This is a genomic window from Sphingobium sp. HDIP04 (genome assembly GCF_000445085.1).
GTDB classification, from domain to species: Bacteria; Pseudomonadota; Alphaproteobacteria; order Sphingomonadales; family Sphingomonadaceae; genus Sphingobium; species Sphingobium indicum.
Genome location: NZ_ATDO01000098.1, coordinates 1 through 47,615 on the forward strand (window position 1 = coordinate 1; position 47,615 = coordinate 47,615).

The 47,615-nt window shown below is 64.8% G+C and carries 36 protein-coding genes and 2 rRNA genes; 14 read left to right on the forward strand and 24 right to left on the reverse strand.

The genetic code is table 11. The annotated features are described in order from the left end of the window. Positions 1-47: 47 nt before the first annotated feature. The 5 genes from L286_RS37935 (at position 48) to L286_RS37955 (ending at position 8,004) form a co-directional block, all read left to right on the forward strand. A 23S ribosomal RNA gene (locus L286_RS37935) occupies positions 48-2,843 on the forward strand. Between the two features lie 143 nt (positions 2,844-2,986). After that, positions 2,987-3,101: ribosomal RNA gene (rrf, locus tag L286_RS37940) — 5S ribosomal RNA — on the forward strand. A gap of 515 nt (positions 3,102-3,616) precedes the next feature. After that, positions 3,617-5,512: a potassium transporter Kup gene (locus tag L286_RS37945; RefSeq protein WP_025160872.1), complete on the forward strand. Its 1,896-nt coding sequence runs from the start codon at positions 3,617-3,619 to the stop codon at positions 5,510-5,512. 297 nt (positions 5,513-5,809) lie between these two features. Beyond that, a complete protein-coding gene (locus L286_RS37950; protein WP_020817734.1) occupies positions 5,810-6,874 on the forward strand; it encodes a type III polyketide synthase in 1,065 nt (354 codons plus the stop codon). Next, complete coding sequence (locus L286_RS37955; protein WP_020817733.1) at positions 6,871-8,004, forward strand: NAD(P)/FAD-dependent oxidoreductase; 1,134 nt, start codon at positions 6,871-6,873, stop codon at positions 8,002-8,004. The genes L286_RS37950 and L286_RS37955 overlap by 4 nt, the downstream gene beginning before the upstream one ends. Here L286_RS37955 and L286_RS37960 read toward each other — a convergent pair. The 4 genes from L286_RS37960 to L286_RS37975 all read right to left on the reverse strand — a co-directional run bounded on the left by L286_RS37960 (position 7,934) and on the right by L286_RS37975 (position 12,910). Beyond that, on the reverse strand, positions 7,934-8,632 hold the full coding sequence (locus tag L286_RS37960; RefSeq protein WP_020817732.1) for a methyltransferase domain-containing protein: 699 nt from the start codon (positions 8,630-8,632) through the stop codon (positions 7,934-7,936). The two genes, L286_RS37955 and L286_RS37960, sit on opposite strands and share 71 nt — an antisense overlap. A gap of 108 nt (positions 8,633-8,740) precedes the next feature. Beyond that, positions 8,741-10,180: an efflux transporter outer membrane subunit gene (locus L286_RS37965; RefSeq protein WP_020817731.1), complete on the reverse strand. Its 1,440-nt coding sequence runs from the start codon at positions 10,178-10,180 to the stop codon at positions 8,741-8,743. A gap of 10 nt (positions 10,181-10,190) precedes the next feature. After that, complete coding sequence (locus tag L286_RS37970) at positions 10,191-11,747, reverse strand: DHA2 family efflux MFS transporter permease subunit (protein WP_020817730.1); 1,557 nt, start codon at positions 11,745-11,747, stop codon at positions 10,191-10,193. Further along, on the reverse strand, positions 11,744-12,910 hold the full coding sequence (locus tag L286_RS37975; RefSeq protein WP_021223600.1) for an HlyD family secretion protein: 1,167 nt from the start codon (positions 12,908-12,910) through the stop codon (positions 11,744-11,746). Before L286_RS37975 ends, L286_RS37970 begins: the two co-directional genes overlap by 4 nt. 79 nt (positions 12,911-12,989) lie before the next feature. Between L286_RS37975 and L286_RS37980 the strand changes: the two genes are divergently transcribed. After that, positions 12,990-13,421, forward strand: a complete 432-nt coding sequence (locus L286_RS37980; RefSeq protein ID WP_007688033.1) for a MarR family winged helix-turn-helix transcriptional regulator — start codon at positions 12,990-12,992, stop codon at positions 13,419-13,421. 245 nt (positions 13,422-13,666) lie between these two features. Here the strand turns inward: L286_RS37980 and ilvD are convergent, their stop codons facing one another. Next, complete coding sequence (ilvD, locus tag L286_RS37990) at positions 13,667-15,520, reverse strand: dihydroxy-acid dehydratase (RefSeq protein ID WP_007688035.1); 1,854 nt, start codon at positions 15,518-15,520, stop codon at positions 13,667-13,669. A gap of 101 nt (positions 15,521-15,621) precedes the next feature. Here ilvD and L286_RS37995 point away from each other — a divergent pair, with 101 nt between their 5' ends. After that, positions 15,622-16,527, forward strand: a complete 906-nt coding sequence (locus L286_RS37995; protein WP_020817728.1) for a LysR family transcriptional regulator — start codon at positions 15,622-15,624, stop codon at positions 16,525-16,527. Between the two features lie 5 nt (positions 16,528-16,532). On the opposite strand, the gene L286_RS38000 is transcribed toward L286_RS37995, so the two are convergent. After that, positions 16,533-17,330 (reverse strand): DUF2189 domain-containing protein, encoded by a 798-nt coding sequence (locus tag L286_RS38000; RefSeq protein WP_007688037.1) that lies wholly within the window; start codon positions 17,328-17,330, stop codon positions 16,533-16,535. 349 nt (positions 17,331-17,679) lie between these two features. Here L286_RS38000 and L286_RS38005 point away from each other — a divergent pair, with 349 nt between their 5' ends. Together L286_RS38005 and L286_RS38010 are read left to right on the forward strand one after the other, a co-directional pair. Further along, the gene (locus tag L286_RS38005; protein WP_020817726.1) at positions 17,680-18,681 is read left to right on the forward strand and encodes an SDR family oxidoreductase; all 1,002 of its coding nucleotides are present in this window, start codon (positions 17,680-17,682) and stop codon (positions 18,679-18,681) included. 4 nt (positions 18,682-18,685) lie between these two features. Then, on the forward strand, positions 18,686-19,600 hold the full coding sequence (locus L286_RS38010; protein WP_020817725.1) for an NAD(P)/FAD-dependent oxidoreductase: 915 nt from the start codon (positions 18,686-18,688) through the stop codon (positions 19,598-19,600). A 6-nt stretch (positions 19,601-19,606) separates the two neighbouring features. Here the strand turns inward: L286_RS38010 and L286_RS38015 are convergent, their stop codons facing one another. Then, positions 19,607-19,864: a hypothetical protein gene (locus tag L286_RS38015; RefSeq protein ID WP_193746243.1), complete on the reverse strand. Its 258-nt coding sequence runs from the start codon at positions 19,862-19,864 to the stop codon at positions 19,607-19,609. Positions 19,865-20,242: 378 nt separating this feature from the next. On the opposite strand from L286_RS38015, the gene L286_RS38020 reads away from it, so the two are divergent. Next, on the forward strand, positions 20,243-20,791 hold the full coding sequence (locus L286_RS38020; RefSeq protein WP_007688040.1) for a hypothetical protein: 549 nt from the start codon (positions 20,243-20,245) through the stop codon (positions 20,789-20,791). Positions 20,792-21,069: 278 nt separating this feature from the next. Here L286_RS38020 and L286_RS38025 read toward each other — a convergent pair whose 3' ends face one another. Further along, positions 21,070-21,360 carry a hypothetical protein gene (locus tag L286_RS38025; RefSeq protein WP_007683429.1) on the reverse strand — a complete coding sequence of 97 codons (291 nt, stop codon included), beginning with the start codon at positions 21,358-21,360 and terminating at the stop codon, positions 21,070-21,072. 186 nt (positions 21,361-21,546) lie between these two features. Between L286_RS38025 and L286_RS38030 the strand changes: the two genes are divergently transcribed. Continuing rightward, positions 21,547-21,870, forward strand: a complete 324-nt coding sequence (locus L286_RS38030; protein WP_025160439.1) for a hypothetical protein — start codon at positions 21,547-21,549, stop codon at positions 21,868-21,870. 133 nt (positions 21,871-22,003) lie between these two features. Here the strand turns inward: L286_RS38030 and L286_RS38035 are convergent, their stop codons facing one another. From L286_RS38035 to L286_RS38055, 5 genes are all read right to left on the reverse strand, one after another. Next, positions 22,004-22,870 (reverse strand): OmpA family protein, encoded by an 867-nt coding sequence (locus tag L286_RS38035; RefSeq protein WP_020817722.1) that lies wholly within the window; start codon positions 22,868-22,870, stop codon positions 22,004-22,006. Positions 22,871-23,430: 560 nt separating this feature from the next. Continuing rightward, a complete protein-coding gene (locus L286_RS38040; RefSeq protein WP_020817721.1) occupies positions 23,431-24,228 on the reverse strand; it encodes an SDR family NAD(P)-dependent oxidoreductase in 798 nt (265 codons plus the stop codon). Next, the gene (locus tag L286_RS38045; protein WP_013053861.1) at positions 24,225-25,001 is read right to left on the reverse strand and encodes an SDR family oxidoreductase; all 777 of its coding nucleotides are present in this window, start codon (positions 24,999-25,001) and stop codon (positions 24,225-24,227) included. Before L286_RS38045 ends, L286_RS38040 begins: the two co-directional genes overlap by 4 nt. 29 nt (positions 25,002-25,030) lie before the next feature. Next, on the reverse strand, positions 25,031-26,068 hold the full coding sequence (locus L286_RS38050) for a phosphotransferase family protein (protein ID WP_020817719.1): 1,038 nt from the start codon (positions 26,066-26,068) through the stop codon (positions 25,031-25,033). Beyond that, positions 26,065-27,309, reverse strand: coding sequence for an acyl-CoA dehydrogenase family protein (locus tag L286_RS38055; protein ID WP_013053863.1), 1,245 nt, complete (start codon positions 27,307-27,309; stop codon positions 26,065-26,067). The genes L286_RS38050 and L286_RS38055 overlap by 4 nt, the downstream gene beginning before the upstream one ends. A 201-nt stretch (positions 27,310-27,510) precedes the next feature. On the opposite strand from L286_RS38055, the gene L286_RS38060 reads away from it, so the two are divergent. Then, a complete protein-coding gene (locus L286_RS38060) occupies positions 27,511-28,761 on the forward strand; it encodes a TetR/AcrR family transcriptional regulator (RefSeq protein WP_020817718.1) in 1,251 nt (416 codons plus the stop codon). A gap of 22 nt (positions 28,762-28,783) precedes the next feature. Here L286_RS38060 and L286_RS38065 read toward each other — a convergent pair whose 3' ends face one another. From L286_RS38065 to L286_RS38075, 4 genes are all read right to left on the reverse strand, one after another. Then, a complete protein-coding gene (locus L286_RS38065) occupies positions 28,784-29,386 on the reverse strand; it encodes a GNAT family N-acetyltransferase (protein ID WP_020817717.1) in 603 nt (200 codons plus the stop codon). Then, entirely contained in the window at positions 29,383-29,511 is a 129-nt protein-coding gene (locus L286_RS49605) for a hypothetical protein (RefSeq protein ID WP_020817716.1), read from the reverse strand. Before L286_RS49605 ends, L286_RS38065 begins: the two co-directional genes overlap by 4 nt. A gap of 3 nt (positions 29,512-29,514) precedes the next feature. After that, on the reverse strand, positions 29,515-30,372 hold the full coding sequence (fghA, locus tag L286_RS38070) for an S-formylglutathione hydrolase (RefSeq protein ID WP_021223602.1): 858 nt from the start codon (positions 30,370-30,372) through the stop codon (positions 29,515-29,517). Positions 30,373-30,440: 68 nt separating this feature from the next. Continuing rightward, positions 30,441-31,553, reverse strand: coding sequence for an S-(hydroxymethyl)glutathione dehydrogenase/class III alcohol dehydrogenase (locus tag L286_RS38075; RefSeq protein ID WP_013053868.1), 1,113 nt, complete (start codon positions 31,551-31,553; stop codon positions 30,441-30,443). A gap of 141 nt (positions 31,554-31,694) precedes the next feature. Between L286_RS38075 and L286_RS38080 the strand changes: the two genes are divergently transcribed. Beyond that, positions 31,695-32,630 (forward strand): LysR family transcriptional regulator, encoded by a 936-nt coding sequence (locus L286_RS38080; protein WP_007683450.1) that lies wholly within the window; start codon positions 31,695-31,697, stop codon positions 32,628-32,630. Positions 32,631-32,644: 14 nt separating this feature from the next. On the opposite strand, the gene L286_RS38085 is transcribed toward L286_RS38080, so the two are convergent. Genes L286_RS38085 through L286_RS38100 form a run of 4 tightly spaced genes read right to left on the reverse strand, consistent with a single transcriptional unit; the run spans position 32,645 to position 38,761 of the window. Next, entirely contained in the window at positions 32,645-33,490 is an 846-nt protein-coding gene (locus L286_RS38085; RefSeq protein ID WP_020817714.1) for a phosphodiesterase, read from the reverse strand. Positions 33,491-33,535: 45 nt separating this feature from the next. Then, a complete protein-coding gene (locus L286_RS38090) occupies positions 33,536-35,362 on the reverse strand; it encodes a cytochrome c3 family protein (protein WP_020817713.1) in 1,827 nt (608 codons plus the stop codon). A 7-nt stretch (positions 35,363-35,369) separates the two neighbouring features. Then, positions 35,370-36,248, reverse strand: coding sequence for a hypothetical protein (locus L286_RS38095; RefSeq protein ID WP_020817712.1), 879 nt, complete (start codon positions 36,246-36,248; stop codon positions 35,370-35,372). Beyond that, positions 36,248-38,761, reverse strand: a complete 2,514-nt coding sequence (locus L286_RS38100; protein WP_020817711.1) for a cyclic nucleotide-binding domain-containing protein — start codon at positions 38,759-38,761, stop codon at positions 36,248-36,250. The genes L286_RS38095 and L286_RS38100 overlap by 1 nt, the downstream gene beginning before the upstream one ends. A gap of 168 nt (positions 38,762-38,929) precedes the next feature. Here L286_RS38100 and L286_RS38105 point away from each other — a divergent pair, with 168 nt between their 5' ends. Then, on the forward strand, positions 38,930-39,835 hold the full coding sequence (locus tag L286_RS38105; RefSeq protein ID WP_020817710.1) for a TPR domain-containing protein: 906 nt from the start codon (positions 38,930-38,932) through the stop codon (positions 39,833-39,835). Between the two features lie 9 nt (positions 39,836-39,844). Here the strand turns inward: L286_RS38105 and L286_RS38110 are convergent, their stop codons facing one another. The 3 genes from L286_RS38110 to L286_RS38120 form a co-directional block, all read right to left on the reverse strand. Continuing rightward, a complete protein-coding gene (locus L286_RS38110) occupies positions 39,845-43,804 on the reverse strand; it encodes an LVIVD repeat-containing protein (protein ID WP_020817709.1) in 3,960 nt (1,319 codons plus the stop codon). Between the two features lie 101 nt (positions 43,805-43,905). Beyond that, on the reverse strand, positions 43,906-45,729 hold the full coding sequence (locus L286_RS38115) for a hypothetical protein (RefSeq protein WP_020817708.1): 1,824 nt from the start codon (positions 45,727-45,729) through the stop codon (positions 43,906-43,908). A 3-nt stretch (positions 45,730-45,732) separates the two neighbouring features. Next, positions 45,733-47,615 (reverse strand): heme-binding protein (locus L286_RS38120; RefSeq protein ID WP_021223603.1); only part of this gene is annotated, 1,883 nt, incomplete at its 5' end.

Consider the following 47,615-nt stretch of genomic DNA (forward strand, 5'->3'; position numbering starts at 1 on the left):
CTGATGCAGGGCTGTTTTCCAGTGCTGTCATTGGTGGTGTGGACTCTCAAGCGTGAGGTAAGGGCATCTGGTGAATGCCTTGGCATGTACAGGCGATGAAGGACGTGGCACGCTGCGATAAGCGTGGGGGAGCTGTGAGCAAGCTTTGATCCCGCGATTTCCGAATGGGACAACCCACCTTCACCATTTAAGACTGGTCCAGCTTCTGGCTGGCCCCGTGTTAAATGGGAGAGGTATCACTAAGCTGAATAAAATAGGCTTTGGTGAAGCGAACCCGGAGAACTGAAACATCTCAGTACCCGGAGGAAAAGACATCAACCGAGATTCCGTTAGTAGTGGCGAGCGAACGCGGACCAGGCCAGCGCCTGATATTTAGTTAGCAGAACACTCTGGAAAGTGTGGCCATAGCGGGTGACAGCCCCGTATGCGAAAGCGCAATATCAGGACTTGAGTAGGGCGGAGCACGTGAAACTCTGTCTGAACATGGGGGGACCACCCTCCAAGCCTAAATACTCGTACATGACCGATAGCGAACCAGTACCGTGAGGGAAAGGTGAAAAGCACCCCGATGAGGGGAGTGAAACAGTACCTGAAACCGGATGCCTACAAGCAGTTGGAGGGCTCTTGAAGCCTGACAGCGTACCTCTTGCATAATGGGTCTGTGACTTAGTGTATCATGCAAGCTTAAGCCGTTAGGTGTAGGCGCAGCGAAAGCGAGTCTGAATAGGGCGACTGAGTATGATGCATTAGACCCGAAACCCGGCGATCTAGGCATGACCAGGCTGAAGGTGCGGTAACACGCACTGGAGGGCCGAACCGTTTAATGTTGAAAAATTATCGGATGAGTTGTGTTTAGGGGTGAAAGGCCAATCAAGCCGGGAAATAGCTGGTTCTCCGCGAAATCTATTGAGGTAGAGCGTCGGATGATTGCCGTTGGGGGTAGAGCACTGGATGGTTGCGGGGGTCGCGAGATCTACCAATACTAACCAAACTCCGAATACCAACGAGTCTAGTCCGGCAGACAGACGGCGGGTGCTAAGGTCCGTCGTCAAAAGGGAAACAGCCCTAACCTACAGCTAAGGTCCCCAAGTCACGTCTAAGTGGGAAAGCATGTGGGATTTCCAAAACAACCAGGAGGTTGGCTTAGAAGCAGCCATCCTTTAAAGAAAGCGTAACAGCTCACTGGTCTAAACAAGAGATCCTGCGGCGAAGATGTAACGGGGCTCAAGACGTGCACCGAAGCTTAGGGTTCAGTCTTTTGACTGAGCGGTAGCGGAGCGTTCCGTAGGCCGTTGAAGCGGGAGGGTAACCGACCGTGGAGGTATCGGAAGTGCGAATGCAGACATGAGTAGCGATTAAGAGGGTGAGATGCCCTCTCGCCGAAATTCCAAGGGTTCCTGCTTAAAGCTAATCTGAGCAGGGTAAGCCGGCCCCTAAGACGAGCCCGAAGGGGGTAGTCGATGGGAACCACGTTAATATTCGTGGGCCTGGAGGTGTGTGACGGATGGTGCAACTTGTCTGGCCTTATTGGATTGGTCCAGGCAGGGAAACTGTCCCAGGAAATAGCCCCTCCGTATAGACCGTACCCTAAACCGACACAGGTGGAATGGTAGAGTATACCAAGGCGTTTGAGAGAAGTATCCTGAAGGAACTCGGCAAATTGCCTCCGTACCTTCGGAAGAAGGAGGCCCCATCTAAGCGCAAGCTCTGATGGGGGGCACAGGCCAGGGGGTAGCGACTGTTTAGCAAAAACACAGGGCTCTGCTAAGTCGGCTTCAAGACGACGTATAGGGCCTGACGCCTGCCCGGTGCCTGAAGGTTAAGAGGAGGAGTGCAAGCTCTGAATTGAAGCCCAGGTAAACGGCGGCCGTAACTATAACGGTCCTAAGGTAGCGAAATTCCTTGTCGGGTAAGTTCCGACCTGCACGAATGGCGTAACGACTTCCCCACTGTCTCCAGGATATGCTCAGCGAAATTGAATTCTCCGTGAAGATGCGGAGTACCCGCGGTTAGACGGAAAGACCCCGTGCACCTTTACTGCAGCTTCAGAGTGGCATTAGGAAAGAACTGTGTAGCATAGGTGGGAGGCTTTGAAGCGAGGGCGCCAGCCCTCGTGGAGCCATAGGTGAAATACCACCCTGTTGTTTTCTGATGTCTAACCTCGCACCGTTATCCGGTGCAGGGACCCTCTGTGGCGGGTAGTTTGACTGGGGCGGTCGCCTCCTAAAGAGTAACGGAGGCGCGCGATGGTGGGCTCAGGACGGTTGGAAACCGTCTGTTAGAGTGCAATGGCATAAGCCCGCCTGACTGCGAGACTGACAAGTCGAGCAGAGACGAAAGTCGGTCATAGTGATCCGGTGGTCCCTCGTGGAAGGGCCATCGCTCAACGGATAAAAGGTACGCCGGGGATAACAGGCTGATGATTCCCAAGAGCTCATATCGACGGAATCGTTTGGCACCTCGATGTCGGCTCATCACATCCTGGGGCTGGAGCAGGTCCCAAGGGTTTGGCTGTTCGCCAATTAAAGTGGTACGTGAGCTGGGTTCAGAACGTCGCGAGACAGTTTGGTCCCTATCTGCCGTGGGCGTCGAAATTTGAGAGGAGTTGACCCTAGTACGAGAGGACCGGGTTGAACATGCCTCTGGTGTACCTGTCGTCCTGCCAAGGGCGCAGCAGGGTAGCTATGCATGGACGGGATAACCGCTGAAAGCATCTAAGCGGGAAGCCTCCCTCAAGATAAGATTTCTTCGAGCGGTCGTAGACCACGACCTTGATAGGCCGGATGTGGAAGTGCGGTAACGCATGGAGCTAACCGGTCCTAATTGCTCTGTTCGCGCTTGAATGCTTCTCCAAAGAAGCGAGTCCCACCATCAATGACAACACTGGAATAAACCAGCGTCAAAGATGCGGTGATCACCCTCATGCCAGACATCATATCTCAAAAGTGCACGGCACCGATTAAAACCCGAAGCGCAAGCTCTATTGCTTGGTGACCATAGCGTCTGTGACCCACCCGATCCCTTCCCGAACTCGGACGTGAAACCAGTCTGCGCCAATGGTACTGTGGCTCAAGCCCCGGAAGAGTAGGTCGTCGCCAGGCATTATAGCTCGCGCTCCATTAAACCCATTCGCATGTCCATGCGCTCAACAGCGCAATGCACGCCACAACGCGCAATCCACAGAACAACCACCACAATCCGCAATATCAACACGCCCGGTCTTCACCAAGGTCGACCAAGCGCTGAAAGCTCTGTCGGCCGCCAAAGACGCGGCCCCATCATCGTCAGATGCGCACCGGAGCTTGCGCTCAGAAACAGCAGCGCGGCCAGCCGCAAATTCCGGCATGGTCATGCCCGCCGCCGGGTTCTCCAGAACCAGCCTGCGCGGCAGCCCGCCTTCGGGCTAGGTGAAGATCAACAGGATCAGGCCCGCCTATCTTACCCCATCCTGGCTGCCGGATGCTCATGTCAGCCCTTAATTTTTCGCATCCTCTTTCCGGGAGGATGCCCAATTGCGCATTCCTGTGCGAATCCCATGCCGATCGCGTAAAGTCCCACTGGAAATATAATGCAGCTTCGTGCGATAGCCGCCCCGGCAACAGCGAGTACGGTACGGATGACGGATCGAGCGGGTGAGGGGGTGGGCCACAGCCATCCGCAGGAGAAGTTGTCTCTCCTGACATTGGGGGCGCTGGGCGTTGTGTTCGGGGATATCGGCACGTCGCCGCTCTACGCCTTGAAGGAGAGCTTCGTCGGCCACCATCCGCTGGCGGTCGATTCTGCTCACATCTACGGCGTCCTGTCGCTGGTCTTCTGGACCATGACGCTGATCGTCACGGTCAAATATGTGTTCATCATCATGCGCGCCGACAATCATGGCGAGGGCGGCAGCATGGCGTTGCTTGCCCTCATCTCCCGCAAGCTGGGGGAGAGCCGATGGACGCCGACCATCGCCATATTGGGCGTGCTCGCGGCGGCGCTATTCTATGGCGACGCCATCATAACCCCGGCCGTATCCGTGCTTTCGGCGGTGGAAGGGCTGGAGACGGTGAATGACGGTTTAACGCCTTTCGTCCTTCCCATCGCCATCGTCATCCTGACCGGGCTGTTCCTGATCCAGAAACATGGCACCGCCCGGGTGGGGGCGCTGTTCGGGCCCATCATGGCGGTTTATTTCCTGGTGTTGGCGGCGCTGGGCATCCTCAACATCGCGCGCCATCCAGGGATCGTCGCCATCGTCAATCCCATGTGGGCCATCCATTTCTTCGCGCTGGATGCGAAGCTCGCCTTCCTGGCGTTGGGATCGGTGGTGCTGGCGGTGACGGGGGCGGAGGCGCTCTATGCCGATATGGGCCATTTCGGGCGCAAGGCGATCAGCATAGCCTGGCTCTACGCCGCCTTCCCCTGCCTGCTGCTCAACTATATGGGGCAGGGCGCCCTGCTGCTGGACCTGCCCGCGGCGGCGGAAAACCCCTTCTTCCTGCTCGCGCCGGAATGGGCGCGGCTTCCGCTGGTCATATTGGCCACGATCGCCACGGTGATCGCCAGCCAGGCGGTGATTTCCGGCGCCTTCTCCGTGACGCAGCAGGCGGTCCAACTCGGTTTCCTACCGCGCCTCAAGATCGCCCATACCAGCGCTGCGGCGGCGGGGCAGATCTATGTGCCGCTGGTCAACTGGGCGTTGCTGTTCCTGGTCGTGCTGCTGGTGCTGGGTTTCCAGTCGTCGAGCAACCTGGCGGCGGCCTATGGCATCGCCGTCACCGGGACCATGGTCATCACCACCTGCATGATGGCGGTGCTGACCTTCAGCGTATGGCGCTGGAACCGGCTGCTTGCCGCTGGCGTGACGGGGCTGTTCCTGACGGTGGACGGCGCCTATTTCCTGTCCAACGCGACGAAGATCCCCGATGGCGGCTGGTTCCCCCTATGGGTGGCGGCGGTGGTGTTCGTCATCCTGACGACCTGGTCGACCGGGCGGAAGATCATGAACTTCTATCTGCTGGAAGGGGCGATGGATGTCGAACTGTTCATCCAGTCCGTCTCCGGCTCCCTGAAGCGCGTGCCTGGCACGGCGATCTTCCTCAATTCCCGCGTCGAGGGCGTGCCGCCCGCGCTGCTGCACAATGTGAAGCATAACAAGATATTGCATGAGCGGGTGATCATCCTGACCGTGCGGACGGAGGGCGTGCCCCACCTGCCGCTGACCGGCCGTTCGGAAGTGACGGACCTGGGGTCCGGCTTCTACCGCGTGGTGCTGCGCCACGGTTTCATGGAGGAGGTCGACATTCCCGCCGCGATGAAGGCCGTCGAGGGCTGCGGCGGCCCCATCAACGTCAGCCAGACCAGCTATTTCCTCAGCCGCCAGACCCTGATCCCGTCGGAGAAGCCCGGCATGGCGATCTGGCGCGAAAAGCTGTTCGCATGGATGATGCGCAATGCGGTGACGCCGATGGATTTCTTCAAGCTGCCGACGAACCGCGTGGTGGAATTGGGATCGCAGGTCGAAATCTGATCCCCTCTTTGCATTTTCAACTTCACGCCGTCCTTCTCGCAAAGGCAAGGCATGGAAATCGCATGTGAAAATGATCCACTCCGCGTCTGATGCCCGTCATTGTGGGAAATTGTCCTGCACGGCGCCATGGGCCAGCCACGGAGGAACCGATGCGGCGCCGTCTTTGCAAATGGGGGACAGCTTTTATCCGGCGCGATCCGATCTCCTGCTGCGCCGGAGGGAGGTTTACGGCAGAGGGGGATTGATCCTTTGTCGTGACCCGAACGTTTCACCCAATAGAGGAGACAAGGCGACCCGATGACCGATACGCGCGCTCGCATCAACGCCATCGGGTGCGCCGTGCCCGCGCTGGACATGCATGGGCCGTTCATCCGATGGGCGACCGGGCAGTTGGACGATCCGCGAGAGCGGCGGCTGTTCCAGCGCATGGCGGAGCGGTCCGGCATCGAGCATCGCTGGTGCGCGCTGCCGCCGACGGCGGAGGGCGGGTCGCCGGTCGACCCCGGCGGCTTCTACGCGGGGGATATGCCGCCGACCTCGCTGCGCATGCGCTGCTATGCCGAACATGCGCCCCCCCTGGCGATGGAGGCGATTGCGCAGTTGAAGGCGCGGGTGCCCCTCGACGGGATCAGCCATCTGGTGGTGGCGAGCTGCACCGGCTTCGTCGCCCCCGGCATCGACCAGATCATCGCCGAACGTCTGGGGTTGGAGGGGGTCGAACGCACATTGGTCGGCTTCATGGGCTGCTATGCCGCCGTCGCGGCGTTGCGGACGGCGCGGCACATCGTCCGGTCGGAGCCCGATGCGCGGGTGCTGGTGGTGACGGTGGAACTGTCTTCCCTGCACTTCCAGCCGGAACGGCAGATCGAGCGGCTGCTGATGATGCTCCAGTTCGGGGACGGCGCGGCCGCCGCGCTGGTGACGGGGGAGGGCGCTGGCGTCGCCATCGATCGGCCCTTCTCGCTCAACCTGTCGGATTCGGCGGAACTGATCCGCTGGGACATAGGGGATAGCGGTTTCGTCATGCACCTGTCCGGAGAGGTGCCGGGGCGCATCCAGGCGGCGCTGGGCGATCCCTCGGTGCGCCGCCGCCTGTGGGGAAGCGACGATATGGCCGGGATAGACCGATGGGCGGTGCACGCAGGCGGCCGGTCGATCCTGGACGCGGTGGAGCAGGGACTGGAGCTTGGCCGCAATGCCCTGGCGCCTTCCCGCAGCGTGCTGGCGCGGTTCGGCAACATGTCTTCCTCCACCCTGATGTTCATCCTGCGCGACATGATGGAGGGTGCGGGGCAGGGGGTGGCGCTGGCCTTCGGGCCGGGACTGGCGGCGGAGGGGTTCCGCTTCGAAGGACTGGCATGAAGGCGCGCCTGCCCGCTCTGGTCGTCGGTGGCGGACCGGCGGGCACGGCGGCGGCGATCGCCCTGGCGCGGGCGGGGGCGCAGGTGCATCTCATCGACCGCCAGGGCGGCCCGCATGATGGCGTGTGCGGCGGCTTCCTTGGCTGGGATGCGTTGGCGGCATTGGCCGATCTGGGCGTGGACGCCTTCGCGCTGGGCGCACGGCCGATCCGGCGGTTGCGGCTGCTGGCGGACGGCCGGCGCATGGAACTGCCGCTGCCCCATGTCGCGGCGGGCCTCTCCCGACGGGTGCTGGACGAAGCGCTGATCGGTCGGGCGGCGCAGGCGGGAGCGGTCGTCCAGCGAGGCAGGGCGGTGCGCGCCGCCGACCCCGCAGCTCGCTCGATCCGCTTCGACGATGGCGGGCAATTGGCCGGCGACGCGCTGTTCCTGGCGACGGGCAAGCATGAATTGCGCGGATTGGCCCGCGATCTCGCCGGCTGCCGGGAAGCGCCCTGCGTCGGGCTTCGCGCAACCCTGCCCGGCAGCGCGGACCTGACTGGCGTGATCGAGATGCACCTGTTCGACGGCGGCTATGCCGGCCTGCTGCTGCAGGAGGATGGCGCCGCCAATCTCTGCCTTTCCGTTGCGCGGGACCGGCTGTCGGATGGCGTCCCCGCGATGATGCGGGCGATCATGGCGCAGGCGCCCCATCTGGCCGAGCGCGTGGGCGGAAAGATGCCGCCCCCTTTCGATGCGATTGCCGGCGTGCCCTATGGCTGGCGCGCCGCTGCGAGCGTGCCGGGCATCTTCCGCATCGGGGATCAGGGCGCGGTGATCGCTTCCCTGGCCGGCGACGGCATCGCCATTGCCCTCCACAGCGGGACCAGCGCGGCGCAGGCCTATCTGCGGGGCGGACCGCAGGCGGCGATGGGCTGGCAGGGCCAATGGCGCCGCCGCAGCCGGCGGCCGCTGGCCATTGCCGAAGCCTTGCGCCGCGGGGCGGCGGGGCCATGGGGGCGCGGGCTGCTGATGCGGTTGCTGGGCCTGATGCCGGGGCTCGGCGTTCAGGCCGCGCTGCTCACCCGCATATCCGCTCCACGCACAGGCGGAAGGAAAAGCGCCGCACGATCCGCACATCGTCCAGGCTGATGCCCGCCTCAGGCAACAACTCCGCCCAGTCGTCGGGGCGGAAAGACCGGGCGATGGACAGCCGACCATCCTCCCGCACGATGCGGTGGACGCGCAGCAGGCGGGCGAGCAGCGGAAAGCCCCAATAGGAAAAGCCATGCCGGTGCAGGTCGCAGACCAGCCAGCCCATCCGCGCCTCCGCCTCCATATGGCGCAGGAAGGTCATCAACTGCGCATCCGTCATATGGTGCGTCACCTGGCTGGAGATGATGAAGTCGAACCGTTCCGGCTGGTCCAGATAGTCCCCGGCGCGATAGTCGATGGCGAGGTCGGGCGGAGTCGCGTGGCGGGCTGCGGCAAGGCTCTTTTCATTGAGGTCGACGCCGATCAGTTCGGCCCCTATCCCGCGCCTCCTGGCCCAGCGGGCGACCGCGCGCAGGACGTCGCCGTCTCCGAAACCGACGTCGAGCAGGCGGAAATGCCGGGCCGAACCGATGGCGCGGTTGAGGAAGGCGATGGCGGGCCAGGCGGTGAAGGTCCAGCGGTTCACGCGGGCCAGGTCGTGCAGCACGCGTTCATAGACGGCGGGGTCCAGGTCCGGCGCGTCCATCTGTTCTTCCTGCCGCGAACGGATCGAAAGGTCGACCATATGCCCTCTCTTCTCTCCGGCATCATAGCATATTTTCATATCTTCATGGGTGCGGAGGCGCCGTTGATCCGGCAGTCGCGTCCAAAGCCTTGACGGAAGGCCGATTTGCTACCGCCAGCCGAGACCGAGCGCCTTTTGCAGCGCTATGTAATCCGCCGTCATTGCCGCCGTTCCCTGCGTCAGCGCCTGCGCCGCCGCCAGGCTCTGCCGCTCCGCGTCGAGAAGCTGGATGCGGGTGGCCGTTCCCGCCTCGAAACGCTGGCGCACCAATGCGGCGGCGCGGTCCGCCGAAGCCTTCGACCGGGCGGCGCTGGCGACGCTCAGCCGCCGGGCGCCGAAGCGGGAAAGCGCATCCTCGCCGTCGCGCAGGGCATTGAGCACCGCCTGCCGATATTGCGCCGCCGCCTCGTCCCGCGCGCCTTCGGCCTGTCCCACCCGGGCGGCGTTGCGGCCGAAATCGAGGAAGCTCCAACTCAGCCGCGGCATGGCGATGGCCGCCAGCGTGTCGAGGTCGACCAGATCGCCCGGATCGGTGCCGCCGATGCCGATCAGGCCCATGAAGCTGAGGCTGGGAAAGCGCGCAGCCTCCGCCACGCCGATCCTGGCGGTGGCGGCGGCGAACCGGCGCTCCGCCGCCCGGATGTCGGGACGACGCCTGAGCAGCGCGGCGGGATCGCCGACCGCCACCTGCGCCGGAGGCAGCGGGACCGGGGCGGGCGCGGCCAGCATGGCGTCGAGCGCGCCGGGCGCCTCCCCGGCCAGCGTGGCCAAGGCGTTCAGATAGGCGTCGCGCTCCGCGCTGAGCGGCAGCAGCGCGGCGTCGCTCTGCTCCAGTTGGTTGCGCTGCTGTTCCACCTCCAGGGCGGAAGCGGTCCCCTGAGCGTGGCGCTGCTCCGTCAGGCGCAGCATCTCGCGCTGCCGGGCGGCCGCCTGCTGCGCCAGCGCGATCCGTTGCTGCCGGTCGCGCAGATTGACATAGGCCTGCGCGATTTCAGCGGTCAGGCTGACCTGCGCGTCCGCGACATTGGCCTGCGCCGCCTCAACCTCAGCCCTCGCCGCCTCCACCCCGCGCCGCCGGCCACCCCACAGGTCGACCTCCCAACTCGCGTCGAAGCCCAGATTGTAGAAATTGAGCGACTGGCTGTCTCCGCCCTCCGAACTGTCTTCCTCCGAACTGCCCAGGTCGACGCCGGGCACGGTCGCATGGACGTAAAGGGCGGAGGCGTTGACATTGGGAAGGGCGTTGGCGCGCTCCGTCCGCAGCGAGGCGCGGGCCTGCCGCACCCTTGCCTCCGCCACGGCCACGCCGGGATTGGCGGCAAGCGCGCGGCTTTCCAGCGCATCGAGCACCGGGTCGCCCAACGCCGTCCACCAGGCTGCAGAGGCGGGAGCCTGCGCGCTGGCGTCGACGGGCGCCCTGGCGAATTGGGCGGCGGGGCTGACCGGCCTTGCGGCTTCCGGTCCATGATAATCCGGCCCCGCGGTGCAGGCGACGAGCGCCAGCAGGGGGAGGATGGCCGGAGGAAGGACGGTCTGGGGGAAACGCATGAAACCAGCCTCAATGCATCGCGACCGCTTGCCCCTTGGGCAAGGGACGCAGGAACAGCACCAGCGGCAATACAGCGATGATGCCGACCGCCAGCATCGTGAAGATGTCGTTATAGGTCATCACCAGCGCCTCCCGCTGGATCGTGCCGGACAATGACCGAAGCGCGGCGTCCTGCCCGCCCAGCGAATGGGCGAGGCCGCCGATATAATCCTGCACCTGGCCGCTATTGGCGCTCAGGCTTTCCTCCATGCGGCGGCTATGCAGCCAGCTTCGCTGGTCCTGGATGGTGGCGATGCCTGCCAGCGCCAGCGAGCCGCCCAGATTGCGGACAGCGTTGAACAGCCCGGCGGCATCGCCCGCATCCTCGCGCGGGACCGATGCGATGGCCGCCTGGTTGAGGAAGAGGAAACCGAACACGCTGCCGATGCCGCGCAGCAATTGCGACTCGACGAAATCATGGCCTACCGCCTGGTTGGTCAGCACCGTGTCGACCCAGCAGCTCGTCGCCATGATGAACAGCCCGGCGCCCACCGCGATGCGGATGTCGAGGTGCCGGATCAGCAGGGGGGTGAGCGGCATCAGCATCAGGCTGGGAATGCCGGACAGCAGGACGATCCGGCCCGATTGGAGCGCGTCATAGCCGGCGATCGCCGCCAGGAACTGCGGGATGACGAAGGCGGTGCCGTAGAGCATCATGCCGATCACCAGCCCCATCAGCGCCACGGCGCCGAATTGGCGGTCGAGCAGCAGTTTCAGCCGGATGACCGGCCTTTTCGCGAAATATTGCCCGGCGAACAGCAGGATGAAGCCGACGCCGGAGACGATCGACATCAGGACGATCTCGCTGCTCTGGAACCATTGTTCCCGCTGTCCCTCTTCCAGCACGATGGTGAGGCCGCCCAATCCCAGAGCCATGCCCGCAATGCCGAGCCAGTCGGCCTGCCGGAATTCGCTGAGGCGCGGCTTTTGATGCGGCATCGTCGCCAGCAGAAGGGTGATGAGCAGGATGCCCACCGGCAGGTTCAGGAAGAAGGCGTAATGCCAGCTTATATTCTCCGTCAGCCATCCGCCGACCAGCGGGCCGAGCACGGGACCGAGGATGGCGGTGACGCCGAACAGCGCGTTGCCGATCGGCTGCTGCGAACGGGGGAGGCGCGTGGCGATGATGGTCATCGCCGTGGGGATCAGCGCGCCGCCGGTAAAGCCCTGTCCGACGCGGCCGATGACCATGGTGGTCAGATCGCTGGCCATGCCGCACAACATGGAAAAGCCGGTGAAGAGGAAGGCGGCGGCGAGCAGCAGGGTACGCAACCCCAGCAGCCGTTCCAGCCAGGCGGCGAGCGGGATGATGATGATTTCCGCGACCAGATAGGATGTCGCGATCCAGGTGCCCTCCGTCCCGCTGGCGCCGATTTCGCCCTGGATGGTGGGCAGCGCGGAATTGACGATGGAAATGTCCAGCGTCGCCATCATCGCGCCCAGGCTGCCCGCGATGACGGCCAGCCATGCGGCGGTGTCGGCGCGTTCGGGCTGGGGCGGTGCGGCCGAAGCGGCGGTTCCGTTCATCGGCCGATCCGGGCGTTATGCCGCTCCTGCTCCCGGCGGATCTGCGCGGCGGCGTTCCGGGCCGAACGGGTGTCGACGGACACTTCGACGGACATGCCGGGCACCAGCAGCTTCCGGGTTTCGGGTCCGGCGCTGACGGCGATGCGCACCGGGATGCGCTGGACGATCTTGGTGAAATTGCCGGTGGCGTTCTGCGGCGGCAGGACCGAAAACTGGGCGCCGGTGCCGGGCGCGATGCTGGCGACCCGCCCCGGCAGCTCCACGCCGGGCAGCGCGTCGACCTCGATCTTCACCGGCTGGCCGACGCGCATCAGGCCCAGTTGCGTTTCCTTGAAATTCGCCTCGACATAGAGGCTGGCCTTCGGGACCAGCGTCATGAGGCGGCTCGCGGCCTGAACGAACTGGCCCTGCCTGACGCTTTTGTCGCCGATCCGCCCGTCCGCGGCCGCCCGTAATATCGTCGCCTCCACATTGGTGCTGGCGGCCGAAAGCTGCGCGCGCGCCGCCTCCCCCTGCGCTTCCGCCTGCCGCACCTGCGTCTGCAGGGTGGCGATCCGCTTCTGCGCGCTGGTCAGCGTCGCCCTGGCGGCAGCGGCCCTTGCCCGCGCCTGGATCGCCTGGTTCTGAAGCTCCGACAGGCGCTCGCGGGTTTCAGCCCCGCTCGCCGCCAGCGGGCGATAGCGCTCCACCTCGCTCGCGGCGAAGGCGGCATTGGCGTTGGCGGCGTTCAGATCGGCCTCGGCCTGGGCGATGGCGGCGCGTTGCTCCGCAATCTGGGCGACGACGCCTGCAGCATTGGCCCTGGCCACATCGATCTGCGCCACGGACTGGGCAGCCTGCGCCCGATAGTCGCGGGGGTCGATCTGCACCAGTGGCTGGCCTGCCCTCACATCCTGGTTCTCCTCGACGAAGACGCGGTCGACATAGCCGGACACCTTCGGCGCGACCGTGATCGAATCGGCCTGGATATAGGCGTCGTTGGTCGATTCCTGATATTTGCCGAAGGTTTCGAAGCGGATGAACCACAGCACGCCGCCCCCGATCAGCGCCAGCGCCGCAATCAGCAGGATCAGGCGCGTGCGCGGACTCTTGAGCGCGGAGGGGCGGCTCTGGCCCGAGTCGTCGCCATGGAGGGAGGAAGAAGCCACTGTCTCAGAATTCATGGAGGGAACCCGCTGATCTCTATCCCGTTCCTATGCTCGCGCTTGCACTATAGCGCAACACCATTTATTGAGGTTCCTCATGAATGGCGCTGACGAACAGCTACTGACCGACCTTTTTCGGGTCATCACGCTGATCCGCCGGTCTTTCGACCGCGCGATGACGGAGCAGGGCGCGTCGCTTGCCCAGACCAAGATATTGATGTGCATTAAGGCGCAGATGGGAATGGCGCGCGCCGCCGACGTGGCCGAAATCATGAACCTTGCGCCCCGCACGGTGACGGAGGCGCTGGACGGGCTGGAGCGCGAAGGGCTGATCCAGCGAGTGCCGGACAAGGAGGATCGGCGGGTGAAGCGGCTTGCCATCACGCCCGCCGGAGAGGCGGCGGTGGCCGTGACGGAACCCCTGCGGGTGGAATTGGGGGCAAGGCTTTTGAACGCCCTGACGCCGTCCGACAGGCGGCATTTTCATGCTGCGCTGCAAAAATTACTGCAGGGACTGGCTGACGCCTGACCTTTGATCCGCGCGATATTCTCTGTTATCATCGCCTGGTCGACCGGCATAAGCCCGGCGGCAGGGGAGAGTGCTATGGAGCGTATGCATTACAGCATGTGCCAATGCAGCGTCGGGTTGCTGAGCCTGTGCAGCGCATCGGCCCTGGCGTTGACCGGCACGCTCTATATCCTGCTCCACTGATCGCTGCGGCGAGCATCGGCAAGGCCGCGCCGCATCGTCGAATGCGGCGCGCACGCTAAAGATCAGTCCTTTTCCACCTGGCCCACGTCCCGCACCGCGCCGCGCGCCGCATTGGTGGTGAGCGCCGCATAGGCCCGCAGGGCAGGGGAAACATTGCGCTTGCGACCGAGCGGCTTCCACGCCTTCGCGCCGCGTCCCTCCATCTCCGCCTTGCGGGCGGCGATGACGGCGTCGTCCAGGTCCAGCCTGATGACGCGATTGGGAATATCGATGAGGATGGGGTCGCCGGTCGCGACCAGCGCGATCAGCCCGCCCTCGGCCGCTTCGGGCGACACATGGCCGATGGAAAGGCCCGACGTGCCGCCGGAAAAGCGCCCGTCGGTGATGAGCGCACAGGCCTTGCCCAGCCCCTTCGACTTCAGATAGCTGGTCGGGTAGAGCATTTCCTGCATGCCCGGCCCGCCCTTCGGCCCTTCATAGCGGATGACGACGACATCCCCCGCCTTCACCTCATTGCCCAGGATGCCGGCGACCGCCGCATCCTGGCTTTCATAGACGCGGGCCGTGCCGTGGAAGGTCAGGATGGACTCGTCCACCCCCGCCGTCTTCACGATGCAGCCTTCCGGCGCGATATTGCCGAACAGCACGGCCAGCCCGCCATCCTTGGAGAAGGGGTGCTCCGCGCTGCGGATGACGCCGGTCTCGCGGTCGGTGTCCAGTTCCTCCCAACGGGCGTTCTGGCTGAACGCCTGGGTGGTGCGGACGCCGCCGGGGGCGGCGCGGAAGAAGTTGCGGACCTCCTCGCTATTGGTGCGGCCAATGTCCCAGCGGTTGAGCGCATCGCCCAGCGTCGGCGCATGGACGGTCGGCAGGGTCGCGTCGACCAGTCCGGCGCGTTCCAGCTCGCCCAGGATCGCCATGATGCCGCCCGCGCGATGGACGTCCTCCATATGCACGTCATTCTTGGCCGGGGCGACCTTGCAGAGGCAGGGAACGCGCCGTGACAGACGGTCGATGTCGGCCATGGTGAAGTCCACCCCGCCCTCATAGGCGGCGGCGAGCAGGTGAAGCACCGTATTGGTCGACCCGCCCATGGCGATGTCCAGGCTCATCGCGTTCTCGAACGCGGCGAAGGTGGCGATGTTGCGGGGCAGGGCCGACGCGTCGTCCTGTTCGTACCAGCGCTTGGCGAGGTCGACGATGGTACGGCCCGCCTCCAGGAACAGCTTTTCGCGGTCGGCATGGGTGGCCAGCGTCGACCCGTTGCCCGGCAGCGACAGCCCCAGCGCTTCGGTCAGGCAGTTCATCGAATTGGCGGTGAACATGCCGGAGCAGGAACCGCAGGTCGGGCAGGCGGACCGCTCGATGACCTTCACTTCCTCGTCGGTATAGCTGTCGTCGGCCGCCACGACCATGGCGTCGACCAGGTCCAGCGCGACGGTCTTGCCGCGCAGCTCGGTCTTGCCGGCCTCCATCGGACCGCCCGAAACAAAGATGGTCGGGATGTTGAGGCGCATCGCGGCCATCAGCATGCCGGGCGTGATCTTGTCGCAGTTGGAGATGCACACCAGCGCGTCGGCGGTGTGGGCGTTCACCATATATTCGACGCTGTCCGCGATCAGATCCCGGCTGGGCAGCGAATAGAGCATGCCGTCATGGCCCATGGCGATGCCGTCGTCGACCGCGATGGTGTTGAATTCCTTGGCGACGCCGCCCGCCGCCTCGATCTCCCTCGCGACAAGCTGGCCCAGATCTTTGAGGTGCACATGCCCCGGCACGAACTGGGTGAAGCTGTTGGCGATGGCGATGATGGGCTTGCCGAAATCCTCGTCCTTCATGCCGGTGGCGCGCCAGAGGCCGCGCGCGCCCGCCATGTTGCGGCCGTGGGTGCTGGTGCGTGAACGATAATGCGGCATGGGTCTGTCCTCGGTTCCTCTCCGGCCCGCCTTACGCCATTGGGGACAGGTTGTGAAATATATTGCGGGCACGCTATAAGGTCGTAGGATGAATGAATGACATGGACCTGCGCCAGCTCAACCATTTCCTCGCCGTGGCGGAGGAACTGCATTTCGGCCGCGCCGCCGAACGGCTGGGCATGACCCAGCCGCCGCTCAGCCAATCCATCATGGCGCTGGAGCGCGAACTGGGCGCGCCTCTCTTCACCCGGACCAAGCGGCAGGTGGCGCTCACCCCCTTTGGACGGCAATGGCTGGAGCATGTCCGGCCCGCCGTGGGGGCCGTGGCCGACCTGGCTGCCGCGGCGCGGCGGCTGCGGGCGGGGACGGTCGGGCGGCTCGCCCTCTCCTTCGTCAGTTCGGCGGACTACAGCATCCTGCCCGCGCTGGTGCGGCGCTATGCCAATGCCTTTCCCGACGTCGACATGACGCTGATGGAAGCGACGAGCGACGTGCAGGTGGAGGCGCTGGTCGAAGGGCGGACCGACGCCGGGCTGCTGATCCCGCCCGCGTCCGGCCTGCCCGCCGCCATCGATTATCGCCCGTTGCTGCGCGAGCCGCTGGTCGCCGCCGTGCCGGAGAATTGGGCGAAGGACGGCCGCCTGCTGGTGGAGGAGGGCAGGCTGGCCGGAGAGAGCTGGCTCGACCAGCCGTTGCTGCTTTTCCCACGCCACGTTTCGCCCACCTTCCACGACCTGATCGTCGATCATTATCGGGTCAGGGGGCGGGAGCCGCATGTGCGCCAGCGGGCGATCCAGATGCAGACGATCATCAGCCTGGTGTCCGCCGATATGGGATTGGCGCTGGTCCCTGCGTCCCTGCGCAACCTCGCCCGGACGGGCGTGCGCTACCTGCCGCTGGCCGGCCCCGCTCCCCTGCTGGAAACCGGCCTGGCATGGCGCCGGTCGGACGAGGCGCCGACGCTGCGCGCCTTGCTGGGCATAGCCCTCGACATGGCCGAGGGCTGACCGCCTTACCGGACGACGGCGCGGGTATAAAGGTGCCAGGTCGCATAGCCCAGCACGGGCAGCACCACCGCCAGCCCCACCAGCGCGGGCAGGGCGCCCAGCACCAGCAGCGCCACCACGATCAGGCCCCAGGCCGCGACCGTCACCGGATTATGCCATGCCACGCGGCAGGATGTGCGCACCGCGACGCCCCAGTTGACCGGCTTGTCCACCGCCATGGGAAAGGAAACGACGCTGACCGCCAGCGTCAGCAGGGCGAAGCCGAAGCCGACCAGATTGCCGACCACGATCATACGCCAGCCCTGCGACGTGCCGAACAGGGCCGAAAGGAAAGCGCCCGGGGAGGATGTCGACCCAGGCACATTTTCCAGCGTCGCATGATAGATGAACCAGGCCGCCGCCATCCACGCCATGAACAGCAGCGCCAGCACGCAGGTCAGGTCGAACAGGGCGGAGCCGCCCGGCTTGCGGATCACGTCCAGGAAATGGCGCCAGCGCGCGTCCAGCCCCGCCTCCCGCCGCCGCGCCAGTTCGTAGAAGCCGCTGGCGAAGGCTGGCCCCAGCAGGATCGCGCCCGCCACCAGCGGGAAGATCAGCGGCAGGATCGACATCTGGCTGGCGGACATGATCGCCAGCGCGACAATGATCGGATAGATGAAGCCGATGAACAGCAGATCGCCCCTTTTGGCCAGGAAATCGTCCCAGCCCTGGCGCAGGGCAATGCGCAGATCGTCGAACGTGATGGTGCGGACGGAAATATCTTTCCCGGCGGACGCCGCCTGGGACGGGTGAGCCATTGCCATGGTGCGCTCTCCTGACCGAACGCCATGAAGCCCTTTATTCCGATCTGTCCTCTGTCGGGACATGCGCGCCTTCCGGGCGAGCATCTCTCGGCATGAGGGATGCGCCTCATGGCCAATGGCGGCATCCTACACCCGGAACACCGCATCCGCCAGTCCCTCCGATCCCGGGCCGCAACGACATTTCCGCCTTCGCTCATGGGTGGTTCTGAACCGGAACGCATAGCGTTCTTCTCGGCCATCTTTGCGAAGCGGGTTAACCCATGGCATTGAAAATCTGTTTTCGGAACCGGGACAAGGAACGGGAATCCCCTCCTCGCGCTTATCGGTGAACAGGCGGACAGGAGCGATCATGGACAAGAGCCGCAGGGGCACCCGAACGCCCTGCACGCATATCGTCATCACGGGCGCGTCGAGCGGCATAGGCCAGGCCACGGCGGAGGCTTTCGCGGGCCAGGGCGCAAAGCTGGTTTTGGCGGCGCGGGATGGCGAGGCGCTGGAAGCCGTGGCGGAAAGGTGCCGACGGGCCGGCGCGGAGGTGCTGACCGTGCCGCTCGACATCGCGGATGCGGAGGCGGTGCGGCAACTTGCCCAGTCGGCGCGCGATTTTTGCGGATCGATCGACCTCTGGTTCAGCAATGTCGGCGTCGGGGCCGTCGGCAAGTTCGTCGACGTCCCGATCGAGGCGCATGAACGGACGATCCGCTCCAACCTCATCGGCCATATGAATGACGCCCATGCGGTGCTCCCGATCTTCATGGCGCAGCGGCATGGGATCTTCGTCAACATGATCTCGCTCGGCGGACTGACCGGCACGCCCCATGCCGCCGCTTATGGAGCGAGCAAATTCGGCCTGCGCGGCTTTTCGGAGGCACTGCGAGCCGAAATGACGGAATGGCCGGACATCCATATCTGCGACGTCTATCCGGCCTTCGTCGACACGCCCGCGCTGCGCCATGCCGGCAATTATACGGGCAAGGCGCTGACCGCTCCATCGCCCATGCTGGACCCGAGGAGGGTGGCGGCCGCCATCGTCGGCCTGGCCGACCGGCCCCGCGACAGCGTGCTGCTGGGGGCGCCGACCTGGTTGGTGCGGTTCGCCCATCCGCTTGCGCCCTCGCTGCTCAGCCGGATCGGGAATCTGGCCTTCGGGCGCTACTTCGCCTCGGCGGAACGCGCGCCGGTCTCGCGGGGCAATCTGTTCGATCCGCCTCGGGACAGCGGCGGCATCGATGGCGGCTTTCGCAAGCCCGCGCCGGAACGGCGGAGGGCGGTTCTGTCGGCGGGCGCAGGCGTGGCGGCCGGGGTTCTGCTCCTCGGCCTGCTGTCGGCGCGACGTTCGTTCGGGCGATAGCGGAATGACGGCGCCCCTGGATTGCCTGGTGGTGGGCGCAGGCCCAGCCGGCCTGACGGCGGCCATTTATCTCGCCCGCTTCCATCTCAGGATCGCCATCGTCGACGCGGGCAACAGCCGCGCCGCGCTGATCCCGCATACCCGCAATCATGCAGGCTATCCGGGCGGCATATCGGGCCGGGAACTGCTCGCGCTGATGCGTCGCCAGGCGGCGGAATTCGGCGGCGAGGTGACGGAAGGACTGGTCACGGGGCTGGAGAAGGACGGCGACATTTTCCTGGCGCATGTCGAGACCGGGGCATGGCAGGCGCGCAGCGTGCTGCTGGCGACCGGCGTGGTGAACAACGCGCCGCCCATGTCGCCCGACATTCACGATGCGGCGCTGCGGCAGGGCTTGTTGCGCTATTGCCCGATCTGCGACGGATATGAAGCCACGGACCGGCGCATCGCCGTCATCGGGACGGGCGAGCGCGGCGCGAACGAAGCGATGTTCCTGCGCACCTATTCGGCCGACATCAGCTTGATTTCACCTCAGGGAGATCATGAACTGTCCGCCGACCAGAGGATGAGGCTGGAGGAGGCGGGCGTCGCGTTGGTGAACGGCCCTTGCGAACCCCTCCGCATCGAGGGCGAGCGCATATTGGTGCCGACGCCGAACGGGGCCGAAGCCTATGATACGGCCTATCCCGCGCTTGGATCGATCATCCGGTCGGAACTGGCGATGATGCTGGGCGCTGAAGCCACGGACGACGGCTGCCTCCTTGTCGACGACCATCAGCGCACGAGCGTGCCGGGCCTTTACGCCGCCGGCGACGTCGCCAAGGGCCTGGACCAGATCAGCCACGCCATGGGTGAGGGCGGCGTCGCCGCCACCACGATCCGCAACGACCTGGCGGCGAGGATTTCGCTGCTTCGATAGGCTGGCCTATCGCCCGGACCCGTTTTGCGCCGCGGATGAACCCGAAGACCCTTGCGTCGCCGTGGGACTGTCGGCGGCGGAAACGGCGCCCCGCGTGCTGGTCTCTCCATCCGTCATGGCGGTGCCGGGGCCTTCGCCGGGAATGCCGTCCGGCACGGTGCCGGCGGTCGTGTTGCTGGGCGCGAAGGTGGAATCGCCGGAATCGGCCTGATCGGATGGCGCGCATGCGGCCAGCGCGACAAGGAGAAATGCGGGTTCGGCCATTTTCATCGCTTCATTACCCTCTGATGACTGTTATTCTGCAACGGCCCAATTTCAGGGCCGTTCCCGCAAATCCGCCTCCATATAAAACTATATCAGCCCGCGCCGCCGGGTAGGACGGCGGAAAATGACAGAGGTGACACTTTACCGAGTTCCGGCCATGTGCGCCAAAGTGTCACGGTTGATTTCGGGGAGGGGCGCGGAATGGGCCATTCCTGCGACATCGCCGGCATAATGACCGCTGAGCGATATAAATTTGCCTATGTCGTGAAAGTGCCGGCGAAATCCCGCGCCCGTCGGGTAAAGTGTCATCCGTGCTTTTTGTTGGAGGATCGCCGCAGAGGGGATTCACACGGACTCAGCATGTGCTAGATTCCGCATATGTTCTACCAGCCCGATCTCTTCGAGCAATCTCCGCCGCCATCCAGCCCGTCATCGCGACGCGGGGCGGCCGCGCTTCCGGACCTTGTCGAACGCATATCGACCGTATCGAAACGGCCGCGCTATGCATTGCTGGTGCTGAAGCTGATCGCGCAGGAAGCCGGTTCTCATGACAGCGTCGGTCCCTATGTCGGAAGCGGCAAGGGGAGGGTGCCGGTGCGCGACTGGCTATGCCAGGCGCTCGCGCCCCTTGCGCAACGGGATTGTCGGCGGCGCGCCATGATCGACGCGGTGCGCGCCGATCTCATCTCGCGGGCAGGCATGGTCGACCCGGAAGAGATGGAACGCCGGCTCGAACAGGAGGTCCGGTCGCGGATCTTGCGGTCCGGCCGGACGAATGTGAGCCGGGTCGTGTCCGACCTGGTCCGCGCCGGCCTGCTGCGCCGCCACTATCAGGGGTATCGGGTCGATCATCCCAATCGCGGCGCCCAGCGCGAAGCCGTCTATACGATCACGGCCGAGGCGAAGCGGGCGCTCCAGCGCCATTGAGGGACATGGGATGACCGGAGTTCAGCAATCCTCGTCTGGCAGGCGTCCGGTTCTTGCCATTGAGGGGCGGAACTCCCATCGTCTCCCTCCTGTCCGCACATTGTCGGAATTTAACATAAGATATATTATCGGTCTTATTGCAAGGCGATGACGAACAGGCAAGTGATGGTCCGGCAAAGAAATGCCCTGCCCCTCGCGGGACAGGGCTTTCGCGGCCTGGATGAGCCGGTCGCGTTTCGCCGGCAAGGATCGATCCTCACGGCATTTCAGGACCGGCCTTATTCTTCGCCATTGTCCTTGACGCCGACCGTCGGCACGTCGATGGTTTCCTTCTTGCTGCCGACGACCACTGCCTTGGAATCGACGTCGACCTTCGGCAGTTCGCCGCCCTTCACGCTGACTTCGGGAACGTCGCCGCCGGAGACATCCGCTTTCCAGAAGCCGGTCGCGAACAATATTCCGGCAATCGCCAGAATGACGATCAATAGGATCGCAATGGTCCGGCCGCTGCGATGCTTGTGAACGACGACGCGGTCATCCGTATAACGATCTCTATGAACTTCAGCCATCTCCGTCCTCCTCCTCAAGAGACGAGGGAAACAATCGGCTCTCAACTCTTGTTCCACTCTTCATTCAAGGGGGGGCGCCCTTCGGACAATTTCCGCGCCGGGGAGGTTCACCATTTGTCGCAAATCGATTGCCTTTCGCCTGCCGCCAGGCAAAGAAAAGGGCGGATAAAAAAAAGGGGCGCATTCATGAAAACGGGGTTCTGTGCATTGGCGCTTGCAATCGGCTTGGCCCTGCTGCCCGTGCCGGCGCATGCGGACGACCCCAATGATCCGACCATGCGCAGCGCCGCCGCGCGCGCGCGGGACCGCGCGACCATCAAGCGGATGAACCAGCAGCAGCTAGCCTATGTCCGTCAACGCGACGCCAGGATCATGCAGAACTACCGCCAGGCGCAGGGCCAGCGGGAAGGCTATGCCGACGCCCGCGACGAATATGCGCGCAGTATGGCCGAATGGCGCCAGGCCGTCGCGGCTTGCAACGCCGGACGATGGGAATATTGCGACGATTGATCCGGATGGCGGATCGGGCCGTTCCTATGGCTTGCCCTTTCCGTACCCTAAATGGTCATGCTGCCGCTTCAAATCGCCCGGTCAGGAAACGGCGACGGGCCGGGGGTAGGGAAACTCCCTCCCCCCTCGCCCCTTACAGCCCGTCCAGGCCCTTGCTGACCAGGATGTTCACCGCGACGCGGCGATTTTGCGCCTTGCCCTCGATGGTGTCGTTGCTCGCGACGGGGTCCGCCTCGGCCATGCCGGTCGGGGTCAGCATGCGATAGGGCTTCCAGCCGCAGGCCTGCTGAAGATAATTGACGACGCGGCCGGCCCGCTTCTCGCTAAGCTCCTGGTTGAATTCATCGTCTCCGGTGGAATCGGTGTAGCCGACGACCAGCAACAGGGCGTTGCTCATCCCCTCGGCCGTGGCCGCCGTGGCGCAAAGGTCGTTCTTGGCCTGGGCCGACAGCACGGCCTTGCCGGTGTCGAAATTCACGTTGGTCGTGCTCTTCACATTATATTGGTCGATCTCGCCCATGCGACCGCGCAGCGCCGCCGTCGCCGCAGTCTGCTCCTCAAAGCCCTGGGCGGTGCCGTTGTGGATCATCGATGCGGTCTTCAGATCCTTGTTCTGGAGATTGATCTGGCTCGCCACCAGGCCCTCGCCCGATTGCAGCGTCTTGACCGTGACCGGCAGGCCGTTCAGCAGCGAGGTCGCGGCAAGCCTGCTGCGATTGAGGCCAAAAAGGCCCTTGCTGGCGCTGATCTTGGTGGCGTCGTTGATGGAGATAACGGATTTGGTGCCGTCGGCGGCCGTGACCTGCATCTTGTCGCCGCTGCGCGCGGAAATGATGCCCTTGATTTCAGGGCCTGCGGTCTTTTCGGCCGGCAGATAGGCGGTCGCCGAAACGTCGGCGGCCGGCGCCTCCTGCGTCTGCGCAGCCACGCTGGCCGACGAAGCGCCGGCAAGCAGGGCAAGAACGAAGAGATATTTCGGGCTGTTGGAAACCACACTCATCACGTTACTCCTCCAAAATCGGTCAGTCGGGCCTGCATGATCGCAGCTTTTCGTCCGACTGCCGGTCGCGTGATGGCGTATTCGGCTGTCAGAACCCCCTCCATTTGCCTTCCCAGAATATGCCTCATGACGTCACGGATGAACGCCATGGACATTCTGCCTGTTGATGCCGACCTTTCTGCTACATGAACAATCCGGTGCATTCCATCAGTTGCGTAGGCAATAGGAGCGCATACTGCGACGAACCGATGGAAATGCCCGATGCAAATGGACCTATGCATCAGTGAAGCGGGCCAATAGATCATGGACGGGATTGTTCCGATCCGCCGGTATTTGCTTTGATAACAGCAGGATCGAAATAATGGGCCAAGTTCGCCCTTCTGCTATTTATCCTTCTGAAACATTCATTTGCCCGTGTTCAAATGACCGTCGCCCATCCGCGTCGGATCGATCCGGGCGCGCGAGCCGCAACGACTCATGTCCCGCCGCCCGCCCCGATCGCCGCGGAGGGAGAAAGCGTTGAACAGGCATCGGCAATGCGGACGCCCGAACTGCTTTCGTCAGAATGTCGTCACGCCCAGCTTGCGGGGCTTGGTGAAGGGGTGGGACGTGGACAGCCCGCCGTCGACGACAAGCGCATGACCATTGATGTAGCTCGCCTGGTCGGATGCCAGGAAGGCGATGGCTTCCGCCAGTTCGCCCGGCTCCCCGCCGCGCTGCGTGGGATTGAGCTGCCCGATCATCTCCTCCCGCCCCTTTGCGCGGGCGGCGTCGTAGAGCGACTGCGTCATGCCCGTTTCGACAAGGCCGGGACATACGGCGTTGACGCGTATCCCCGTCCCGGTGAGTTGCTGCGCGGCGGTCTGCACCAGATTGATGACGCCCGCCTTGGACGCGGAATAGGCCGGCCCGCCCGCGCCGGCGCGCAGCCCCGCCACCGACGCCGTGCAGATGATGCTGCCCGGTCGCCCAGCGTTGATCATCGCCTCCGCGCCGTGCCGGATCGCCAGAAAGGGTCCGATCAGGTTCACTTCCAGGATTTTCGCCCAGTCCTCCGCCGTCTGCTCGAACAGGCCGGCCAGGCCGCCGCTGATGCCGGCATTGGCGGCGATGATGTCGACGCCGCCCAGATCGCGGACCGCCGCCGCGATCAGCGCCTGCACATCGCCGGCGGACCCGGCATCGCCCCGCATGGCGACGATGCGTTCCTGGCCGACGGCCGTTTCCTCGACGCCTTCGGACAGGTCGAAGGCGATGACCCGCGCGCCCTCCCCTGCGAACAGGCGCGCGGTTGCCCGGCCGATGCCCGAACCCGCGCCCGTCACGACGACGCTCTTGCCATGGAAGCGGCCGGTCACAGCGCGCCCTTTATGGTCGTGCCGCCGTCGACGACGATCGCCTGGCCCGTCACATATTCGGCCGCTTTCGACGCGAGGAAAACGGCCGTGCCGGCGATGTTCTCCGGCTCCCCGATGCGGCCGAGCGGGGTCACGCGCCGCAATTCGGCTTCGGCCTTCGGGTCTTCCCACAAGGCGCGGGCAAAATCCGTGCGGATGACGCCGGGCGCGATGGCGTTGACGCGCACATTATGCGGCCCGAATTCGACGGCGAGGTTGCGGACGAGCTGGAAATCCGCCGCCTTGGAGACATTATAGGCGCCGATCACATCCGATCCGATCAGGCCGCCTATGGACGATATGATGATGATCGATCCGTCCTTGCGCTGTTGCATCTGCGGTGCGACCGCGCCGATCAGCCAATGGTTGGCCAGCACGTTATTGTCGAAGATCTTGCGGAACTGTTCGTCCGTGATGCCCGACATCGGGCCGTAATAGGGGTTGGACGCGGCGTTGCAGACCAGGACGTCGATTTGCCCGAAATGTTCGCGCGTCTGCTCTACCATGGCGTGCAGCGCCGCCTTGTCGGATATGCTGGCGGCGATGGCGACGGCGCGCTCAGTCCCGCACCGCGCGTTGATGGCGGCCGCCACCTCCTCGCAGGCCTGCTGCTTGCGGCTGGAAATCACCACATTGGCGCCCGCCTCCGCAAATGCTTCCGCAATGGCGCGCCCGATGCCGCGGGACGAGCCGGTGATGATCGCGGTCTTGCCGCTCAGGTCGAACAAATCCATGCCCTTCTCCCTTTTGGACTTCCAGCCGTTCACGAATTGACGGTCGGGTCCAGTGCGCCCGCCATGCAGGCCCGTCTCCATGCCTCGCTTGCCAGAGGCTGGATCTTCGCCACCATGACCTCCGCTTCGCTGCTCGACGCATTGCCGTCCGCCATGCGTTTCTTCACGCCCTGCAATATGCCGGCCATGCGGAACAGATTATAGGCGAAATGCCAGGACAGATCGGGCAACGGACCGCAACCGGCCGCATCGCAATATCGATCCATGGCCTGGTCCAGGGTCATCAGCCCCTCCCCCTCCAGGTCCAGCCCGCCCAGCCAGGAACGGCCATCGGCCGGCATGATCCAGTTCATCGCCAGATAGGCGAAATCGGCCAGGGGATCGCCGATGGTCGCCAGTTCCCAGTCTATCACCGCCAGAACCTTTGGCCGGTCCTTCGCGAAGATCAGATTGTCGATGCGAAAATCGCCATGGATGATCGAGTTGCGCGTCTGCCGGGGCACCGTGCGCGGCAGCCATTCGATCAGTTTCTCCATCTCCGGGATATGGTCCGTCTGCGCCGCGCGATATTGCTTCGTCCAACGCCCCACCTGGCGTTCGAAATAATTGCCGGCGCGCCCGAAGCCGCCCAGGCCGATTTTTTCATAGTCCAGCGAATGAAGCCGCGCCAGCGCATCGATCATCGCCTCGTAAAAGGCGCGCCTTTCCCCCTTCCCGATCTCAGGCAAGGCCCCGTTCCAGAAGCTGCGCCCGTCGACCATCTCCATCATGTAGAACAGGGCGCCCGCGACGTTCCTGTCCTCGCACAGGGCCACGGGCCTGGGCACCGGAAAGCCCGCGGGATGCAGAGCGGAGATCAGCCGATATTCCCGGTCGACCGCATGGGCCGAGGGCAGCAAGTCCCCGAATGGCTGGCGGCGCAGAACATATGTCCTTTCGCCGGCCTCGATCCTGTAAGTCGGGTTGGACTGGCCGCCGGGAAATTTCCCGATCCGTCCAAGACCCTGGAAATCCGGCACGGCGCGCGCCATCCAGCGCGCCAGCGACGCTTCGTCGAGGTCGCTCACCGCCGGTCCCGATGGCGGCTGAATTCGGCCCGCGCGATCGCGCGGCGATGCACTTCGTCAGGGCCGTCGACGATGCGCATGGTGCGCAGGCCCGCCCATATCCGGGCGAGTTCGAAATCCGGCGAAACGCCCGCCGCGCCATGGGCCTGGATCGCGTCGTCGACGATGCGCAGCGCCATGGCGGGCGCCTGCACCTTGATCATCGCGATTTCGTTCCTTGCGGCCTTGTTGCCCGCCTTGTCCATCATGTCGGCCGCCTTCAGGCAGAGCAGGCGCGTCATTTCGATCTCTATGCGCGCATTCGCCACCCGTTCCTCCCACACCGAATGTTCGGCAATGGCCTTGCCGAAGGCGGATCGCGAAAGCAGGCGCCGGGACATCATGTCCAGCGCCTCTTCCGCCGCGCCGATCGTGCGCATGCAATGATGGATGCGTCCAGGCCCCAGCCGGCCCTGCGCGATTTCAAAACCGCGTCCCTCGCCCAGAAGCAGATTGCCGGCCGGCACGCGGACATTGTCCAGCAGGATTTCCGAATGCCCATGCGGCGCATCGTCATAGCCGAACACCGAAAGATTGCGCCTGATCGTCACGCCCGGGGTGTCGAGGGGCAGCAGCAGCATGCTCTGCTGCTCGTGGCGCGCCGCGGCGGGATCGGTCTTTCCCATCAATATGGCGATCTTGCAGCGCGGGTCTCCGGCGCCCGATGACCACCATTTCCGCCCGTTGACGACATAATCGTCGCCATCGCGGTCGATCGAGGTGCGTATGTTGGTGGCGTCGGAGGAGGCCACCTCAGGCTCGGTCATCAGGAAGGCGGAACGGATCGCGCCGTCCATCAGCGGTTTCAGCCAGCGGTCCTTCTGCGCGCGCGTGCCATATTTATGCAGCACCTCCATATTGCCGGTGTCCGGGGCGGAGCAGTTGAAGACCTCCGACGCCCAATGGATCCGGCCCATTTCCTCGGCGCACAGCGCATATTCCAGATTGGTCAGCCGCTCGCCCGAAAAAAGGAAGCTGTCGTCGACATGGGCATGCCCGTTCGAAGGGGGCAGAAACAGGTTCCAGAGGCCCGCCGCCTGCGCCTTCCTCTTGAGCGTCTCGATCAGGTCGAGCGGCGCCCATCTGTCGCCTTCCGCCAATTCCGCCTCATGGGCATGAACCAGGGGACGCACCTCCCCCTCGATGAATTGCCTGACCGCGTCGCGATATCGGGTCTGCCTTTCGGTGAATGAGAAATCCATTCCATCCCTCTCCCATCCCAGGGCATTCAGCCATACCCTCGATTCGAATTACGACTTTTAATCTCTCACCTGATCGGGTTTGTCCAACAGGAATATGGGTCGATGCAGGCATGGTTCCGTGAATTCATGAAAAATCGTGCAAGACCTGGAATTCGAATTCGGGCAAGGCTCGACTCCCGCCGACAAATTGAAGATAGGGCGATGATGACCGACGCCAAAGCGGACAGCGCAGCACTGGAGGGGCCGTCCGGCCCCCCGCTTTCGCGTTTCGAGCGGCAGCGGGGCAAGATTCTGGACGCGGCCACCATGCTCCTCAACCAGCGGGGCATCGCCGGCATGACGCTGCAGGAAGTGGCGGAGCAGTTGGGCCTCAAGACGACGGCGGTCACCTATTATTTCCGGTACAAGGAACAGCTTGTCCGCGCGGTTTTCGAGGACAGCCTTCAGCGCCTGAAGGAAATGGTGGAACAGGCGGGAAAGGCGGATACGCCGCGGGCAAGGGTCGACCAATATCTGCGCATCCACTTCGACCATTATGCGGCGGCGATGCAGGGGAAGACCCGTCCCCTCGCCATATTGTCGGAAATGCGAGCGTTGGAAGGCGACGCCCGCGCCGCGCTGATGCAGCAATATCAGGCCGTATTTCGCGGCGTCCGCGCCTTTTTCGGCCCGGCGGACACCGCCGCGCGGAAACTCAGGCTGACGGCGCGCACCCAGATGTTGAATGAGGTGGTCTTCTGGTCGGCGATATGGCTGAAACAATATGATGTGGGCGACTTCGACACAGTGCGCCGGCAGCTATTCGATATTCTGGACGGCGGAATTGCGACGCGCCCTTCGCGCGCGCTTCCCGCCGCCCTCGGCACCGGCGAAGCGGTTGCGGCGGGCGACAGTTATTCCCAGTTTCTCAGAACCGCCACGCGCCTGATGAACGAAGTCGGCTATAGGGGGACGTCGATCGACCGGATCGCCGCCGAACTCAACCTTACCAAGGGCAGCTTCTACCATCACCTGCCGACGAAGGACGAACTGATCCTGCAATGCTTCCGCAACAGTTACCAGCGGCTGAGGGATCTCCGCGAACAGGCCCGGAAAGCCGGACTGGACGCCTGGGAAACGCTGATTTCGGTCATCGCGCAGGCGATGAAATATCAGTTCGGGGAAGACTATCCGCTTCTGCGCACCACCGCGTTCCAGGCCCTGCCTGACAGCGTCCGCCAGATTCCCTATGAGCATGCCCAGAGGACGACGCTTCTCTTTTCGGGCCTGCTCGTCGATTCGGTGCGGGAGGGCGCGGCGAAAAACGTCAACCCCCTCCTTGCGAGCCACATCATCATGTCGACGATAAATTCCGCGTCCGACATACGGTCCTGGGCGGCCAAGCAGGACAGGGATGATGCCGTCGCCGACTGCCTGTCGGCCATCACGCGGGGGATATTCCATCCCGCCTGAACCAGCGGCCGTGCCGATCCGCCTATAGCGACTTCAGCCAGAAGCGCATCAGATGGTCGCTCTCCTCAGGCTGGCCGACTTCCTTCCAGCGCATGGTCATGGCAAGGTGCGGCGCCATGCGATAGCCGCGGCTGGTCCAGAAGGGCGTCAGGTCGCGGGTGTCGCTCGGCCGGGCCGGGTGGTCCCGGTCCCTGTCGACCGCGCAGAAGGTCGCGCCGGTCGCGCCCGCGCTTCGGGCGGCCGCCTCCCGCTCGTCGAAGAAGCGATGACCCACGCCCAGCCCGCGAAACTGGGGCAGCAGCACGGATTCCCCGAAATAGAAGAGGGACCGGACATCGATGCCGGCCGCCAGAAAGGGCGCCCTCACCGCGTCGCCCTGGGTCGCCATCGGCGACGCGGTCGCCATGCCAACGGGGATGTCCCCCAGTCGCGCGACCACCAGCACCGCGGTTTCGTCGCTCAGGAAATCGGACAGATAGTCCGCTTCATAGTCGAGGCTGCCGTCATAGAGATAGGGCCAGCCGCGAAACACCGTCATGCGCAATGTCGCGAGCGCGCGCAGCGACATGTCATCCCTGCCGATGCGTTCGATCCGAAGCGGGGTGGCGAGGTCCGCCTGCGTCATCCCGCCCTCACCTGATCCAGCCGCTCGTCCGGCCCCTGGTCGCGGATCGCCATCAATGGCGGACCCGCTTCGGCCTGCAACGCAGGTCCGGCGCCGTCGCGGCCGTTCGCGAACATCCGCGCCATCGATCAATCCCTGCCCAGACGGGCCGCATGCCAGCGCAGATGATCGGCCATGAAGGTGGAAATGAAATAATAGCTGTGGTCATAACCTTCGCGCAGGTTCAGCGTCAGGTCGATGCCCGCCGCCTCGCAGGCCGCCTTCAGCAGTTCGGGGCGCAATTCCTGTTCCAGGAAATTGTCCGCCGTCCCCTGGTCGACCAGCAGCGCCGGAACGCGGGCGCCATCCTCGATCAGCGCGACCGCGTCGTGCCGGCGCCAAGCGGCCGGGTCGTCGCCCAGATAGCCGGCCAGCGCCTTCCGCCCCCAAGGCACCTGTCCTGGCGCGACGATCGGCGCGAAGGCCGAAACCGCCTTGTACCGCGCGGAATGGGTCAGGCCGATGGTCAGCGCGCCATGGCCGCCCATGCTGTGCCCCATGATCGACTGGCGCGCCATGTCGGCGGGAAAGTTCGCCGCGACCAGCGCGGGAAGTTCCCGGGTCACATAGGACCACATGCGATAATGGGCGGCGAAGGGGGCCTGCGTCGCGTCGACATAGAAACCGGCGCCCAGGCCGAAATCATAAGCCCCCTGCGGATCGTCCGCCACGGCGCCGCCGTTGCGGTCCGGACCGCGCGGGCTGGTGTCCGGCGCGACGAAGATCAGCCCCAGTTCCGCGCAGGCGGCGCGGAACTCGCCCTTCTCCGTGACATTGGCATGGGTGCAGGTCAGTCCCGACAGATACCAGACGACCGGCAGCTTCGTCCCTTCGTCATGGGGCGGCACATAGACCGAGAAGGTCATGTCCGTCCCCGTCGAGGCGGAGGCGTGCCGGTACACGCCCTGCACGCCGCCGAAGGCCTTGCTGGCGCTCACCTGTTCCATGATCACCTGCCGTCCGATCGCGTCGGAACGGCACCGGAAGTCACGCCCATGAAATTCCCTCGTCCCGTTCAGAACAGCACGACGCTGCGGATGCTTTCCCCCGCATGCATCAGGTCGAAGCCCTTGTTGATCTCCTCCAGCGTCAGCACATGGGTGATCATCGGATCGATCTCGATCTTGCCGTTCATGTACCAGTCGACGATCCTGGGAACGTCGGTGCGGCCCTTCGCGCCGCCAAAAGCTGTCCCCTTCCAAACGCGGCCGGTGACGAGCTGGAACGGGCGAGTGCTGATTTCCTTCCCCGCTTCGGCCACGCCGATGATGATGCTTTCCCCCCAGCCGCGATGACAGCATTCGAGCGCGGTGCGCATCACCTCCGTATTGCCGGTCGCGTCGAAGCTGTAGTCGGCGCCGCCGTCCGTCACCTCCAGGATCCTGGCGACGGTCTCCTCCCGCGACAGGCCCCTGCTGTTGATGAAATGAGTCATGCCGAACCTGCGGCCCCACTCCTCCCGGTCGGGGTTGATGTCGATGCCGACGATCTTGTCCGCGCCGACCATCTTCGCGCCCTGGATGACGTTGAGGCCGATGCCGCCCAGGCCGAAGACCACGACATTCTCGCCCGCCTGCACCTTGGCCGTGTTGACGACGGCGCCGACGCCGGTGGTGACGCCGCATCCCACATAGCAGCTCGACTGGAAGGGCGCGTCCTCGCGGATCTTGGCCACCGCGATCTCCGGCAGGACGGTGAAGTTGGAGAAGGTGGAGCAGCCCATATAGTGGAAGATCGGCTGGCCCTTGTAGCTGAAACGGGTCGTGCCGTCGGGCATCAGCCCCTTGCCCTGGGTGGCGCGGATCGCGGTGCACAGGTTCGTCTTGCCCGACAGGCAGCTTTTGCACTGGCGGCATTCGGGCGTGTAGAGCGGGATCACATGGTCGCCGGGCTTCACCGAAGTGACGCCCGCGCCGACCTCCCGCACGATGCCTGCGCCCTCGTGGCCCAGGATCGAGGGGAAGATGCCCTCGCTGTCGAAGCCGTCCAGCGTATAGGCGTCGGTGTGGCAGATGCCCGTCGCCATGATCTCCACCAGAACCTCGCCCGCCTTCGGGCCTTCCAGATCGACTTCGACGATCTCCAGGGGCTTCTTCGCCTCGAAGGCGACGGCGGCGCGGGTCTTCATCTCTCATTCCTCGTCATGATCAGGCGGTAAGAGGCGCCACGGCTCTAGCCCTGCCCCTCTTTCCACCCTCCCTAGCGCTGTTCCGCATTGGTGATAATATGGTGTTTCGGAAAATCATTATTCCTGGATAGGTATAATCAAATGTCGAACTGGGATGGCATTGACGAGTTCATCAGCGTCGCCACGGCGGGCTCCTTCACCCGCGGGGCAAGGGCGCTGGGCGTCTCCACCACCCATGTCAGCCGGTCCATCATGGCGCTGGAGCAGCGCGTGCAGGCGCTGCTTTTCCATCGGACCACCCGGACCGTCCGGCTGACCGACACCGGCCGGGTGTTCTTCGAACGGTGCGAGCGCATAGCCAAGGACCGGGACGAAGCCATCGCCCTGATCGGGGAGAGAAGCGAGCCGCAGGGGGAGTTGCGCGTGACCTGCTCGACCGCCATGGGGGAGCGCTTCGTGGCGCCGATCATCCGCCGCTTCGCCATGCAGCACCCCAAGCTGGCCGTGTCGATAGAATTGTCCAACCGCGTCATCGATCTTGTCGGTGAAGGGTTCGACGTCGCGGTCCGCACGGGGACGGTCAACGACCCCCGCCTGATCGCGACGCGGGTGGCGTCGCGCACGCTTTATACCTGCGCCGCGCCCAGCTATCTGGCTTCCGCGGGCCGGCCCGCGAGCGTCGAGGCGCTGGCCGGGCATGAGTGCATCGCCGGCTCCGCCAGCACATGGCATTTCAAGGTCGACGGGCAGGAGGTGATCCATCGGCCGAAGGGACGCTTCCGGTGCAACAGCGGACATGCCGTCATGGAGGCATGCATTTCCGGGCTTGGCATCTGCCAGCTTCCGGACTTCTACATCCTGCCCTATCTCAAGCACGGCATGGTCGAACTGCTGCTGGAGGATGTTCAGCCGGACGATGAACCCATCTGGGCGGTTTATCCGCAGCGGCGCCATTTGCTGCCGAAGGTGCGGCAGGTCGTGGACTGCCTGCTGCGCGAACTGGGGCCCGCAATGAACCCTCCGCGCAGGGAAGAGGCGATCCGTCCCGGCGCCTGGGCGGAAGGCTCCGGGATTTAAGCATCCGGCTTGCGTTACGGCCGCTCGTCCATCAGCGTTCGCACCAGCGGCTGCATGCCCGCGTCGAATTTCGCGAGCATGACATGATCGTCCGCCGTCTCGAAATGCGTGATCAACCCGTTCCCGGTCCACCGATGAAGCGCGTAAGCAGGCGGGTCGGCGACGATCATCGGGCGATTGTCCGGGGCATCCGGGTCCATCGGCCGCAGGTCCAGCGCCAGTTGCGGCGCGGTGGATGAACAGATGGCGATGGTCGTGCCTTTCCACGGCGCGACGACCGAGCGGTGGATGTGGCCGCAGAGGATCGCGTGCAGATTGGGGCGCCCGGCGATGGTCGCGGCGAAGCGCCCGACCCAGGGTTCTTCGGGATGGGTGTTCATCCAGTCGATGCCGACCTCCACCGGGGGGTGGTGCATGACGATCAGCGTCGGGGTGACGTCGTCCTCATCCAGCCGCGCGGCGAGCCATTGCGCGCGCCGCTCGCAAAAGGCGCCGCCATGACGTCCCGGCTCCAGCGTGTCGAGCATGATGATCCGCCGCCCGTCCTGCGCGATCACATAATGGACGAAGCCGTCATTCTGGGGAATGTGGGGGAAATGCGCGGCGAAATGCGCCCGGTCGTCATGATTGCCCATGCAGGGCCAGACCGGGAAGTCGCACTGGCCGAAGGCGTTGGCGAGACGGCGGTAGCTGTCCGGGTCACCCCGGTCGGTCAGGTCGCCGGTCGCCAGCAGCAGATCGGGCCGGTTGGGACCGTCATTCAGGGCGCGCAAGACCTGGTCCAGCCGCTTGCGGTTGAATTCGGCGGGGTTGTCCGGGTCGAAGCCCAGATGGATGTCCGTGACCTGCGCGATCAGCATTGGTCCTTGCTTCCCTCTTATATATCGCGGCCCGTCCTTGAGGCGCTACCCGCTTGGACTATCAAACTTTCTCGGCCGGTCCGCGGCATCTTTGCCGATCGAACGGTTGGCGGGCGCCCGTGGCGCGCCGTCGCCGACATGATAGCTGTGGCACATGGCGCAGCCCGACGGCACGTCCGCCTTGGCCTTTTCCCCGCCATGGCAGGTGCGGCAACTGTCGATTCCCGGCAGCAGCAATTGCCTGGCATCGTGCGATTTGGGCGCGGCATGGCAGCTTTCGCATTTCTCGGTCCGGTGCGCGGCATGGTCGAACCAGCCATTCATCATATAGCGCATCGGCTGATGCACGGGCAGCACCTGCCAACCTGCATTGCCGTTCGCGCCGGGCGGCGTGATGGTGTGGCAGTCGTAGCAGGCGCCGCCCTTCGAAAAGACGGTCCTGACAGCGTCGTCGGCGCGGGAGGGGCGAGCGGCGGCCGCGCCGAAATAGGCATGATATATCCGGCCCTGCGCATAGTCTCCGGGCCGCCGCCGCGCCATGCCGCCTAAGGCTGGCGGCTGGGCCGGGCCGGTCGAACGGAAATAAGCCCGCAGGTCCGCGATCGCCTGATCGGGCTGGCCGTGGCGCAGCGTGCGGACGGTGCCGCCGATCGTTTCGAAGGCAAGGCTGTGGCACATCTGGCAGTCGCGTTCCATGTCGACCGGCAGGAAGCGCACGCCGTCGGCGGTCGGCCTGTGGCAATCCTTGCAGGCAAGCGCGTCGCCAAAGCCATATTGCGCCTTCATCGTCCGCGCCATTTTCGCGACGCCGCCGGTTGCGGACAAGTGGATGTCGTGCGGGAATTTGAGGCCGCCATCGTCCATCGGCCGGCTGTCGAGCGATGCGCGGGCGAAGCGGGGATGCTTGCCCGGCCGCGTCTGCACCAGAGCGGAAAATTGCGGATGGCTGGTGCCGAAATCGGCGGCATTGCCCAGCTTCGTGTCCTTCAGTCGATCCTTCAAAGTGCCGTGGCAATCGGTGCAGAAGGCCTGCGGCGTGGGCTGCATCGGACCGGCGCCCTCATGTTCGCGGTGGCAATCGACGCAGGCGCCTTCGGGCGGTTTGCCGAAGGCGGAGGCTACTCCCGCCAGCAGCTTGCCGCCCAGCCCCTCTTCCGCCCGCGCCATGGCGATGCGGGCGGCGGGGGCATGGTCATGCGCGTCCTTGTGGCAGGTCTGGCAGGCGCTGTCGCGGACCGAAACGAACGCCTTTTGATGGCAGGTTTCGCAGCGCCCCTCCAGCGCGTGATGCGCCTGGCTGAGCGGGCCGGAGGACCAGCTCTTGTCGCCCACCACCGTGTAGATGTTGCGCGTGTCGTCCGCGGGGCGGCCGGCATAGCTCCAGATGGGCACGGCCAGGAAGCCGACCAGGATCGCCAGCGCCAGCGCCCAGGCCGTCAGCCGCTTGCCGGGCAACAGGCCGCGCAGGGAAAAGACCTTCGTCTCCTCCTTTTCCTCCGAGGCTTCGGACACGGCATCGACGCGGCGGATGGAGAGGATTGTCGCGCCTTCCGCTTCTCCGTCATCGTCCCGCGACACGGTGATGCGGTGGCCGCCGAAGCGCAGTTCCGCGCCCTGGGCGGGCTCGATCTCGGCCCGCAGGACGGTTCGGCCCTCCAGTTCGAAACCCAGCGTGCCGGTGGCGCGCACCCGGATGACGCGCTCACTGACCTGCTCGATCCGGGCATGGTCCGGTTCCAGGGCGAGGTCGGGCAGGTGGATGTCGCTTTCCGCCGCGCGGCCGAGGGAAAGTTGCGGCTTGGCGATCATGGCGGCGCGGACGATCTCGCGGCCATCGGCGGTAAGGCTGATCTGACGGACTAGGAAGCTCATCTCCGGCTCACCAGTAGAAGAAGACGCTGACGACATGCGCGGTCAGCGCGGCCAGCAGGGCAAAGGTGGCGGGCACATGGACGTAGAGCCAGATTTCCAGCAGCGCTTTCAGCTTCAAATGGCGGCGCAGGCGGGCAAGCATGGCCTGCTTGCGCTCCAGCAGGGCGTCGATCCTTTCCAGCGGATCGTTGCCGGTATCGGGCTTCTCGCCGGTCCAGCGGCGCAGCGCGGCCTGCGCCCACGCCGTGGCGCAGCGGGGATAGCGGCCCGACAGGCGGGCGAGCAGCCCGCCGCCGAACGGGTCGTCCTCCAGCGACTGGCGCACCAGCGCGGCCTGTTCATGCGTCAGTGGCTGCGCGGCGTCATGCAGTTGCCGGTCGATGGCGCGCACCGCGTCGAGCATCTGCACCTGCGTCATTTCGGCGCGGTTGTTGCTGAGCGCGGCGGGCAAGGTCGCATAGACCGTAATGCCGAACAGGCCCGAAAAAATCACCAGCATCATCAGCGCATAGGCCAGCGTATGCACGTTCCAGCCAAGCTGGAAGCCGGTGTGCAGCGTGGCGACGACGATCAGGCTGAGACCCAGATAGACATGGGCGGAGGTCCAGGCCTTGAGCGACCAGCGGCCCCCCGTCATCGCCCGCTTGCGCAGGCCGAGCAGCGTCAGCCACAGGATCAGCAGCATGCCGATCGTGCCCATGGCATAGCCGTACCAGCTACCGCCATTATGGCGCGGCGTGACGTCCACCAGCATGTAGCTGGCCATCGACAGGACGCAGATCAGCGTCGCGATCTTCAGCCAGCGGAAACCGGCGTGGCGGAGGAAGCCGTCATGCAGCACTTCACCCTTGGCCCGGCGCCCGGGGTTGGCGGCGCGAGTGGCCATCAGCGCGCCTCTCCGCCCAGCCGGGCGACCGTCAGGAAATCTTCCGGCGCGATGCGGATAGCGGCGCCCGTCGGGCAGGCGCGCACGCAGGCCGGGCCGCCGTCGATGCCGGAACACATGTCGCATTTAATGGCTTTTTTCGGCTTTTCGACGCCGGGTTCCGCGTTCTTGTAACGCCATTTCTTCGACGGTTCGCCGGGGCCGGGGCCGGCGCCGAAGAACATCCAACTGAGCAGGCCCGGCTTCTTGGGCGGCACGCTGTCCATGCGGATCACGCCATAGGGGCAGTTGCGCTGGCAATTGCCGCAGCCGATGCAGGTTTCGTCGATGAAGACCTCTCCGTCCGGGCCGCGATGGATGGCGTTGGGCGGGCAGTCGGCCATGCAGTGGGGATGCTCGCAATGGCGGCAACTGGTGGGGACGTGGAGATGGGCGTAGGTCCGGCCCGCCTCCCGGTCGAGGCGGGAGAGGCCGTCATGGCTGTCGGCGCAGGCCTTCTCGCAATTGTCGCAACCGACGCAGAGATGCTCGTCGATCAGCAGCACGTCGGTTGCTTCGCCGATGCCGTTGTCGACCAGGAATTTCGCCGTTTCCGAATACATGTCGACGACGGTGGAGAAGCTGTCCTTGCGGCTTTCGATGAAGGCGTTGACGTCCTGGCGGGCGGCCATGTCGCGGCGGGCGCGCTCCAGCAGGGCGGGCTTGGCGGCCATCAGCCGGGCGAAGGCGTCGCCGTTCAGCCTGATGACCTCCGACTTGACCGTCGCCTTGACCGTGGCGGTGCGCGGGCCGCCAGCGATGAGCGCCATTTCGCCCACATAGCTGCCGGCGGGAAGATAGGAGAGGAAGACGTTTTTACCGCCGATCTTCTTCTCCACGATCATGGAGCCGACGCGGATCACATAGATGTCGTTGCCGAGATCGCCCTCCGTCAGGATCGCCTCGCCTGCCTTCACCGTCCGGATTTCCGCCGTGTCCAGAATGTCGGCAAGGTCGGCGGGGGTCAGGCCCGCGCCGAACATCTGGAGCAGTTGCCGTTCGGTCGATATGCGGGTGATGGCGCGCTTGGCCGGCGGGTTGGAGGACATGAGCTTGAGCGCGGCCGTGCGCGACACCTCCACCATGATCGAATCCGCGCCCGCCCGCACCGTCGCGCCGCGGCGGCGGCCGGAGATCAGGCCGACCTCGCCGAAGATCGAACCCTGTTCGATGGGCACCTCGACGCCGGGGGCGACCTCCACCAGCGCCTGTCCCCGCGCTATGCCGAAAAGCGAGGAGCCGGGATCGAACTTCTCGAAGATCACATCGCCCCTGCGATAGGCGCGCACTTCGCTGTCCAGCATGAATTCGCGCATCTGGAGCGGTGAGAGACCCTCCAGGATAGAGACGTTGGCGCGCAGGTGCTCCAGCCATTCCGCGACGCCCTTTTTCTCCGGCAATCCCGCGAATTTGGCGACCAGGATGGGTTCGTCCGCCGGCTTCAGGTCGCGATTGCCGTTGATATATTCGACGACGTCATAGCCCTGGTTCATGCAATGCTTGATCAGCGGATAGCCCGCCAGCGCGCCGATTACGAAGATGCCGGGCGCGGTGCTTTCGAACACCGGCGACAATTTCGGGAAGGCCAGGCGGTCGCCGCTGGTGAATTCGATGCCGCAGCTTTCCACGAAGGCGCGAGGCGGGGCGGACCCCATGCGCGCGATGATGCGGTCGCATTTCAGCTTCACCTCGCCATCGCGGCTGTCGAGCGTGACGAAACCCGGCTCCACCTTCGCCGTGGTGGTTTCGGTCATGATGGCCAGGCGGCCGGCTTCGGCGGCGGCCATCAGCGCCTTGACGTTCGCGGCCTTGGCGCTGGCGAACTCGGTCGATCGGTTGAGGATGGTGACGACATTGCCCTGGGCCTCGTCGGCGGCGAGGCCCAGGGCGTTTTCTATGCCCGCGTCGCCCGTGCCGACGACGAAGATATGCTCGTCATTATATTCGGCTGGGTCGTCCAGTTGATATTGGACATGGGGCAGGTCGGCGCCGGGCGCGCGCATCAGATTGGGATTGCCCTGCGTGCCGATGGCCATGATCACCGCGTCGGCAATCACCTCCCGCCCGTCGTTCAGGGTCAGGCGATAGGGCGGCGCGAGGCGCTGGATTTCCTTCGTTTCGCTCGTGCCGTCGCGCTTGCGCTCGACGATCTTCTGGATGCTGCCGGGGATGGGATCGCCGGTGCCGGCGATCGCCTTCACCTCCGCATTATAGGCGACATTGACGCCCTGTTCCGCCGCCTGCGCATTCCAGCGGTCCAGGATCGATTCGCGCCTGCCCGCCTCGAAATCGCAGTCCGACCGCAGCACGAGCTGGCTGGGCGTCGCCATCACATGCTTGCCTTTCTGATATTTGAAGATGGTGTCGGACAGATGATCCGTCTTCTCGATCAGCAGGTGCGAAAGCCCCAGCGCAGCGGCGCGGGCGGCCGCACTCAGCCCCGCCGGCCCCGATCCGACGATCGCGATACGCACGCGGTCAGTCAATGATTGTCCCCCAATATGCCCCTGTGCTCCGGCTGTTACCGGATGCCTGTCCCGGGCGGCACTCTATCATTTCCGCAGCGTCACGCTAGAGAAGATCGCGGGGAACAGCCGGGGAGTGGAAGAATAATGGGTTGGAGCTGGAGGCGCGTGGTCCTGATGGGCGCGGTCGGCATAGCAGCCATATCGATCGGCTACAGGGTGTCGCAGGCGCCTGAGGAAACGAAAGCGCCCGCCCTGCCCCCGCCGCTGGCGAACCGGGGAGCATCCGATCCGGAAGCGGCGATCCGCGCGCTGCAGGACCGGGTCGGGGCCAATCCCAATGATGCGGAGGGCTGGCAGAGGCTGGGCTGGGCCTATTTCGAGAGCGGCCGCCACGCCGATGCGGTGCGCGCCTATCGCCATGCGACGAAGCTGGCGCCCGGCAACGCGACCTTCTGGTCGTCGCTGGGCGAAGCGGCGGTGATGGCGAGCGAGCGCGATCCCATGCCGAAGGAGGCGGCCGACGCCTTCGATCGGGCAGTTACGATCGATCCCAAGGATCCGAGGGCCCGTTATTTCCAGGCGGTGCTCAAGGATCTGGCGAAGGATCATGAGGGCGCGATCCGCGACTGGCTCGCCTTGCTGGGCGACACGCCGCCGGGCGCGCCGTGGGAAGCCGACCTGCGCCGGACGATAGAGCAGGTGGGAAAGATCAACGGCATCGATGTCGCTGGGCGGCTGGCGGCGGTTAAGCCAAGCGCGCCGCATCCGCCCATGGGCGTCGGCATGTCCGTGGCGGCGGCGGCGATACCGGGGCCAAGCCGCGAGCAGATGCAGGCCGCGGCGCAGCTTCCCAAGGGGCAGCAGGATGCGATGGTCGAGGGGATGGTCGCCCGTCTGGAGGCCAGGCTCAAGGCCGATCCGGGCAATGTCGACGGCTGGATCATGCTGATGCGCAGCCGCATGACGCTGGGCGAGACAGGCAAGGCGGCGGCGGCCTATGCGCAGGCGCGGGCCGCCAATCCGGCGCAGGCCGGACGGATCAGGGACGAGGCGCGGATATTGGGCGTGCCGGGCGCCTGAACCCCCGGCTCATCGCAGCAGGGGCGGCCGCCAGCCCTTCATATCCGCTTCGTCGCTGACCTTGTAGGGGATGCCCTTGCTGGTCAGGAACAGCCGCTCCATCTCCGACCGGGTGAAGGGGCGCGACCCCAATCGTCCGAACACCGCGATCTGCCCGCCGGTCTCATCCACCGCCCGGTCGCGGTCCAGCCCCTTGGACAGCGCCAGTGCAGGCGAGGGCGTCCGCGCCCAGGCGATCAGTTCCGGCTTGGGCGCGGGCGAGAAGCCGTAGAAATTGGGCTGGCTCGCCGGACTGGTGAGCTGGATCACCTTGAGGCCGTTGCGGCCGTCCGCGACATAGGCGAAGAGTGACGCATTGGTCGTGCCCACGATCACGTCCTCGACATCGGTCATCTGCCCGCCGAACGTTTCTTTCGCATAGACGGCCGGCCGCAGCGGATTGGTGATGTCGATAATCGCCAGCCCGTCGGATTTGGCCGCGACATAGGCATAGGTGCGCGCCAGATAGATGCGCCGCGCATCGGCCAGCCTCACCGTCGCGGACGACACCGCCACCGGATCGGTGAGCTTCGTCACGTCAAAGAGCTTCAATCCTTCCGCATCCGTCACCCACAGATAACGGAACTGGATCGCGCTCGCCCGCGCATCCTTCATCGGGCGGACGGCGGCGAGACGGGGGTGGAGCGGATCGCTGAGGTCCACCACCACCAGCCCGACATTCGCGGTGATATAGGCGATCTGCCCCGCCAACTGGATATGCCGCGCGCCGTTCAGCACGCCGTCGGGGTTCCAGGTCACGGCCCGCTTCAGGAAATTGTTGCGGAACTCGCCATCGGCCATGGTCTCGACATTGACCATGATCAGCCCCTCGACGCTGTCCGTAACCGCCGCATAGCTGTAGATCGGCAGGAAAGGCTGCTCCTGATTGATCTCGCGCAACTCCTTGGTGTTGCGCAGCGGATTGACCGGCTGGTTGGTCGGCAGCGCCATGCAGGTCGCGTTCTTCGTGCGAATGCCCGCATCATGGCCGAGTTTCGAGAAAGGCCCGCTCACGATCGGCTCGGAAAAGCCCTTGTTCGCGATGGACGCCACGTCATAGACGCGGAAACCGCCCTTCCCTTCGGCGACATACATATATTCGCCGCGCAGTTGCAGGCATCCGACGCGGCCCGCCGTGCCCTTCACGACATTGCGGAATTCCTCCACGGCCTGGGTCTCGCCCGAAGCCTTCCCGTCGAAATATTTGCCGCGCACCCAATCCTTGAGTTCCCGCTTATTCTGCTCGACATGCAGCTTCCAATAGTCGGGATAGGCATATTTCTGGAGATAGCTGCCGATCACCGCCTGCGGCTCGTCCCATTCGGTGACGCGGATCGCCTCGAACCCGCCCTCAAGGCCCGTCCAGGCATTCAGCCCCACGAAGTTCACGAAATTGGTGCCGAGCAGCAGCAGTTGCGACATGATCGCATTATTGTCGTCCTTCGCCGACAAATGGCAGTCGGAACAAGTCTTCGTCTCGGTCCTGCGCACCGTATGCGGGAAATGCGGCGCGAAGGCCTGGGACGAGAAGCCGATGCCCGACACGGGCGGCTGCTGAATATAGATGCGCTCGCGATTGATGTTGGTGGACGACAGGACCAGCGCCGAAGTCGACCGCACCGGCGCGGTTTCATTGCCCTTGGTCGTCATATGCTTGCCAAGCTGGAACATTTCATCCCGCGCCACCTGCGGGTTGTAGGTCGCGAAGTTGCGCGTCTCCTCCCCGTCATAATGGTGGAGCGACGTCTTCCAGTTCGCCTCGATGGGCAAATGGCAACCGCCGCAACTGGTCGTCCAGCTCAGGTGACAGGTGAAGCAGGCCATGTTGTCGTCGCCATGCGCCCGGTCCGCCTTCGCCACGCCGGGACCGAAGGCGAAGCTGCCATCCTCCGCGCCCGACCGGCTCATCAGCTTGGCCCGCGCCGCCTTCGCGTTGAAATGCGGGTTGGCCGGATCGACGCTATCCTTCACCAGCGACACTTCCCATTCCAGCTTGGGATCGACGATGGACCGCTGGATCAGCCGCTGCCGTCCGCTGGCGTCATAATACCATTCGAAGCGCCGCTTGCCGTCCGGATTGCGCAGCAGGGCGAGGTTCGTGCCCTTGGGCGGCGCTGCGGGGCCGGACGTCAGCAGCGTCGGATAGGCGTCCGCCGTGCCATGGCAATCCTTGCACCCGATCTCGATGGCGTTCGCCACTTCGCCATAGATGAAGCCGTTGCCATGGCTGTCCTGCGCGAAATGGCAGTCCGCGCATTGCAGCCCCTTTTCGGCGTGAATGTCCATCAGATGCACCGACTTGCCCGGATTGGTGCCGACGGGAACGAACTTCTCCTCCCCCTTCCTGCGCCATTTTTCTGGATCGTCGGGCGACACGATCTTGCCGTCCGCGTCGAGCAGATTGCCCTCCCGGTCCCGCTTGAACACGCCCCGGAAGTTCCAGCCATGACCGTGATAATCCGCGAACTGCGTATCCTTCGCCTTGTCGTTCAGGTCGTAGACGTTGCGCAGGAAATCCAGGTCCGCCCATTTTCCTCGCGGGCTGGCCCCTTCCGGATTGCGTTCCAGCGTCTCATGCACTTCCGCAGCGGTCGGATATTTCTGCTTTTCCGGCCACATCAGCGGCGCGTCGGACTCATAGTCCCACATCGTATAGCCCAGATAGCTGTTCAGGAAGATATTGGGCTGGTGCATGTGGCAGTTCATGCACTGGGCGGTCGGGATGGCGCGGGTGAAGGCGTGGCGGATCGGATGGCCGCTTTCCTTGACGGCGCCTACTGGATGATCCAGCTTGACCGTCTCGCCATGCGGGCCTTTCAACCCGCCATGGCTCGTCTTGGCCGCGATGGTGGGATCGACCGTGGCGGTCTGCCCGTCCCGGCCATATTGGGCATAGATCAGGCTGTGGCGCGGCTCGCGGTCGTTGGCGTAGACGACATGGCAGCCCGAACAGCCCGAATGGCGATAATCGCCCGGCTGGTCGTTGGTCCCCATGAACCACATATAGGGATCGTTGAGGCGGGTCTTGTGGATGTTGAGCGCCGGGATCGCGACGCGCAGGCCCGTTCCGGGGCCGCGATTGGACTGCTTGAGGTCGGGTCGCCCCGGTTCCTCCAGCCGCTGGATCGATCCGGTCGGGTTGGGCAGGCCGATTTCGGGAAATTGCGTGCCGATATTGCGCCCGCCCCGCTCGAACACGCGGAAGACGTCGCCGGGCGGGATCACCTGCCATGTCGGCAGCGGATAAAGTTCCGCCAGCGCACCCCGCGCCTTCTGGTCGGCGGTCAGCGTGCCGGGCGGGCTGCCGGGCGAGACGATCTTCGCGGGCTTCCCGTCCCTGGTATAGGCCTCGCCGAAGATGTAGTTCTTGAACGGCACGATCCCGTTATTATAGGCCGCCCCGCCCCACAGCATCGCGCCCGACGCCATCAGCGAACGCTCCGCCGCCTCGATGACCTGCATATGGCATGACCCGCAGGCGTCCCGCGCCACGCGATAGTCGCTGGGGTTGACGAAGCGCACGAACTCCGGCGCCTCCCGGTTCAGCAGCGTGTAAGTCCGCTGCGGATTGGCGGAGGAGGGATAGTGCCAGCTCTTGGGATAGCGCGGCAGCACATGCGCCCTCTCCCGCGCCGCGACATAGGCGGGGTCTTCGAAGCCCAATGCGGGATCGCCCCGCACCGCCGCATTGCCGCCATGACAGTCGGTGCAGCCCAGCATCACCGCCGGAGTGGCATGCATGGACGGTTCGTCGGTCTTGCTGTGGCAGCTATAGCAGCCGTCCGATTTCGCCGCGACCTGTTCGGCGGTCTGGCTCATCGGCGCTGGCGGCGCAGGAGTATAATGGCGCTCGACCGGCTTTTCGGCATCGGAAGCACGGAGGATGGCCACGGGAAGGAGCAACGCCGCAAGCAGCACCATCACCGTCATTCCCGCGAAGGCGGGAATCCATCTCCCACCCCGTCGTCTGGACGCAGCGCTGGAGATGGCTTCCCGCCTTTGCGGGAATGACAGAGAAAAAGGCCAACGCATCAGTAACTCAAGATCAAATTGGCAAGCACCGAATAATAGTTCCGGTTACGCTCGCTATTGGAGAAGAGGTCGCGAAATCCCGCCCCCGGCAGCAAAGTCGCACCCGACAGGCGAAAGACGATATTCTGCGTCGCATGCGGCCGCCAGATCGCCGCCGTCGACAAATCCCAGCCGATGGCCTTGGGAATGCTGCCTTCGTTGCGCAGTACCTGAAGCGTGGCCGTATTCTGAAACCAGAGATGATTGGCGTTGGCCGAAACCCGCAGTTCCGGCATCAGGTCGAAATCCGCCCCCGCCCCCAGCAGCATCGTGCCGGGATTGTTGAAGTTCGACTGCCCCTGCTCCTTCGACGACCGCAGCGAATTCAAAATGCCGTTGCGCCCATTGATCGCGATCACGCGCCCGCCGCCCGCAAAGGGAATGGATTGCCTGATCCAATAGCTGGTGTCGGCGCCGGCAAAGACCGGGTTCTCGAAGATCGCATCGAAGCCGTTTTCGCGATTGTCATAAGGGTCGCCGTCGCCGCTGGCGTAGAGGCCAGAGAGGCGGAACCGCATCCAGTCCTTGTCGACGCTCGCCTCGGCCGCGGCGAAGAAGGCGCTGATCTGCGCGGGCCGCGAGGTGAAGAAACTGTCCCGATCCTCCCCCAACGCGCCGTAGATCGACCCCGTCAGGTTCAGCCGCCCTATCCGCCCGTCGGCATTATAGCCGAGATAGACCACATCATATTCCCGTCCGCGCAGGTCGCCGAGCAGCGCCGGACGCACCGGAAAGCCGTTATCGTCGATCTCGATGTCCCGCTTCTCGCGGTTCATGTTGAAGACGGCGGTGATCTGGCTGGTGAGGCCGGGGACCAGAAAGTCCTGACGATAGAGATTGGCGAGGAATATCCAGTCCCGGCGTGGCGACTGCACGACGGAATTCAGCCCGCTATTCGTATCCTTCTCCAGCCGCCAGAAGGCCGCCAGATTGAACTGAAACCGGTTATTGTCGCGATTGCCGAACAGCCTTATTCCCAACTGCTGGTCATTGAACAGGAAGCCGCGAAAATCCGACTGAAACGGCTGAATACCCACGCGCACCGACCGGAAATCATAACGATCCGACGTATTGGCGAGATGATAGTCGACAAAGGCTTCCTGCACCCCCAGGAAATGGTCGGTGCGATGCGACGGCCTGGAAGGCTGCACGAACAGCACGCGCCGTTCAGGCACGTTCACATGATTGACGTTGAGCGCCAGCGTCAGCCGATATTCGATCTCCGGCGGCTTGAAGGCGGTCGCCCCCTTGATCAGCGCCACGCCGCCGATGAAGGTCTGGCTGAACACGACGCTGGCATCCTTGCCGAACACGTCCAGGCTGCCGGGCCGCTCAGTCGTCTGCACGCCGACCGGGATCGGAAAGGTGCGCGGTTCCAGCACGGTGTCGCTCACCGCATTGGCGACGAAGAACCAGTCCTCGCCCCTGATCGGCAGCCACTTCGCCTTTTCCCGGTCGATGGGCCGGTCGCCCTTCAGCGTGTTCTGGTGATAGGGATCGAACCAGCGCTCCTTCACCACGCCCAGACTCTCGATCAGCCGCCAGCGGTCGGGGATCGGCACCTGATCGGTCGGAAAAGCCTCCGGCGGCGGCGCCCGCACCGCGCCCTTGTTATCCTGCGTCACCGCGTCGGGCAGCGGCGCTTCATAGCCCGGACGACGGCGCCCTTCGATGGACTGCCCGTCCGCGTCCAATATCTCCCGCCAGTTTTCCGGCGGAGGCGGCGGCACCGGCTCGCCGGGCTGAGCCAGCGCGAACAACGGCAAAAGCGCGGTCAGCCCCATCCCCTACAGCCCTGCGCAGACATTTTGCGACCCGCTGTCGAGGAACGGCGCAAAGGGGCAGTTCACATAGCGCAGCCGCACATTCGCATTGCCCAGGTCCACCACGATCTGATCCGACCGGATCGCGGCGGGCGCATTGCCGAACCCGCCCACGCGCGCCCCGGCATTGTGGAGGCCAAGGAAGCCGATCATATCGTCCTGATCGATGCCGTCGCCCGACACGCCAATGGCGCCGACCAGCACATTGCCGCGATAGATGGGCACGGAACCGGGAAAGATCTGAATGCCATTCTGCACCCGGTTCCGGTTGGAAACGGTCGGCACGTCCGAGCAACGCTGCGGCGTATCGCTCGCGCTCGCGCCCGTCACATAGGCGAGATGCGCGGCCAGATCGCCCACCACCAGCGCCGATTGCAGCCCTGTGGAAAAGGGATTGAACTGCGCGATGGGCCGGGAAAATGGCCCATTGGGCCGCCCCACCTCGCCATCCGGGAAATAGGGCCGGGACAGATTGCCGTTGGCGCGGTCGGTAAAGGCATATCGGCCGGTCAACGCGGCGGGATCGTTGAGGAATGTCCGCGCCTTCCCGACGAAAGCCGCCACATCGGTGCTGCTGCTGGCCAGCAGGTCCGACGCCGCATGGGAATTGGAGAAAAAGGCCGCCGTCCGCGCCTTTTGCAAACTCACATCCGTGCCGAAGATCGGCGCATCGGGCGAGCGGACGATGCCCAGCGCCTGCCCCCGCGTATCGACCAGGCTGATCGTCACCTGCGCCCGGCTGTCGAGCGGCTGGCGGATCTGCGCCCGCGCCCGGCCCATGACGGTGAAGGCTTCTTCGAGGATCGCGGTCGCCTCCGCCGCCGTCAGCGGCTGCGCCACATCGCCCGCATCGGTCCCTGCCCGGATCGGAAAGCGGTCATTGCCCGACCCGTCGGTCAGGACGAAGGCGTCGCTCTTGGAAAATTCGACGGTTCGCGCCCGCCGCACGCCCGACGCTTCGGTGCCATAGGCCACCCCCGCCAGGATCGTCGGCGCAGGATCGCCATAATAGCCGCGCACCGCCACCAGCGATCCGGCGCTGCCATTGATCGCGGCAAAGCTCACCGCCCCCGACGCCATCAGCCCGGAATAGGCCGCATCGGCATAGCGCAGCGATGTGCCGTCCACCGTGATGCGGTTGGCGCGGACCCCCTCCGGCGCTTCGAACCCCAAAGTCCCGGCGAGCGCGATATATTCCTCGGGATCATTATCGTCGTCGAGGATATTGGTGTCGGACCCATAGACCCCGTCCGCCATCACACCGATGCCGCCGACCACCACGCCATTTTTGTAGAGCGGAAACCCGCCCGGATCGGCCGCCAGCCCCAGGGGCGAGCGTTTCGGTCCGATCATCGCTGCCGCGCCGGAAGAAAGGAAGCGCGCCGCCAAATCCGAACAGGGCAACTGGCTGAACTGCACCCCGAACAGCGGCCCGCTTTCCAGCCCGACCGTGGTCGGCGCGGGCGGGAAATGCTGCTGCACGATCATGCTCGCCGTGCGGGTGGAAAAGGCGTTGCCGGCGCTCGACAGATAGGCGCCGGTGATCGCCTTGGCGATGGCGCCAGCCTCGGCCGGGACGGTCAGATTCTGCGCGTCGATATTGTCGCCATTGGGCGCGGCGCTGGTGGTCGCGCTCGCCCGCGCTCCGGTCATGCGGAACACCGCCAGCACATTGCCCACCCGGTCGGTCACGGCGATGACGGATGGCAGGTTCCGTGCGCGAGCCTCCGCCACGGCATGGGCGACGACCGACTCCACATCCGCCACCGTCAGCGCTTCCTGCGCGGGCGCGGCATAAAGGCTGGTGGGCGTCGTGGGGCCGGGCGTCGGCGTGCTGCCGCCCCCCC

What these genes read in the sequence shown, in the direction of transcription:
- L286_RS38095 (WP_020817712.1), bottom strand. Translation starts at nt 36,248, where the DNA reads ATGGCCACTCGCGCCGCCAACCCCGGGCGCCGGGCCAAGGGTGAAGTG.
- L286_RS38060 (WP_020817718.1), top strand. Translation starts at nt 27,511, where the DNA reads ATGATGACCGACGCCAAAGCGGACAGCGCAGCACTGGAGGGGCCGTCC.
- L286_RS38030 (WP_025160439.1), top strand. Translation starts at nt 21,547, where the DNA reads ATGAAAACGGGGTTCTGTGCATTGGCGCTTGCAATCGGCTTGGCCCTG.
- L286_RS37995 (WP_020817728.1), top strand. Translation starts at nt 15,622, where the DNA reads ATGGACCTGCGCCAGCTCAACCATTTCCTCGCCGTGGCGGAGGAACTG.
- L286_RS38085 (WP_020817714.1), bottom strand. Translation starts at nt 33,490, where the DNA reads ATGCTGATCGCGCAGGTCACGGACATCCATCTGGGCTTCGACCCGGAC.
- L286_RS38115 (WP_020817708.1), bottom strand. Translation starts at nt 45,729, where the DNA reads ATGGGGCTGACCGCGCTTTTGCCGTTGTTCGCGCTGGCTCAGCCCGGC.
- L286_RS38010 (WP_020817725.1), top strand. Translation starts at nt 18,686, where the DNA reads ATGACGGCGCCCCTGGATTGCCTGGTGGTGGGCGCAGGCCCAGCCGGC.
- L286_RS38055 (WP_013053863.1), bottom strand. Translation starts at nt 27,309, where the DNA reads ATGGATTTCTCATTCACCGAAAGGCAGACCCGATATCGCGACGCGGTC.
- L286_RS38005 (WP_020817726.1), top strand. Translation starts at nt 17,680, where the DNA reads ATGGACAAGAGCCGCAGGGGCACCCGAACGCCCTGCACGCATATCGTC.
- L286_RS38075 (WP_013053868.1), bottom strand. Translation starts at nt 31,553, where the DNA reads ATGAAGACCCGCGCCGCCGTCGCCTTCGAGGCGAAGAAGCCCCTGGAG.
- L286_RS38020 (WP_007688040.1), top strand. Translation starts at nt 20,243, where the DNA reads ATGTTCTACCAGCCCGATCTCTTCGAGCAATCTCCGCCGCCATCCAGC.
- L286_RS38045 (WP_013053861.1), bottom strand. Translation starts at nt 25,001, where the DNA reads ATGGATTTGTTCGACCTGAGCGGCAAGACCGCGATCATCACCGGCTCG.
- fghA (WP_021223602.1), bottom strand. Translation starts at nt 30,372, where the DNA reads ATGGAACAGGTGAGCGCCAGCAAGGCCTTCGGCGGCGTGCAGGGCGTG.
- L286_RS37970 (WP_020817730.1), bottom strand. Translation starts at nt 11,747, where the DNA reads ATGAACGGAACCGCCGCTTCGGCCGCACCGCCCCAGCCCGAACGCGCC.
- L286_RS38090 (WP_020817713.1), bottom strand. Translation starts at nt 35,362, where the DNA reads ATGAGCTTCCTAGTCCGTCAGATCAGCCTTACCGCCGATGGCCGCGAG.
- L286_RS38080 (WP_007683450.1), top strand. Translation starts at nt 31,695, where the DNA reads ATGTCGAACTGGGATGGCATTGACGAGTTCATCAGCGTCGCCACGGCG.
- L286_RS38035 (WP_020817722.1), bottom strand. Translation starts at nt 22,870, where the DNA reads ATGAGTGTGGTTTCCAACAGCCCGAAATATCTCTTCGTTCTTGCCCTG.
- L286_RS38025 (WP_007683429.1), bottom strand. Translation starts at nt 21,360, where the DNA reads ATGGCTGAAGTTCATAGAGATCGTTATACGGATGACCGCGTCGTCGTT.
- L286_RS38105 (WP_020817710.1), top strand. Translation starts at nt 38,930, where the DNA reads ATGGGCGCGGTCGGCATAGCAGCCATATCGATCGGCTACAGGGTGTCG.
- L286_RS37945 (WP_025160872.1), top strand. Translation starts at nt 3,617, where the DNA reads ATGACGGATCGAGCGGGTGAGGGGGTGGGCCACAGCCATCCGCAGGAG.
- L286_RS37975 (WP_021223600.1), bottom strand. Translation starts at nt 12,910, where the DNA reads ATGAATTCTGAGACAGTGGCTTCTTCCTCCCTCCATGGCGACGACTCG.
- L286_RS37965 (WP_020817731.1), bottom strand. Translation starts at nt 10,180, where the DNA reads ATGCGTTTCCCCCAGACCGTCCTTCCTCCGGCCATCCTCCCCCTGCTG.
- L286_RS37950 (WP_020817734.1), top strand. Translation starts at nt 5,810, where the DNA reads ATGACCGATACGCGCGCTCGCATCAACGCCATCGGGTGCGCCGTGCCC.
- L286_RS49605 (WP_020817716.1), bottom strand. Translation starts at nt 29,511, where the DNA reads ATGGCGCGGATGTTCGCGAACGGCCGCGACGGCGCCGGACCTGCGTTG.
- ilvD (WP_007688035.1), bottom strand. Translation starts at nt 15,520, where the DNA reads ATGCCGCATTATCGTTCACGCACCAGCACCCACGGCCGCAACATGGCG.
- L286_RS37955 (WP_020817733.1), top strand. Translation starts at nt 6,871, where the DNA reads ATGAAGGCGCGCCTGCCCGCTCTGGTCGTCGGTGGCGGACCGGCGGGC.
- L286_RS38065 (WP_020817717.1), bottom strand. Translation starts at nt 29,386, where the DNA reads ATGACGCAGGCGGACCTCGCCACCCCGCTTCGGATCGAACGCATCGGC.
- L286_RS38110 (WP_020817709.1), bottom strand. Translation starts at nt 43,804, where the DNA reads ATGACGGTGATGGTGCTGCTTGCGGCGTTGCTCCTTCCCGTGGCCATC.
- L286_RS37960 (WP_020817732.1), bottom strand. Translation starts at nt 8,632, where the DNA reads ATGGTCGACCTTTCGATCCGTTCGCGGCAGGAAGAACAGATGGACGCG.
- L286_RS37980 (WP_007688033.1), top strand. Translation starts at nt 12,990, where the DNA reads ATGAATGGCGCTGACGAACAGCTACTGACCGACCTTTTTCGGGTCATC.
- L286_RS38015 (WP_193746243.1), bottom strand. Translation starts at nt 19,864, where the DNA reads ATGGCCGAACCCGCATTTCTCCTTGTCGCGCTGGCCGCATGCGCGCCA.
- L286_RS38000 (WP_007688037.1), bottom strand. Translation starts at nt 17,330, where the DNA reads ATGGCAATGGCTCACCCGTCCCAGGCGGCGTCCGCCGGGAAAGATATT.